Annotated in this window: 50 protein-coding genes, 4 tRNA genes, 1 other RNA gene and 1 riboswitch (1 of these 56 only partly in view); of the genes, 30 read left to right on the top strand and 25 right to left on the bottom strand. The window is 62.7% G+C overall.

The annotated features are described in order from the left end of the window. Positions 1-70: 70 nt before the first annotated feature. The 5 genes from KW824_RS12150 (at position 71) to KW824_RS12130 (ending at position 5,993) form a co-directional block, all read left to right on the top strand. Positions 71-2,011, top strand: coding sequence for a bifunctional diguanylate cyclase/phosphodiesterase (locus tag KW824_RS12150; protein WP_218410002.1), 1,941 nt, complete (start codon positions 71-73; stop codon positions 2,009-2,011). Between the two features lie 154 nt (positions 2,012-2,165). After that, complete coding sequence (locus tag KW824_RS12145; protein WP_218409917.1) at positions 2,166-3,728, top strand: AbgT family transporter; 1,563 nt, start codon at positions 2,166-2,168, stop codon at positions 3,726-3,728. Between the two features lie 67 nt (positions 3,729-3,795). Beyond that, the gene (nfsA, locus tag KW824_RS12140; RefSeq protein ID WP_218409916.1) at positions 3,796-4,521 is read left to right on the top strand and encodes an oxygen-insensitive NADPH nitroreductase; all 726 of its coding nucleotides are present in this window, start codon (positions 3,796-3,798) and stop codon (positions 4,519-4,521) included. A gap of 159 nt (positions 4,522-4,680) precedes the next feature. Then, the gene (locus KW824_RS12135; protein ID WP_042650272.1) at positions 4,681-5,445 is read left to right on the top strand and encodes a hypothetical protein; all 765 of its coding nucleotides are present in this window, start codon (positions 4,681-4,683) and stop codon (positions 5,443-5,445) included. Further along, positions 5,439-5,993: a VOC family protein gene (locus KW824_RS12130; protein ID WP_218409915.1), complete on the top strand. Its 555-nt coding sequence runs from the start codon at positions 5,439-5,441 to the stop codon at positions 5,991-5,993. Before KW824_RS12135 ends, KW824_RS12130 begins: the two co-directional genes overlap by 7 nt. A 13-nt stretch (positions 5,994-6,006) precedes the next feature. Here KW824_RS12130 and KW824_RS12125 read toward each other — a convergent pair whose 3' ends face one another. Further along, positions 6,007-7,227, bottom strand: coding sequence for an MFS transporter (locus tag KW824_RS12125; protein WP_218409914.1), 1,221 nt, complete (start codon positions 7,225-7,227; stop codon positions 6,007-6,009). 93 nt (positions 7,228-7,320) lie between these two features. Here KW824_RS12125 and KW824_RS12120 point away from each other — a divergent pair, with 93 nt between their 5' ends. Then, positions 7,321-8,247 (top strand): LysR family transcriptional regulator, encoded by a 927-nt coding sequence (locus KW824_RS12120; protein WP_218409913.1) that lies wholly within the window; start codon positions 7,321-7,323, stop codon positions 8,245-8,247. 71 nt (positions 8,248-8,318) lie between these two features. On the opposite strand, the gene ribA is transcribed toward KW824_RS12120, so the two are convergent. Next, on the bottom strand, positions 8,319-8,912 hold the full coding sequence (gene ribA / locus KW824_RS12115) for a GTP cyclohydrolase II (RefSeq protein ID WP_005327814.1): 594 nt from the start codon (positions 8,910-8,912) through the stop codon (positions 8,319-8,321). Between the two features lie 262 nt (positions 8,913-9,174). Here ribA and cmk point away from each other — a divergent pair, with 262 nt between their 5' ends. From cmk to pyrF, 6 genes are all read left to right on the top strand, one after another. Further along, positions 9,175-9,867, top strand: coding sequence for a (d)CMP kinase (cmk, locus tag KW824_RS12110; RefSeq protein ID WP_042649706.1), 693 nt, complete (start codon positions 9,175-9,177; stop codon positions 9,865-9,867). Between the two features lie 93 nt (positions 9,868-9,960). After that, a complete protein-coding gene (gene rpsA / locus KW824_RS12105; protein WP_005327816.1) occupies positions 9,961-11,631 on the top strand; it encodes a 30S ribosomal protein S1 in 1,671 nt (556 codons plus the stop codon). Between the two features lie 92 nt (positions 11,632-11,723). Further along, positions 11,724-12,008 (top strand): integration host factor subunit beta, encoded by a 285-nt coding sequence (gene ihfB, locus KW824_RS12100; protein ID WP_005299934.1) that lies wholly within the window; start codon positions 11,724-11,726, stop codon positions 12,006-12,008. A gap of 156 nt (positions 12,009-12,164) precedes the next feature. Further along, positions 12,165-12,449 (top strand): LapA family protein, encoded by a 285-nt coding sequence (locus tag KW824_RS12095; protein WP_005327818.1) that lies wholly within the window; start codon positions 12,165-12,167, stop codon positions 12,447-12,449. A gap of 9 nt (positions 12,450-12,458) precedes the next feature. Next, positions 12,459-13,625, top strand: a complete 1,167-nt coding sequence (gene lapB, locus KW824_RS12090) for a lipopolysaccharide assembly protein LapB (RefSeq protein ID WP_042649707.1) — start codon at positions 12,459-12,461, stop codon at positions 13,623-13,625. A 151-nt stretch (positions 13,626-13,776) separates the two neighbouring features. Beyond that, on the top strand, positions 13,777-14,475 hold the full coding sequence (pyrF, locus tag KW824_RS12085) for an orotidine-5'-phosphate decarboxylase (RefSeq protein WP_171268919.1): 699 nt from the start codon (positions 13,777-13,779) through the stop codon (positions 14,473-14,475). Between the two features lie 111 nt (positions 14,476-14,586). On the opposite strand, the gene rrtA is transcribed toward pyrF, so the two are convergent. After that, positions 14,587-15,165, bottom strand: a complete 579-nt coding sequence (gene rrtA / locus KW824_RS12080; RefSeq protein WP_232534664.1) for a rhombosortase — start codon at positions 15,163-15,165, stop codon at positions 14,587-14,589. On the opposite strand from rrtA, the gene KW824_RS12075 reads away from it, so the two are divergent. From KW824_RS12075 to KW824_RS12055, 5 genes are all read left to right on the top strand, one after another. Continuing rightward, positions 15,131-15,775, top strand: a complete 645-nt coding sequence (locus tag KW824_RS12075) for a tRNA-uridine aminocarboxypropyltransferase (RefSeq protein WP_218409912.1) — start codon at positions 15,131-15,133, stop codon at positions 15,773-15,775. The genes rrtA and KW824_RS12075 overlap by 35 nt on opposite strands. 28 nt (positions 15,776-15,803) lie before the next feature. Then, positions 15,804-16,493, top strand: a complete 690-nt coding sequence (queC, locus tag KW824_RS12070; protein WP_371316617.1) for a 7-cyano-7-deazaguanine synthase QueC — start codon at positions 15,804-15,806, stop codon at positions 16,491-16,493. Between the two features lie 61 nt (positions 16,494-16,554). Further along, the gene (gene queE / locus KW824_RS12065) at positions 16,555-17,226 is read left to right on the top strand and encodes a 7-carboxy-7-deazaguanine synthase QueE (protein ID WP_171268922.1); all 672 of its coding nucleotides are present in this window, start codon (positions 16,555-16,557) and stop codon (positions 17,224-17,226) included. A 1-nt stretch (position 17,227) separates the two neighbouring features. Beyond that, positions 17,228-17,458, top strand: coding sequence for a DUF3820 family protein (locus tag KW824_RS12060; protein ID WP_005327834.1), 231 nt, complete (start codon positions 17,228-17,230; stop codon positions 17,456-17,458). Continuing rightward, complete coding sequence (locus KW824_RS12055) at positions 17,455-18,018, top strand: cob(I)yrinic acid a,c-diamide adenosyltransferase (protein ID WP_171268923.1); 564 nt, start codon at positions 17,455-17,457, stop codon at positions 18,016-18,018. Before KW824_RS12060 ends, KW824_RS12055 begins: the two co-directional genes overlap by 4 nt. Positions 18,019-18,089: 71 nt before the next feature. Here KW824_RS12055 and KW824_RS12050 read toward each other — a convergent pair whose 3' ends face one another. Then, positions 18,090-18,494: an H-NS family nucleoid-associated regulatory protein gene (locus tag KW824_RS12050; RefSeq protein WP_025327182.1), complete on the bottom strand. Its 405-nt coding sequence runs from the start codon at positions 18,492-18,494 to the stop codon at positions 18,090-18,092. A 320-nt stretch (positions 18,495-18,814) separates the two neighbouring features. Continuing rightward, a riboswitch (Lysine riboswitch) is annotated at positions 18,815-18,986 on the top strand. Between the two features lie 85 nt (positions 18,987-19,071). On the opposite strand from KW824_RS12050, the gene KW824_RS12045 reads away from it, so the two are divergent. Together KW824_RS12045 and KW824_RS12040 are read left to right on the top strand one after the other, a co-directional pair. Then, complete coding sequence (locus tag KW824_RS12045) at positions 19,072-20,652, top strand: Na+/H+ antiporter NhaC family protein (RefSeq protein WP_218409910.1); 1,581 nt, start codon at positions 19,072-19,074, stop codon at positions 20,650-20,652. 86 nt (positions 20,653-20,738) lie between these two features. Beyond that, positions 20,739-21,320: a thymidine kinase gene (locus KW824_RS12040; RefSeq protein WP_171268925.1), complete on the top strand. Its 582-nt coding sequence runs from the start codon at positions 20,739-20,741 to the stop codon at positions 21,318-21,320. A 67-nt stretch (positions 21,321-21,387) separates the two neighbouring features. On the opposite strand, the gene KW824_RS12035 is transcribed toward KW824_RS12040, so the two are convergent. Beyond that, a complete protein-coding gene (locus tag KW824_RS12035) occupies positions 21,388-22,725 on the bottom strand; it encodes a flavohemoglobin expression-modulating QEGLA motif protein (RefSeq protein WP_218409909.1) in 1,338 nt (445 codons plus the stop codon). Positions 22,726-22,884: 159 nt separating this feature from the next. On the opposite strand from KW824_RS12035, the gene KW824_RS12030 reads away from it, so the two are divergent. The 3 genes from KW824_RS12030 to KW824_RS12020 all read left to right on the top strand — a co-directional run bounded on the left by KW824_RS12030 (position 22,885) and on the right by KW824_RS12020 (position 23,758). Further along, positions 22,885-23,340 carry a YbjN domain-containing protein gene (locus tag KW824_RS12030; protein ID WP_161507131.1) on the top strand — a complete coding sequence of 152 codons (456 nt, stop codon included), beginning with the start codon at positions 22,885-22,887 and terminating at the stop codon, positions 23,338-23,340. 146 nt (positions 23,341-23,486) lie between these two features. After that, positions 23,487-23,574 (top strand) — tRNA-Ser (locus KW824_RS12025). A gap of 55 nt (positions 23,575-23,629) precedes the next feature. Further along, a non-coding RNA gene (locus KW824_RS12020) (RtT sRNA) lies at positions 23,630-23,758 on the top strand. Positions 23,759-23,983: 225 nt separating this feature from the next. On the opposite strand, the gene katG is transcribed toward KW824_RS12020, so the two are convergent. From katG to KW824_RS12000, 4 genes are all read right to left on the bottom strand, one after another. Next, on the bottom strand, positions 23,984-26,158 hold the full coding sequence (katG, locus tag KW824_RS12015) for a catalase/peroxidase HPI (RefSeq protein ID WP_218409908.1): 2,175 nt from the start codon (positions 26,156-26,158) through the stop codon (positions 23,984-23,986). A 664-nt stretch (positions 26,159-26,822) separates the two neighbouring features. Beyond that, positions 26,823-26,898, bottom strand: a tRNA-His gene (locus KW824_RS12010). A gap of 49 nt (positions 26,899-26,947) precedes the next feature. Next, positions 26,948-27,024, bottom strand: a tRNA-Arg gene (locus KW824_RS12005). Between the two features lie 37 nt (positions 27,025-27,061). Further along, positions 27,062-27,138 (bottom strand) — tRNA-Pro (locus tag KW824_RS12000). Positions 27,139-27,341: 203 nt separating this feature from the next. Between KW824_RS12000 and folD the strand changes: the two genes are divergently transcribed. After that, the gene (gene folD / locus KW824_RS11995; protein WP_005326697.1) at positions 27,342-28,199 is read left to right on the top strand and encodes a bifunctional methylenetetrahydrofolate dehydrogenase/methenyltetrahydrofolate cyclohydrolase FolD; all 858 of its coding nucleotides are present in this window, start codon (positions 27,342-27,344) and stop codon (positions 28,197-28,199) included. A gap of 100 nt (positions 28,200-28,299) precedes the next feature. On the opposite strand, the gene KW824_RS11990 is transcribed toward folD, so the two are convergent. The 3 genes from KW824_RS11990 to KW824_RS11980 all read right to left on the bottom strand — a co-directional run bounded on the left by KW824_RS11990 (position 28,300) and on the right by KW824_RS11980 (position 31,653). Then, the gene (locus tag KW824_RS11990; protein WP_218409907.1) at positions 28,300-29,463 is read right to left on the bottom strand and encodes a PLP-dependent aspartate aminotransferase family protein; all 1,164 of its coding nucleotides are present in this window, start codon (positions 29,461-29,463) and stop codon (positions 28,300-28,302) included. Positions 29,464-29,588: 125 nt separating this feature from the next. Then, positions 29,589-30,617 carry an isopenicillin N synthase family oxygenase gene (locus KW824_RS11985; protein WP_218409906.1) on the bottom strand — a complete coding sequence of 343 codons (1,029 nt, stop codon included), beginning with the start codon at positions 30,615-30,617 and terminating at the stop codon, positions 29,589-29,591. A gap of 397 nt (positions 30,618-31,014) precedes the next feature. Next, positions 31,015-31,653 carry an NAD(P)-dependent oxidoreductase gene (locus KW824_RS11980; RefSeq protein WP_218409905.1) on the bottom strand — a complete coding sequence of 213 codons (639 nt, stop codon included), beginning with the start codon at positions 31,651-31,653 and terminating at the stop codon, positions 31,015-31,017. Between the two features lie 101 nt (positions 31,654-31,754). On the opposite strand from KW824_RS11980, the gene KW824_RS11975 reads away from it, so the two are divergent. Continuing rightward, positions 31,755-32,657, top strand: a complete 903-nt coding sequence (locus KW824_RS11975; RefSeq protein ID WP_218409904.1) for a LysR family transcriptional regulator — start codon at positions 31,755-31,757, stop codon at positions 32,655-32,657. Positions 32,658-32,716: 59 nt separating this feature from the next. Here KW824_RS11975 and KW824_RS11970 read toward each other — a convergent pair whose 3' ends face one another. After that, complete coding sequence (locus tag KW824_RS11970) at positions 32,717-33,457, bottom strand: SDR family oxidoreductase (RefSeq protein WP_043133101.1); 741 nt, start codon at positions 33,455-33,457, stop codon at positions 32,717-32,719. Positions 33,458-33,698: 241 nt separating this feature from the next. Here KW824_RS11970 and KW824_RS11965 point away from each other — a divergent pair, with 241 nt between their 5' ends. The 3 genes from KW824_RS11965 to KW824_RS11955 all read left to right on the top strand — a co-directional run bounded on the left by KW824_RS11965 (position 33,699) and on the right by KW824_RS11955 (position 37,907). Beyond that, positions 33,699-34,610, top strand: coding sequence for an AraC family transcriptional regulator (locus tag KW824_RS11965; RefSeq protein ID WP_218409903.1), 912 nt, complete (start codon positions 33,699-33,701; stop codon positions 34,608-34,610). A 268-nt stretch (positions 34,611-34,878) separates the two neighbouring features. After that, positions 34,879-37,023 carry a TonB-dependent siderophore receptor gene (locus tag KW824_RS11960; protein ID WP_218409902.1) on the top strand — a complete coding sequence of 715 codons (2,145 nt, stop codon included), beginning with the start codon at positions 34,879-34,881 and terminating at the stop codon, positions 37,021-37,023. Positions 37,024-37,115: 92 nt separating this feature from the next. Further along, entirely contained in the window at positions 37,116-37,907 is a 792-nt protein-coding gene (locus KW824_RS11955) for a siderophore ferric iron reductase (RefSeq protein ID WP_218410001.1), read from the top strand. Between the two features lie 55 nt (positions 37,908-37,962). Here KW824_RS11955 and KW824_RS11950 read toward each other — a convergent pair whose 3' ends face one another. Beyond that, complete coding sequence (locus KW824_RS11950) at positions 37,963-38,895, bottom strand: LysR substrate-binding domain-containing protein (protein ID WP_218409901.1); 933 nt, start codon at positions 38,893-38,895, stop codon at positions 37,963-37,965. A gap of 161 nt (positions 38,896-39,056) precedes the next feature. Between KW824_RS11950 and metE the strand changes: the two genes are divergently transcribed. Both metE and KW824_RS11940 read left to right on the top strand, forming a co-directional pair. Further along, on the top strand, positions 39,057-41,321 hold the full coding sequence (gene metE / locus KW824_RS11945) for a 5-methyltetrahydropteroyltriglutamate--homocysteine S-methyltransferase (protein ID WP_218409900.1): 2,265 nt from the start codon (positions 39,057-39,059) through the stop codon (positions 41,319-41,321). A 365-nt stretch (positions 41,322-41,686) separates the two neighbouring features. Next, positions 41,687-42,823 (top strand): HPP family protein, encoded by a 1,137-nt coding sequence (locus tag KW824_RS11940; RefSeq protein WP_218409899.1) that lies wholly within the window; start codon positions 41,687-41,689, stop codon positions 42,821-42,823. A 30-nt stretch (positions 42,824-42,853) separates the two neighbouring features. Here KW824_RS11940 and KW824_RS11935 read toward each other — a convergent pair whose 3' ends face one another. After that, entirely contained in the window at positions 42,854-44,785 is a 1,932-nt protein-coding gene (locus tag KW824_RS11935) for an amidohydrolase (protein ID WP_218409898.1), read from the bottom strand. 167 nt (positions 44,786-44,952) lie between these two features. On the opposite strand from KW824_RS11935, the gene KW824_RS11930 reads away from it, so the two are divergent. After that, complete coding sequence (locus KW824_RS11930) at positions 44,953-45,627, top strand: TetR/AcrR family transcriptional regulator (protein ID WP_043129816.1); 675 nt, start codon at positions 44,953-44,955, stop codon at positions 45,625-45,627. Positions 45,628-45,698: 71 nt separating this feature from the next. Here the strand turns inward: KW824_RS11930 and KW824_RS11925 are convergent, their stop codons facing one another. From KW824_RS11925 to nrfB, 10 genes are all read right to left on the bottom strand, one after another. Then, entirely contained in the window at positions 45,699-46,952 is a 1,254-nt protein-coding gene (locus KW824_RS11925) for a D-amino acid dehydrogenase (protein WP_218409897.1), read from the bottom strand. A 153-nt stretch (positions 46,953-47,105) separates the two neighbouring features. After that, on the bottom strand, positions 47,106-48,626 hold the full coding sequence (locus tag KW824_RS11920; RefSeq protein ID WP_218409896.1) for a cryptochrome/photolyase family protein: 1,521 nt from the start codon (positions 48,624-48,626) through the stop codon (positions 47,106-47,108). Next, the gene (locus KW824_RS11915) at positions 48,626-48,769 is read right to left on the bottom strand and encodes a DUF2256 domain-containing protein (RefSeq protein ID WP_081934443.1); all 144 of its coding nucleotides are present in this window, start codon (positions 48,767-48,769) and stop codon (positions 48,626-48,628) included. The genes KW824_RS11920 and KW824_RS11915 overlap by 1 nt, the downstream gene beginning before the upstream one ends. Before the next feature lie 166 nt (positions 48,770-48,935). Further along, complete coding sequence (locus KW824_RS11910) at positions 48,936-49,856, bottom strand: serine hydrolase (protein ID WP_005327904.1); 921 nt, start codon at positions 49,854-49,856, stop codon at positions 48,936-48,938. A 349-nt stretch (positions 49,857-50,205) separates the two neighbouring features. Then, positions 50,206-51,396, bottom strand: coding sequence for a heme lyase NrfEFG subunit NrfF (gene nrfF / locus KW824_RS11905; RefSeq protein ID WP_218409895.1), 1,191 nt, complete (start codon positions 51,394-51,396; stop codon positions 50,206-50,208). Then, a complete protein-coding gene (locus KW824_RS11900) occupies positions 51,393-51,968 on the bottom strand; it encodes a DsbE family thiol:disulfide interchange protein (RefSeq protein WP_218409894.1) in 576 nt (191 codons plus the stop codon). The genes nrfF and KW824_RS11900 overlap by 4 nt, the downstream gene beginning before the upstream one ends. Further along, positions 51,965-53,929 (bottom strand): heme lyase NrfEFG subunit NrfE, encoded by a 1,965-nt coding sequence (gene nrfE, locus KW824_RS11895; RefSeq protein WP_218409893.1) that lies wholly within the window; start codon positions 53,927-53,929, stop codon positions 51,965-51,967. Before nrfE ends, KW824_RS11900 begins: the two co-directional genes overlap by 4 nt. 149 nt (positions 53,930-54,078) lie before the next feature. Further along, complete coding sequence (nrfD, locus tag KW824_RS11890) at positions 54,079-55,032, bottom strand: cytochrome c nitrite reductase subunit NrfD (RefSeq protein WP_218409892.1); 954 nt, start codon at positions 55,030-55,032, stop codon at positions 54,079-54,081. An 87-nt stretch (positions 55,033-55,119) separates the two neighbouring features. After that, positions 55,120-55,800 carry a cytochrome c nitrite reductase Fe-S protein gene (gene nrfC, locus KW824_RS11885; protein ID WP_043129821.1) on the bottom strand — a complete coding sequence of 227 codons (681 nt, stop codon included), beginning with the start codon at positions 55,798-55,800 and terminating at the stop codon, positions 55,120-55,122. Further along, positions 55,797-56,181, bottom strand: partial view of a cytochrome c nitrite reductase pentaheme subunit gene (gene nrfB, locus KW824_RS11880; protein WP_218409891.1) — the 3' portion only. 269 nt of this gene lie beyond the right edge of the window; 385 of the gene's 654 nt are visible here — the last part of the coding sequence; its start codon lies beyond the right edge, outside the window; it ends in the stop codon at positions 55,797-55,799. The genes nrfC and nrfB overlap by 4 nt, the downstream gene beginning before the upstream one ends.

Here is a 56,181-nt window from a genome sequence, read left to right as displayed (position 1 = left end):
TTCTGCCATGAGCTTTCAGCATGAATCATCACTCAACATGAATACGCTAGACGAACGCCTGCTCACCGCGATGGATGTGCTCCATACGCCCATCTGGGTCTATGACATCCAGCGTCACCACATTTACTGGGCCAATGACTCCGCCCTGGGATTGTGGGAGGCGAGTTCCCTGTCCGAGCTGCAATCCCGCGATTTTTCGGCCGACATGGCCGCTGCCATCGATCTGCTGTTGCAGCGTTATCTCGGTGATTTTCAACAGGATCGCAGTTACAACGAGTGGTGGACCCTCTCCCCGAAGGGGGTCAAGAAACAGGTCTATCTGCGCCTCTCCGGCATCCAGCTCGCCGGACGGCAGATGATGATGACGGAGGCGGTCATCGATGCCGATACCCTCTATCAGGAATCATCCCTCGCTACCGGTGACACCCTGGCCTGTCTGTTCGACAATGAGGGGTGCCTCGAGAGCGGCAACCACCATTTCGACATGTGCTTCGGCACCGGCATCAGCCGGTTGACCCAGGTTTTCTCCGGCTGCGATGAGGCTTTCTACACCCGGCTCTCCCGGGTGGGGGAGGTGGTGGCCGAGGGGGAGTGCCGGACCCAGAAGGGAATGCGCTGGTTCCAGTATCAGTTCCGCCACATCCAGCAGGGGGCCCGGATCCTGCTGACCATGCGGGACATCACGGATCGCAAGCTCGAGGAACTCGAACACCGTCACCTTGCCTGGCACGACTCCCTCACCGGCCTGCTCAATCGCTACGGCCTGATGAAGTCCCTCGAGGCCTACTGTGGCCTAGGGGGGCGCTTCGCCCTGGTGTTCATGGATCTCGACAACTTCAAGCTGGTCAATGACAACTATGGCCACAAGGCGGGGGATCGCCTGTTGGAACGGGTGGCCGGTCGGCTCAAGCAGATCTGCCCGCGGGACGTGGAGCTGGCGCGGCTCGGTGGAGACGAGTTCACCGCCCTGGTGCCTCTCAACCAGGCGAGCGAGCGAGCGCAGGAAGTGGCGGATCTCATGCTCTCCCAAATGAGCAAGCCGCTGCAACTGAGCGGAGTGCCCGAGGTCACCATAGGCGGCAGTATCGGCATCGCCATCTACCCGGACGACGCCGATGATGGCGACAACCTCATCACCCGCGCCGACATGGCCATGTACCAGGCCAAGCAGATGGGGCGCCTGCGCTGGCAGCGCTTCACCCCCAGCATGCAGCAGAGCCTGCACCGCAAACTGACCCTGAAGCAGTTTCTGGCCAAGGCCGTCGGTAGGGGGGAGCTGAGCCTGCGCTATCAACCTCAGGTGGACGTGGCCCAGGGGAAGCTCATCGGTCTGGAGGCCCTGCTGCGCTGGTACAACCCCGTGCTCGGGCACGTCTCGCCGGCGGAGTTCATCCCGCTGGCCGAAGAGATGGGGCTTATTCGTGAAATAGGGAGCTGGGTGCTCGCCACCGCCTTGGCCCAGATGGGGGAGTGGCAGCGCCAATGGCAGGTGCGGGTGCCGGTCTCGGTCAACCTCTCCGGCTTCCAGCTCTCCGCCTCCCTGCCGGGGCAGGTGGCGCAGCAGCTCAGGGAGTCCAATGTCGAGGCGGGCCTGCTGACGCTGGAGCTGACCGAAACCGTGCTGATGCTGGACATGAAGGGCTGCATCGAGATCCTCGACGCCCTGAGCGAGCAGGGGATCAAGATCGCCATCGACGACTTCGGCACCGGCTACTCGTCGCTCGCCTACCTCAACCGTCTGCCCATCGACACCATCAAGCTGGATCGCTCCTTCGTGGTCGGGCTGAACCTGCCGGTGATCCGGGCCACCGTGGCCATGGCCACCAGCCTGGGGCTCGGGATCCTGGCGGAAGGGGTGGAGGACGAGCACGAGCTGGCGGCCCTGCGGGCCCAGGGCTGTCACGTCTTCCAGGGATTCCTGTTCAGCACGCCCATGACCCCTGAGGAGGTGGCGGCGGCAGGTTTCGGGATCCGCTGCAAGCTTGGCCACTATCCGCTGGCAAGTCGTTGAGATCCTTGCCGATAAGTGTGCGGCATGTCTCATTTCAGGAGCGCGACATGCCAAATTAAACATAATTAATCGAATTTTTGTCTCATATCATGGGATTCATTAGACGTTATCGCTAATATGCGCGCTCATTCCTTGGTAATGGAGTATCACCATAATGAGTCAAGCCGCAGTGAACGAGCGTCCGGCCCCTACCAATGGCTGGTTGAACCGCTTCCTCAACGGGGTCGAGAAGGCGGGCAACAAGTTGCCGGATCCCGCCATGTTGTTCCTCTATGCCTTGCTGATCGTCTGGGTCGGCTCCTGGATAGGCTCCCAGTTCTCCTTCGATCTGGTCAACCCCCGCACCGGGGAGGCCGTGGTGGTCAACAACCTGTTGACCGGGGCAGGGCTGGCCGAGTTTCTCGCCAGCATGGTCACCACCTTCACCGGCTTTGCACCCCTTGGCATCGTGCTGGTGGCCATGCTGGGGGTTGGAGTGGCCGAGCAGTCCGGCTTCATCAACACCGGCCTGAAGAAGTTGCTCAAGGTCACCCCGGCGCGCTTCCTGACCCCCATGCTGATCCTGGTGGCCATTGTCAGCCATACGGCGGCAGATGCGGGCTATGTGCTGGTGATCCCCATCGGCGGCATTATCTTCCATGCGGCGGGCCGTCACCCGCTGGCGGGCATAGCTGCGGCCTTTGCCGGGGTCTCCGGCGGCTTCGCCGCCAACTTCCTGCCCTCCGGCGGGGATGCTCTGCTGCAGGGGTTTACCCAGTCGGCGGCCCAGCTGCTCGACCCTGACTACATGGTCAACACCCTGTGCAACATCATCTTCACCGGTGCCTCCTCCCTGCTGATCATCTGCGTAGGCTGGTTTGTCACCGAGAAGATAGTGGAGCCGCGCCTCAAGCAGGTGCCCCTCAACGAGGATCTGGAGAGTGCCGACGAGATGGGGCGCTACAGCGCGCAGGAGAGCCGGGCCTTCAACTGGGCCGGGTTTGCCATGCTGGCGGCCGTGGTGCTGCTGGGGCTGGCCCTGTCTCCGGACGACTCGCCGATGCGGGCACCGGATGGATCGCTCACCACCTTCGCGGCGCCCGTGATGAAGTCCATCGTGCCCCTCATCTTCCTGCTCTTCATCCTGCCCGGCATCGTCTACGGCTTCGTGGCGGGGAGCTTCAAGAGCGGCAAGGATGTGATCGATGCCATGTCGGCCACCATGAACAAGATGGGCTCCTACATGGTGATGGCCTTCTTCTGCGCCCTCTTCATCAAGGCGTTCGGTGATTCCAACCTGGGGACCCTGCTGGCCCTCTCCGGCGCCGAGGTGCTTCACGCCCTGGCGCTGCCGGGGGAGGTGACCATAGTCGGCATGATACTGCTCACCGCCAGCGTCAACCTGGTGGTGGGGTCGGCCTCGGCCAAGTGGGCACTCATCAGCCCCATTCTGGTGCCCATGCTGATGGCGGTGGGGATCTCCCCTGAGCTGACCCAGGCCGCCTATCGGGTAGGGGATTCCGCCTCCAACATCATCACCCCGCTGATGGTCTTCTTCCCCCTGGTGGTGGTCTATTGCCAGCAGTATGTGAAGAGCACCGGCATCGGCACCCTGGTCTCCATGATGCTGCCCTACTCACTGGCCTTCCTGGTGAGCTGGACCTGCTTCCTGCTGCTCTACTGGGCTCTGGGCTTCCCGCTCGGGCTGCAGGCCCCCTATGTCTATCCTGCCCCCTGAGGGTGACGAGGGGCCTTGGGCCCCTCGCTTTTTTTGGGTACAGTGTGACCTTCATTTTGGAGGCACCATGAACCCGACCATAGATCTCATGCTTTCCCATCGCTCCATTCGTCAGTTCACCCCTGAGCCCATCAGCGCCTCGCAACTCGATCAGATACTGAACGCCGCCCAGAGCGCCTCCAGCTCCAGCTTCCTGCAGGCAAACAGCATTATCCGGGTGACGGACAAGGGGCTGCGCGCCACCCTGGCCGAGCTGGCCGGGCACCAGGCCTACGTGGCCGAGGCGGCGGAGTTCCTGCTGTTTTGCGCCGACTATCAGCGCCACAGCCAGATAGTGCCGGAGGCCCAGACCGGCTTCGTGGAGCAGCTCATGATCGGTGCCATCGACGGGGCCCTGATGGCCCAGAATGCCCTGCTGGCGGCCCAGTCCCTGGGCCTGGGCGGCGTCTACATCGGCGGCATTCGCAACAACCCGGCGGCGGTGAGCGAGTTGCTGGGGCTGCCCCATCAGGTGATCCCGCTGTTCGGCCTCTGCCTGGGTCATCCCGCCCAGCAGCCGGAGCAGAAGCCGCGGCTGCCCCGCGCGCTGGTGGTGCACGAGAACCGCTATCCAGAGACGCTCGATCGCGCTCTGCTGGCGCAATACGACAGCCAAATCCACGACTACTACCTGGCCCGCAGCAGCAACAACAAGGTGCAGACCTGGAGCGGACAGATCAAGGCCATCCTCGGCAAGGAGGCGCGCCCCTTCATGCTGGGCTTCCTCCAGTCGAAGGGGTTTTGCCTCAAGTAATGGAAGCGGCGGGCGATATGGAGCATGAGGCCCCGGGCATCGCCATCGCCGCGACTCCCTTGCGTTGTTGTGAGGCAAGGTGCGATCTGGGCGCTACCCTATGCGGGTAAGCTGTTGTAGGATCACGCAATTGGATTGGGACAGGAGTGTGAATACCCTATGATTTTAACCTTGATATTGCTGTCGATTGGCGCACTCCTGTTTCTGGTCATCGCCTATAACGTGGTGCAGCAATACAAACAGAAGGCGGAAGCCGACAAGCGCCAGGCCATCGCCCGTCACAAGGCGGTGGCGGACGAGACCGAAGAGGTGCTGTTGAACGTCAACCTGGTGCCCTTCTCCAAGAACATGGTGCTGCTGCTGCAACACCGGATCCTGGATGCCTACCGCGCCATAGTGCAGGTCATGCCGAACCCCCAGGTCAAGCAGCGCATCATCGACGTCCAGACCCAGATCAAGAACGTGCAGGAGAACTACAGCAGTCAGGACGAGGGGCACTTCAAGACCCCGGAGTCCGACCGTCAGGCGATCCAGATGTTGCAACTGGCCAAGAAGATGCGGGCCGTGCTGCGGGTCGAGCACAACAAGGGCAAGATAGATCCCCAGGGGTTCGCCCAGGAGGATCGCCGCCTCGAGCTGATGCAGCTCAAGATCAACATCGCCAACCTGATCAAGCGGGCCATGGATGCTCAGATCCAGGGGCAGTACGGCACCTGTCGTCAGCTCTATACCAAGGGGCTAGGCGCCCTGGCCAATGTCTCCGACAAGGATCCCTACCTGCTGGCGCGGGAAGAGGACATGCGCCAAGGGATGCGCCAATTGGAAGAGCATCTGCAGCAGCACAGCGAGAAGGAGCTGCAAAACATCAAGGACAAAGAAGCGGACGAGCTCGATGTCCTGTTCCAACCCAAGAAGAAATGGTGATCATGTCTCATCCACTGGATACCACGCTGGGGCCCATGGCCCCATTCGTTTGCCAACTGCTCACTGAAATGCACGCCCTCATGGGGGAGTGCGAGGCCCCCCAGGTGGATCATCTCTGCTACCGCGCCGCCGCCCTGCCGGAATACCTCGTCCTGAAAGAGACGCTGGCGCGCCATGGGGTGCTGCTGGTGGAGGGAATGATAGGGGGCCGCCCCATCGCCACCTATCGTCTGCATCAACCCGTCTGCTGGCAGCAGATCACGGTCCCTTGCATCGAGCTGGCCGCCCCCAAGGCGGGCCGCGCCCATCAGGCGGGGCTGGAGCACATAGAGCTGGTGGTGCCCTCACTGCCAGTGCTGGTGGCCGCCCATCCCGGGCTTGCGTTCAAGACGGCCAACATGGGCGACGGGCGCAACCCTGATGTGGGACTGATGTTGCCGTCGGGGCAAATCAAGTTCCATCTACGCCCCTTGAGCGAGGTGATCGACGAGGAGCTGCACACAGGCGCCGTGGTGCCGGTGCCGGCGGACTATTACGACGGCCTGTGAGTTGCGAGCCCCGTCACTGGCGTGACGAGGCGTGACAGGAGAGGGGCGGCGCCACACGCCCCTTGAGATGACCAAGCCAGAGGCTCAAGGCGGCGGTGACGCACAAGACCAGCTCGATGCCGAGCACCAATCCCCAGAGCCCCCCCCGCTCCCAGAAGGGATGCAAGTAAAGCCCCCCCAGACTGGCCCCCAGGTAATACCCCACCAGATAGAGCGATGAGGCCAATGCCCTGTTGTGCTCCACGTGCTGACCGACCCAGGCGCTGGCGCAGGCGTGGGCGAGGAAGAAGCCGAAACTCGAGACCAGCAGACCCCCTATGATGGCGGCAAGGGTCCCCTGCAACAGGGCGAGGCTGCCGAGCGCCATCAGGGCAATCCCCACCAGCAGCAGGCGCTGCGCCCCAAAGCGATGGGCACAACGACCGCTCAGGGAGGAGGCGAGGGTGCCGGTGAGGTAGGTCAGAAACAGCATGCCGAGCCACTGGGTCGGCAGGGAGAAGGGGGCCTTGGCCAGCAGGAAGGTGAGGTAGCTGTACTGGTTCAGGAAGACCATGAAGTTGAGCCCGCCGATGAGATAGGCCCCCAGTAGCAAGGGATTGCCGAGGTGGCTCTGGATGGCGCGGCGCAGCTGTCCGGGGGCGGCCTCCACGGCCACGAAGCGGGTCTGGGCCGGCAGCAGCCAGATGACCAGCGGCAGCAGGGCGAGACTGATGAGTCCGATACCGAGGAAGGTATGTTGCCAGTCGCCGAACCAGCCTGCCAGCAAGCCACCGACCACACGGCCGGCGATGCCGCCGAGGGAGTTGGCGGCGATATAGACCCCCACCGCCGAGAGCAGGGCGCGCTTGCTGAACTCTTCTCCCATGTAGGCGATGGCGGTGGCAGGCAGCCCGGCCAGGAGCGCCCCTTGCAGTACGCGCAGGCACACCAGCAGATCGAAGCGGGTCACCCAGGGAATGCACAGGGAGAGCAGGATGGCGCAGGTCAAGGTCCGCAGCATGATCCGCCGTCGCCCGAACCTGTCCGCCATACGGGCGCAGATGAGCAGGGATCCCGCGAGCCCTGCGGTGCAGCCCGCCAGGGTCCATCCCGCCGACAGGGAGCTGACGGAGAACACCTCCGCCAGCAGGGGCAGCAGGGGGTGGGTCTGATAGAGATTGAGAAATACCAGGAAGGATCCCAGGCTGAGGGCCAGGGTGGCGCGTATCCATTCGCGACTGCCGACTTCGATCATATGGAGTTGTCCCGACGACTTTTGTGCAGAGTAGTGGGTCGCCTTATATAAATATAATATATTTAAGTTATCAGTCTTATAAATGGAATTGATATGGATCTGAAACAGCTCGGTTACCTGCTGGCGGTGCGAGACGCAGGCTCCTTTACCAAAGCCGCCCAGGGCCTGCACGTGGCGCAACCGGCCGTCAGCATGGCCATCGCCAAGCTGGAGCAACAACTCGATCTGCGCCTGTTCGACAGGCAGGATCGCAGCGTGCGACTCACCCCGGAGGGAGAGGTGCTCTGCCGTCATGCCGAGCGGCTGCTGCTGCAGATGCACCAGGCACAGGCGGAGATGGCCGAGCTCAAGGGATTGGAGCGTGGGGAGGTGCACATCGGCATCCCCTACATGATGGGCTCCTATTACTTCCCGCCGATCCTGATGGCCTTCAAGCATCGCTATCCTGGTTTGAAGATCCGGGTGGAGGAGGCGGGCACCCGCGAGCTATTGAGTCGCATGGTAGACGGCAGCCTGGATCTCGCCATCCTCATTACCAGCGACTTGCCGCCGGCGCTCGAGGGGGCCCAGTTGCTGCGGGAAGAGATGCTGATGGTGGTGGGGGAGGAGCATCCTCTACGGGGGGCCAGCGCTGTCTCACTGCCCCAGTTCTTCAACCAGGAGCTCGCCATGTTCCGGCGGGGCTTCTACCACAGAGAGCACATGGAGGCGCTGGCACAGGGCTTGGGAATAGAACCCAACATCGGCTTCGAGAGCAACCTCATCCCCCTGCTCAAGGCGGTGGTGAGACAAGGGTTCGCCGTGACCACCTTCCTGCGCATGGCGCTGGAGGAGGAGACAACTCTCAGCGGGATCCCTTTTGCTCCGCCCATCTTCCTCGATCTATGCGTAGCCTGGCGGCGGGGGGATCCCCTCTCCATGGCCAATCGGGCGCTGCGGGATTTCCTGTTGGCACAGGCCAAGCCAGAGCCAACCCCGGACAGTGCCCTGAGGGACAACAACTTGGGGGACAACAGATAGGGCAGCAAGATCGCCAACAAAAACGCCTCCCGATGGAGGCGTTTTTCATGCCGGTGCCAGGCTGCGAGCCATCACTTTTTGAACAGGTGATCCAGCTTGTTGGCCTTGGTGGAGAGATAGAACTCATTGTGGGGATTGCGACCCTCCTGCAGGGGGACGCGCTCGGCCACCGGAATGCCAAAGGATTCCATCGCCTTCAGCTTGCGCGGGTTGTTGGTCATCAGGCGCAGGCTCTTGACCTCCAAGGCCTTCAGCATATCGGCACAGATGGTGTAATCGCGCATGTCGGCGGCAAAACCAAGCGCCACGTTGGCCTCGACGGTGTCGGCGCCCTGATCCTGCAGATGATAGGCGCGGATCTTGTTGAGCAGACCGATACCACGGCCTTCCTGACGGACATACAGCAAGACGCCGCGACCGGCCTTGGCGATCTTCTCCATGGCGGCCTGCAGCTGGAAGCCGCAGTCGCAGCGCAGGCTGAACAGGGCGTCCCCGGTCAGACACTCGGAATGAATTCTGCCCAGCACGGGCTCACCGTCCGCGATATCGCCCATCACCAGCGCGGCGTGATCCTTGCCTGTGCCGGTTTCCTGAAAGCCTACCAGCGTGAAGATACCCCAAGGGGTCGGCAACTTGGATTTGGCTACGAGAGTAATGCTGCTCATAGGGTTGCTCCTGACTACAGCTGCTTGAAAAAGGCGGCTAGTTTAACGTGCCTCATCCCTAACAACCATAAGAACAAAAGCTTGTATTCAGGAATGATCCACTCGACTGGTCATAATAGGCGCAATCGCGACGACTTTTGCGCAATTGTGCGCCTCGACAACTGCCAGTGCCGGTGCATTCGGGTATAATCGGCGCCCATTACCCCCTCCCGCCAGGGATGCGGGCAACCAGTCAACATGCCGAGTGCGCAGGAGAAAGATTATGCCTCAGATGGCCCCCGTGATGACAATTGATGGCCCGAGTGGTGCCGGTAAAGGCACCCTGTGCCAGCTGTTGGCAGAGAAACTGGGTTGGCACCTGCTCGACTCCGGTGCCATCTACCGTGTACTGGCGCTGGCGGCCTTGCACCACGATGTGGAGCTCGATGCCGAAGCCGCGCTGGTTCCCTTGGCCGCCAATCTGGACGTGCAGTTCCAGGTCGACGGCGGACAGGTCAAGGTGGTGCTGGAAGGGGAGGATGTTTCCCGTACCATCCGCTCCCAGGAAGTGAGCGATGCCGCCAGCAAGGTCGCCGTCTTCCCCCGCGTGCGCGAGGCGCTGCTGCGCCGCCAGCGTGCCTTCCGTCAGTTGCCTGGCCTCATTGCCGATGGCCGTGACATGGGGACTGTGGTTTTCCCCGAGGCCGAGGTGAAGATTTTCCTCGATGCCAGCGCCGAGGAGCGGGCACAGCGCCGCTATAAGCAGTTGCAAGATAAGGGCTTTGATGTTAACTTTGAGCGTCTTTTAACCGAGATTCGGGAACGTGACGATCGCGACAGAAATCGCGCCGTCGCCCCCCTGAAACCCGCGGAAGATGCGCTTGTAGTAGACTCAACGTCTATGACCATAGATGACGTACTGGCAACGGTACTCGCCTATGCGGAGCAACAACTTGGTGATGTCAGCACCAGCTGATGTCAGTCGTCTGCACCATGGATGGCGCAGATAATTTAAAACAACCCCGCTTGTGCTGGATTGCGAGTGGATGTTTCATTTGTGACACAAACAATGATCGAATCTTTTGCTCAACTCTTTGAAGAGTCCCTGAACGCCGTTGAAACCCGTCAAGGTTCCATCGTCAAGGGCACCGTCGTTGCTATCGAGAACGGTTTTGTACTGGTTGACGCCGGTCTGAAATCTGAGTCTGCCATTCCTGCTGAAGAGTTCAAGAACGCCCTGGGCGAGCTGGAAATCAACGTAGGCGACACCGTTGACGTGGCTCTGGACTCTATCGAAGATGGTTTCGGCGAAACCAAGCTGTCCCGCGAAAAAGCCAAGCGCCACGAAGCCTGGCTGCAGCTTGAGAAGGCATACGAAGAGCAAGCTACCGTTATCGGTATCATCAACGGCAAGGTCAAGGGTGGTTTCACCGTTGAGCTGAACGGCATCCGTGCCTTCCTGCCGGGTTCTCTGGTTGACGTGCGTCCGATCCGTGACACCGCTCACCTGGAAAACAAAGAACTCGAGTTCAAAGTCATCAAGCTGGACCAGAAGCGCAACAACGTTGTTGTTTCCCGTCGTGCCGTGATCGAAACCGAGAACACCTCCGAGCGCGAAAGCCTGCTGGCCAACCTGCAAGAAGGTCAAGAAGTTAAGGGTATCGTCAAGAACCTGACCGACTACGGTGCATTCGTAGATCTGGGCGGCGTTGACGGCCTGCTGCACATCACCGACATGGCGTGGAAGCGCGTTAAGCATCCTTCCGAAATCGTCAACGTTGGCGACGAGATCGCAGTCAAGGTTCTGAAGTTCGACCGCGAGCGTACCCGTGTATCCCTGGGTCTGAAGCAGCTGGGCGAAGATCCCTGGGTTGCTATCGCCAAGCGTTACCCGGAGACCACCCGTCTGTCTGGCCGCGTGACCAACTTGACCGACTACGGCTGCTTCGTTGAAATCGAAGAAGGCGTTGAAGGCCTGGTACACGTATCCGAGATGGATTGGACCAACAAGAACATCCACCCGTCCAAGGTTGTCAACGTTGGCGACGTGGTTGACGTGATGGTTCTGGACATCGACGAAGAGCGTCGTCGTATCTCCCTGGGTCTGAAGCAGTGCAAATCCAACCCGTGGCAGCTGTTTGCCGAAACTCACGCCAAGGGCGACCGTGTTTCTGGCAAGATCAAATCCATCACTGACTTCGGTATCTTCATCGGTCTGGACGGCGGCATCGACGGCCTGGTTCACCTGTCTGACATCTCCTGGAACAACCAGGGCGAAGAAGCAGTACGTGAATTCAAGAAGGGCGACGAAATCGAAGCCGTTGTTCTGCAAGTGGACCCGGAGCGCGAGCGCATCTCCCTGGGCGTCAAGCAGATCGAAGAAGACCCGTTCAACAAGTACCTGTCTGATAACAAGAAAGGTGCTATCGTGAAGGGTAAGGTTACCGAGGTTGATGCCAAGGGTGCCGTGATCGAACTGGCTGACGGCGTGGAAGGCTACCTGCGTGCCTCCGACGCTGCTCGTGACCGTGTAGAAGACGCCACTCTGGTGCTGTCTGTTGGTGACGAAGTTGAAGCCAAATTCATGGGTGTTGATCGCAAGAACCGTACCGTAAGCCTGTCTGTCCGTGCCAAGGACGAGGCTGACGAGCGTGTTGCCATCGACAGCCTGAACCAACAAGAAGAAGTTGTGTTCAGCAATGCCATGATGGAAGCGTTCAAAGCCGCCAAGGGTGAGTAATCCTTGATGCAAGAAAAGGGCGGCTTCACGCCGCCCTTTTTTATCTTGGCATAATGAAAATTGCATGTGATCGGGGAAGGAGATTTAACCTTATGACCAAATCAGATCTCATCGAACAATTGGCTGCCAGCCGCATGCATATGCCGGCCAAAGATGTCGAAGCCGCCATCAAGGAGATCCTTGAGCAGATGGCATCGACCTTGCAAAACGGCGACCGGATTGAAATCCGAGGATTTGGAAGTTTCTCGCTGCACTATCGTGCGCCCCGCGTGGGTCGCAACCCCAAGACTGGGGACAAGGTTGAACTGACCGGGAAATATGTCCCGCATTTCAAGCCAGGTAAAGAGTTACGCGAACGCGTGAACATCATCGAATAATGCAGAAAATGGCATACCTGGGTATGCCTTTTTTATTTTTACGTCTTTAGATATGTCATTTGTCAGGTTTCTCGCAGTCTTTTCCCATTCGCTCTAGAGTCTGCCTGTGATTTTAAGGATAATCAGTCTCTCATTAGCTACAGACAGGGAGATCTTATGAAGCGTATCTTGGCCCTCATCCCATTGGTGCTGGTGTTTGTACTGACCCTCGCCATCGGTTCGCAAAATGGCCAGCTGGTGCAGTTCAACTATCTCATCGCCCAGGGGGAGTTCTCTCTCTCCATGCTGCTGGGGTTCTTCTTTGCCGGTGGCTTCCTGTTGGGCTGGCTGGTGTTCGGTCTGCTCTTCCTGCGCTTGAAACTGCAAAACCGTACCCTCAGCCGCACCATGCGTCGTCAATCCCGTGAGTTGGAGCTAGCCCGGTCGCCAGCCAAGGAATAATGTCCCTCGATGCTTGAACTGCTTTTCCTGCTGTTGCCGATTGCCGCTGGTTATGGCTGGTACATGGGACGCAGGAGTGTTCGCCAGGACACCCAGCAACAGAGTAACCAGTTTTCCCGCCAGTACGTGGCGGGTCTCAATTATTTGCTGTCTGACGAGTCGGACAAGGCTGTGGATCTCTTTATCCAGCTGCTGGAAGTCGACAGCGAAACCATCGAAACCCATCTCTCCCTCGGCAACCTCTTTCGTCAGCGGGGGGAGGTCGATCGCGCCATCAAGATCCACCAGAACCTGGTCGCCCGCCAGCTGACCCGGGAGCAGCGTCAGCTCGCGCTGCAGGAGCTGGCCCGGGATTTCCTGGCTGCCGGCCTGCTGGACCGGGCCGAAGCGCTCTGGAAGGAGCTGTGCGAAGACAGCGACTTTGAAGAGACGGCCCTGGCGCAGTTGCTCATCATCCATCAACAGCTGCGTGACTGGGACAAGGCCATCGAGGTCGCCATTCGCCTGCAGAAATTCCAGGGCAAGAAGCTGGCGGAGCCCATCTCCCATTTCTATTGCGAGCAGGCAGAGAGCGCCTTGCGCGACGGTGACAAGGGGGCGGGGATCGCCAAGTTCAAGCGGGCGCTCGCAGCCCACCCTGGCTGTGCTCGGGCCAGCCTGCGACTGGCCGATCTGTCTATGGAGGAGGGCAAGTTCGAGGAGGCCAGCAAGGATCTGCTGCGGGTGTTCGAGCAGGACATGGATTTTGCCTCCGAGGCCATGCCCAGGCTGCTCGATTGCTATCAGCAGCTTGGCCGCACTCAGGAGCTGATCCCGCTGCTGGAGAAGGCGGTGGAGGATCATGCCGGTGTCAGCGTGACCCTGGCCCTGGCCAATTTGGTGGAGGCGCGCGACGGCCTGAGCCAGGCTCGCGCCCTGGTGCTGCGCCAGCTGCGGCGCCACCCCTCTATGAAGGGGTTTTACCAGCTGGTGGGCTTCCAGCTGGCGAGCGCCGAGGAGGGGCCCGCCAAGGAGAGTCTGGAGCTGCTGCAGCAGCTGGTCGGCGAGCAGATCAAGATAAAATCGACCCACAAGTGCCGCCAGTGCGGCTTTGCCACCCATTCGCTGTTCTGGCAGTGTCCCTCCTGCCGGCAGTGGGGCTCCATCAAGCCTATCCGTGGCCTGGATGGTGAATAGCCCTTAGTGACAAAAAGTCCGCCCCCGCGCGTCTCGAGCGTGGGCGGCAAGCCGAAGCAGGCGCAAACTCGAGTGAGCAAGATGCCAGACTGCGACCGGCTCGCCGGCCGTGTCGAGACTGGATGTGGCATAACAACCCATAGGAAGTGACATGCAAGACCCCAAAGTACTGGTCGCGCTGGATTATCAGCACGAAGCCGATGCCTTCGCCTTCATTGAACAGATCTCCCCGGCCGAGTGCCGCCTCAAGGTGGGCAAGGAGATGTTTACCCTGTTTGGCCCCCAGTTCGTGCGCCAGCTGGTGGCCAAGGGCTTTGACGTGTTCCTGGATCTGAAGTTTCACGACATTCCCAACACGGTTGCCAAGGCGGTAGCCGCGAGTGCCGAGCTGGGGGTATGGATGGTGAACGTCCATGCCAGCGGCGGCGAGCGCATGATGCGCGCGGCCAGAGAGGCGCTGCTGCCCTATGGTGACAAGGCTCCCCTGCTGATCGGGGTGACCGTGTTGACCAGCATGGAGCAGTCCGACATGGCGCCGCTGGGTCTGGATGTGAGCCCGGCCGAGCAGGTGATCCGGTTGGCAACCCTCGCCAAGACGGCAGGGTTGGACGGCGTGGTCTGCTCCGCCGAGGAAGCCAGTGCGTTGAAAACCTTGCTCGGCCCTGACTTCAAGCTGGTGACTCCGGGCATTCGCCCGAGCGGAGCCGCTGCCGGGGATCAACGCCGGGTCATGACGCCGCTGGCGGCGGTGGAGGCGGGGGCCGACTACCTGGTGATAGGCCGCCCCATTACCCAGGCGGCGGATCCGGCCGCCGTGCTGGGGGCGATCAACGCCGAGCTCTGCCGATAAGGGGCCGACCCCTGAATGACCACAGGCCGGATTGCAGATCCTGCCTGTTGCGTTTTGATGGGTAGCTGAGCGCTGCTGCTAATGAGTGGCAGCCCTAAACCGCAGGGGATATCAGGACTTGACGGTCTGCACACCCAGGCCGATGGGGAAGAGGCCGAGCAGCAGGCCGGCGGCCGAGCCGATGAGGTGAGACTCTATGTGCACCCTGGCGCCAATGAGAGCAGAGACAGGGCTCTCTCCCGCACTGTAAAAATCCAGCCCGAGCTTGATGACGATGCCAAGTAGCATGAGCCAGCCCGAGTAGCGACGATAGCGGATATCCTGCATGGCCCCCCACACGAATAAGCCGTGCAGCAGGCCGGAGAGCCCCATGTACCATTGGGTCTGTGGGCACCACCACCAGATCCCGAGCCCGACGGCCGTCCCCAGCAGCAGGAGCAGCACGGGCAGGCGCCAGCCCGTCAGGTATTCGCGAAACAGGCTGTAGAGCACCGCAAGCCCGCTCAGGTTGAGCAGCAGGTGCCATCCGTTGGTGTGGGCCAGATTGCCTGTTATGATGCGCCACCCTTCGCCTTGGGCGATCAGGTCGCGATCGAAGGAGAGCAGGTGGTTCGGTACGGTGAAGAAGAGCAAGGCAGTGACGAGCGAAAGCGTGATGACCCAGAGCAGACCCGATTTTTCTGACAACATGAAACAACCCAACGACAAAGAGAGCCGATACTGTACACGCTGTGCCCGAGCCCTCAAAGCCTGCCTGTGTGAATATATCCAACAGGTGCCCCACCTTGCACCGCTCCATATCCTGCAGCACCCCAACGAGGTCGCCCACCCCAAGGGAACGGCCGCCCTGCTGGCCGCCTCCCTCAGCCATGCCCGCATTCACGTGGGGGAGAACTTCGCCGATGCCGACTGGCTCAATGCCCTGCTCGCCGACCCCAAGGTGCAGTGCTATCTGCTGTGGCCCGATGATGAGGCTCTGACCCTGGCGCAGGTGCGCGAGGGTAGGGGACAAGCCAGAGAGGTGCACTTCATCCTGCTCGATGGCACCTGGCGCAAGGCCTATCGCATGTTGCACAGCAACCCGGCCCTGCTGGGGTTGCCGAGGATCACCCTCGGTGCCATGGCGGGGCAATATTCCATTCGCAAGAAGCCGTTTCCCGAGGCGCTGTCGACCCTGGAGGCGGGCTACCATCTGTTATACCAGTGGGAAGCGGAGCCCGAGCGCTTCGCCCCGTTGATGAACCTCTTTACCGAGTTGAACCGGCAGTGGCATGACTTTGCCCAAGGTCGCCGCGCTTGAATCTGAATTGCAAACAGGAGTGATGAACGTGAAAAAAGCCGTCGTGGTATTCAGTGGTGGTCAGGACAGTACCACCTGTCTGGTGCAGGCCCTGGCCCTCTATGAAGAAGTGCACGCCATCACCTTCGACTATGGCCAGCGTCATCGGGAGGAGATCGAAACAGCTCGCCGCCTGGCCGGGCAGCTCGGGATTGCCGCCCACAAGGTGATGGATGTGACCATGCTGGGTGAGCTGGCCGTCTCGGCCCTGACTCGGGATGACATCCCGGTCAGCGGTGAGCTGCAGGACAACGGCCTGCCCAACACCTTCGTGCCGGGCCGCAACATATTGTTTCTGACTCTGGCGGCCATCTATGCCTATCAGGTCGGCGCCGACACCCTGATCACCGGGGTGTGCGAGACCGACTTCTCCGGTTATCCCGATTGCCGCGACGACTTCGTCAAGGCCCTCAATCAGGCGGTGTCGCTGGGGTTGGATCGCGCCATTCGCTTCGAGACCCCCCTGATGTGGCTCGACAAGGCGGAAACCTGGGCGCTGGCGGATCACTATGGCCATCTCGAGACGGTGCGCCAACAGACGCTCACCTGCTACAACGGCATCCAGGGGGATGGCTGTGGCACTTGCCCCGCCTGCGACCTGCGAAGCCGCGGTCTGAATCAGTATCTGGCCGACAGGGTTGGCGTCATGGCCCGCTTGCACAAGAAAACCGGATTGTGAGCCTGTCTCTTCCCCGGGTTTGGGGTATAATCCGCGCCTTTTGCAGCAAGCCGTGACCGAGATGCACTACCCAATCAACGAGATCTTCCAGACCATCCAGGGGGAGGGCGTCTTCACCGGCGTGCCCGCCATCTTCGTTCGCCTGCAAGGCTGCCCTGTGGGCTGCCCCTGGTGCGACACCCGCCATACCTGGGTGGTGGATCCTGCTCGTGAGGTGGGCAGTCGCGAGGTGCTTGACCGCTCCAACGAGTCCGATGGCTGGAGCAAGATGAGTACGGAGGAGATCCTGGGGAGCTTCGAGACCCTGGGTTACCGGGCGCGCCATGTGGTGTTGACCGGTGGCGAGCCCTGTCTCTACGACCTGTACGAACTCTCGTCGGCCCTGCTGGCGGCGGGATATCAGGTGCAGATCGAAACCAGTGGGACCAGCGAGATCCTGACCCACGCGCAGACCTGGGTCACCGTCTCCCCCAAGATTGGCATGAAGGGGGGCTTGCCTGTGCTGGTGTCGGCTCTGGAGCGGGCCAACGAGATCAAGCATCCGGTGGCCACCGAGCGCCACATCGAGGAGCTCGATGCCCTGCTGGCCACGGCCAACCTGCGTTCCGACGTGGTGATAGCCTTGCAGCCCATCAGCCAGAAGCCCAGGGCCACCGAGCTGGCCATGGCCACCTGCATCGCCCGTAATTGGCGGCTCTCTATCCAGACCCATAAATATCTGAATATCGATTGATATGGACAGACTCTCTGATGAGCGGGTATTGCTCACCCTGGCGGGCAAGATGCCCTACGGTAAATATCAGGGGCGACGCATCATAGATATTCCGGAGCCCTATCTGGTATGGATGGCGCGCAGCGGTTTTCCGGCTGGTGCGCTGGGCCAAACCCTGGCACTGGCATACGAGATAAAACTCAATGGACTGGAGTCCATGATTATTCCCATTATTAACAGGATGTCAGAATGAGAATATATACCCGACAAGGGGACAAGGGCCTCACGCGGCTGGCTGATGGCTCCTCCCTTGCAAAAGATGATCGGCGGGTCGAGACCTATGGCGCCATTGACGAGCTCAATTCCCAGATAGGTCTGCTGATGGCCGAAATACCCGAGAATGAGCCGGCATTATTGGCTCAACTCATATTGCTGCAGCAGGAGCTGTTTGATTTGGGCGGAGAGCTGGCGTTTTCCAGCGAGGCGCAGAATACCTCTCTGTGGCAGGTCAATGAGGCCTGGACTGCGCGGCTGGAGCAACAGATTGACGCCTACAGCGCCCAGTTGCCGGTATTGCGCAATTTCATTCTGCCGAGCGGATCACGAGCGGCGGCGCAGGCCCATGTGGTGCGCACCTTGACCCGTCGCTGTGAGCGGTTGCTGCTCGGCTTGAGCCGGGAAGAGCAGGTGAACCCTGCGATCCTGCCCTATCTGAATCGGCTAAGTGACTGGTTTTTCACGGTGGCCAGATACTTGCTGGTCTCTGCCGGCACCCCGGAAGTGCTCTGGGTCAAGGCGGCAGACAGGCGCTGAGTCACCCAGCATGGAAACAATAAAAAACCTCGCATGGCGAGGTTTTTTATTGGGCGGGACCCTGCTTCAGATCAGATGGCAAAGTCTTCCACGGATTTGCCTTCGGCCACGGCCTTGGCAATGGCGGAGGGCATGCGGCCCTGGCCGGTCCAGGTTTTTTCCACGCCATTGTCCAGATAACGGTATTTGGCGGGGCGGGGGGCACGTTTGCCTTTGCTGGCCTTGGTGCTTTCGGTGGCAACTGTGCCCACCAATTCAGCAGGATCTATCCCTGCGGCTTTCAACATTTCGGCGTATTCGGCAATTTTCTTCTGATGTTCTTCACGGGCCTGGCGTTCGGCAGATTCATCTTGCTGGCGCTCGGCGACCACCTCGGACAATTTCTGCAGTCCCTCTTCCAGTTGCTCCAGGGACAAATCGCGACAGGCTGCGCGCAGACTACGGATATTCAGCAGAATTTTCAGAAATTCGTTCATATTGGCTACCACGCGAGCAGAAATATTAATGGGAAGGGCTGGTTTTTCGATAATTTATAGGGGGGATTGGCACCAAGTCAAGCCTGCCAAAATAATTAATTAGGCAGATAAATAAAGTCCGGAAATTATTCACGACGCCCGCTTTATTCTCATTGCAGGAGTTTCATTTCCGAATGAGTGCTGAGCAGATGAAAATATCGACCGCATCGTATTTTATGAACCATTTGACTACCATTTTTCCGCTTTTCGCCACACAAGCCTTGAAATTTAATCAAAAAACTTGCTATCACCCGGTGGCTCGATAAAATGTGCCGCGAATACCTTTAAGTAGAGGCGCGCTGCCTATGAATAACCGAGCGGAGGGTGATGCCTGCGATGCTCGATGAAAGGAGTCGGCGCCGAAGTGACCAGGCCATCATACCGGGTTGCTGGTTCTGCATCGAACAGGTGCAGGACTGCCATAGTCATCCACTATGGAGCGCTACCTGAAGGGGCTGAGGAGTATGCCCGCCCTGGGTTTTGTTTCTTTGATCCTCTCGGTAGATCTCCACCTGTTGTCTTTAGGTGCAAAGAGATCATGGACATCGTTCATTACGCCGACTCCGGTTGGTCTGTCGTTCCCCCCCTGTTGGCCGTCGCCCTTGCGATCATCACCCGCCGCGTCCTGGTATCGCTGGGGGTGGGCATAGTCGCCGGCAGTCTGCTGCTCAACCAGTTCTCCCCCCTCGAATCCCTGCATTACATGCTGAACACTGTGCTCAAGATCTTCTGGGTCGACGGTGCGCTCAACCGGGACAACGTCAACATGATCCTGTTCATGTTGATGCTGGGGGGCCTCATCAGCCTGATGAGCGTCTCCGGGGCGACCCGGGCCTTTGCCGAGTGGGCCGAGCGCCGCGCCAAGACCCGCAAGGGGGCCAAGGCCCTCACCGGCATGATGGTCTTTGCCTTCTTCATCGACGACTTCTTCCACAGCCTGTCGGTGGGGGCCATCTGCCGCCCGGTCACCGATCGCTTCCAGATCTCCCGCGCCAAGCTGGCCTATCTGCTGGACTCCACTGCGGCACCGGTCTGCGTGCTGATGCCCATCTCCTCCTGGGGCGCTTATATCATCGCCCTGGTGGGGGGCATCATGGCGGCCCATGGCCTGACCGATCAGAGCCCCATTTCGGCCTTCGTCGAGATGATCCCGATGAACCTCTACGCCGTGTTCACCCTGATCATGGTGCTGGTGGTGATCGCGTTCCAGCTCGACATCGGCTCCATGCGTCAACACGAGCAGTGGGCGCTGGAAGGCAAGTTGTGGGATGAGTCCAAGGGGCGTCCCATCGGGCTGGACATGGAGTCTCCGGAGGAGAGCAATGGCGGCATGATCGACATGGTGCTGCCGATCCTGACCCTGACCCTGGCAACCGTCTACTTCATGATCGATTCCGGCGCGGCCGTGTTGGCCGGCAAAGGCCTGCCATTCAGCGTGCTCGGCTCGTTCGAGAACACCAACGTCGGTTCTTCCCTGGTCTATGGCGCCCTGTGCAGTCTGGTGGTCTCCATCGGTCTGGCCATGCGCCTCAAGCTGGGTGCCAAGAACTGGATGAAGGCGGCTCCGCAAGGGATCATGGCCATGCTGCCCGCCATCAACATCCTGTTGTTCGCCTGGACCATAGGTGCCGTGGTGCGTGACGTTGAGACCGGCAAGTACCTGGCCTCCATGGCCAATGGCAATCTGCCGATCGAAGTGTTGCCGGCTGTGGTATTCATCCTCTCCTGCGCGATGGCCTTTGCCACCGGTACCAGCTGGGGTACCTTCGGCATCATGCTGCCGCTCGCCGGCGACATGGCCGCCGCCAGCGACATCAGCCTGATGCTGCCGATGCTGGCCGCTGTGCTGGCGGGCTCGGTGTTCGGTGATCACAGCTCGCCCATCTCCAGTACCAGCATCCTCTCGGCCACCGGCGCCGGCTGCCATCACATCGATCACGTGATGACCCAGCTGCCCTATGCGCTGGCCATCGCCTTCGGTGCGGCCATGGGTTACCTGGTCATGGGGATGATGCACTCTGTGCTGGCGGGCTTCACGGTCAGCGGACTCTGGTTCCTGATCTTCTCCGGTTACCATTTGCGCAAAGCCCGGGTGCAGCGCGCCCTGGCCGTCGCATAAAGAGAACAAGGGGCCCACGGGCCCCTTGGTTTTGGCAGGTGCTTTGGTTAGCATGCGCCCCATCAATCCCGTTTCGGAACCCCATCATGGCTTCATTGCATTACAAATTCGCCACCATGAACTCGGGCAAGTCGACCCAGCTCATTCAGGCCCACTTCAACTATCTGGAGCGCGGCATGGTTCCGTTGGCCATGACCCCCGTCATCGACGATCGCTTCGGGACCGGGGTGATCAGTGCCAGAGTGGGCCTGGAGCTGAAGGTGGAGGTGTTCAGCGACAGCTGCGATCTGTTCGAGATGGTCAAGGCGCGCCATGCAAATCGCCATATCGATGTGTTCATCGTCGACGAGGCGCAGTTCCTGACCCGCGAGCAGGTCTACCAGCTGGCCCGCATCGTCGACGAACTCAAGATCCCGGTCATCGCTTATGGCCTCAAGACCGATTTTCGCGGCGAGCTGTTCCCCGGCTCCTACCACCTGCTCTGCCTGGCGGACAAGTTCGAGGAGCTCAAGAGCATCTGCTGGTGCGGCAACAAGGCGCACATGAACTCGCGGGTCAACGAGGCAGGCCAGGTGATGCGTGACGGCGAACAGGTGGAGATAGGAGGCAACGACCGTTATGTGTCGCTTTGTCGCAAGCACTATCTGGACGGCAGGGCCTTCAAGTAACCGACGAGACAGGATCAACAAGGGCGCCGTGATGGCGCCCTTTTTTTGGCTCACATGGCCGCGTGGCTTAGTCTATCTCTATGTCTACCGGCGCTATGATGGGGTCGGCCACCGGCAGGCGGTGGAACAGCTGGCGAAAATGTTGCTGTACCCGGCCTATATCCACCAGGGACATGCCGGAGGCGAAGCCGAACCAGACATAGAGGCCGGTGAGATCGCGAAACATGGGGGGCAGGTAGCGGGGGGCATCGATGAGCCCCTCCAGATAGTGCTGATAGAGCACAGGGATGTCATCCAGGGTCACCTTGCCGACGAACAGCATGGGCAGGATCTCCGGCACCCCTTCCAGCACGGCGCTGCGGATGAAGTTGACCGTCTCCACATAGCCCTTCACATAGGAGAGATCCTTGGTGAAGCAGGCGCCTCCCTCGACCATGCCGCCCCTAAACACTCGCTGGGTGATCTTGTAGGCATCGTGCTCGCTGGCCCCCTTCTCGACGAAGTGGCTGAACACCTCGATGAAGTCGGCGCCGCGCTCCGCCATGTCGATAGCCATCACCCGATCCGAGATGCGCTTGGCCCTGTCCGGGAAGGAGCTGAAGGTGAGAGTCTCGATGAGCACAGCCAGCCCCTCCTGGCAGGCGGTGATGCGCGGCGAGCCTGCGCCCAGCCAGGTGGCGTAGGATTGCTGGCGGCCGTTGAGGGTGGTGCCCACGTGCACCCAGCCCTCGTGCACCTCCAATACCTGCAAGTCCAGCTCGGAGAAGCGGGCGTGGGAGCTCAGCTTGATGTAATCCCCCCCGGCGGCGGCATCGGAGACGATGCCATCGCTCAGCTTGACCTGCACTGTGCCGTCGCTGAAGTAGTTCGACAGCTTGCCCTGCAGTTTGGCCACCGCGGCTTCCCCCTCGAACTCCTTGGGGTAGGGGCGCACCAGGTGGCGGGCGCCGGGCAGGGAGAAGATGTCGCACAGGCGGGCTCCCAGCTCCTTTAACGTCTTGCGATCCCCGCGCAGGTGATCGCTCGCCGAGCCGTACAACAACTGGCTGTAGCGCTGAAAGTCCGGCTGACCGCGCTGGCGCAGCATCTCGATCACCACCATGTACTGATCCACCGTCTCTTGCAGGATCCGGCCGAGATCATCCTGCGGCCCCAGCTTTCTGCGGATCCTGTCCCTCAGCTCCTTGAGCTCCAGGTATTTGTTGCGGGGATCGAAATCGAGGGGGAGGGCCTGATAGAAGTCGGCATCGATGGCGGGCAGCACGCGTCCGCCCTTGGCGAGAAACTCGGTCTGCAGGTGGCGGGGCCACTTGATGGCATCCAGGATGCGAATGGGTTTTTGCAGGGCGAGCAGTTCATCCGAGAGGGATTTCAGGTGCAGGCGATACTTTTCTTGGATGGTCATCGGGCCTTCTGTGGAGGCGAGTGTGGTGCGAGAATGGCTGAGTATATGCATAGCGCTTGCCAAAAAGAAGCGAGACCAGGGGTGATCCCGCCTGTGCGCTTTTGGTTGTCGGAAAATTGGTTTAGACTGCGCCCCTTGATCCTTATTGTGTTCGCGAAAATGATGAATATCCCCAGCTCTGAAATGATAATGCGTTGGCTGCAGCAGGCCCGGATCGAGCACTATGTGTGCGATCAGTGCCACGGCATCCACATGGTCTCCCTGCAGTCCGTCGAGGGCATCCAGGAGAGCCGGATCTTCGTGGAAGAGGAAGGGTTGCTGTTTTCATCCGAACTGGAGGTGCGCCCCTCGTCGCTGCTGCCCCTGGTGGCCGAACTGGGTCGTCTCAACATGCAATACCCGTCCCTCAAGGTGTTCCTCGACATCATAGATGACAACCTGCCGCGCCTCGTCGTGGGCCACACCGTCTTCACCAAGGCGGGTCTCTCCGTCGAGCAGTTCCTGCTGTTTGTCGAAAGCACCACGGCGGCGACCCATGAAGTGGTGTCCGAATGTGAACGCCTCGGCTTCCTCAATCTGCCGGAGATCCAGGTCGCACCGGAATCTGTGCACTGAGTTGCGCGTTTAATGTGCGAACAGTTCGCGGCAGCCAAAAAGCCGTTGACGCCGGCGGGGCTTTCCCCTAAATTACGCCCCGTTCCGGCGCAACAGCGACGAGAGCACAGTGGTGATTGAACACGTTAAACGACAGTCGAAAATTTGGTGAGGTGTCCGAGTGGCTGAAGGAGCACGCCTGGAAAGTGTGTATACGGCAACGTATCGAGGGTTCGAATCCCTCCCTCACCGCCAAATTATAAAAAACCGACCTCAGGGTCGGTTTTTTTCATCTGGGCTACCGTGTTCCCTGATGCGCATAGAGGGAGGGTGAGAACCCTCGCCGGGTTCGAGCAGAGCGGCTTGCCGCGATGAACGGCCAGAGGCCGCCCCGAAGGGGTGAGCCACGAAGTGGCAAATCATCCCTCCCTCACCGCCAAATAAAGTCAAAGGGCCTGTCGCAAGACAGGCCCTTTGACTTTATCCGCTGATGGGCGGCTCTGTTCTGACTCAGGCTCGACAAGGGGCAGGGCAGTCCGGGTCAATCCAGACCCACCGCCAATATAAAAACCCGACCTTATGGTCGGGTTTCTGTTTTGTGGTGCCCGGTCATCCCTCACGCATGTCCCTTGAAGCAGGCCAGGCGACATGCAGGGAGTGCGGGTCAGGCGAGATCGAAGCGATCCAGGTTCATCACCTTGGCCCAGGCAGCCACGAAGTCCTTCACGAACTTCTCTTTCCCGTCCGCACTGGCATAGACCTCCGCCAGGGCCCGCAACTGGGAGTTCGAGCCGAACACCAGATCGACGCGGGTGCCGGTCCACTTGACCTTGCCTGTCTTGCGATCACTCCCCTCGTAGATACCCTTGGCTCCTGCTGCCGGTTTCCACTCCGTGCCCATGTCGAGCAGGTTGACGAAGAAGTCGTTGGAGAGGGTGCCGGGGGCAGAGGTAAAGACCCCGTGGCAGTTGCCGACGTTGGTGCCGAGCACCCGCATGCCGCCCACCAGCACCGTCATCTCGGGGGCACTCAGGGTGAGCAACTGCGCTTTGTCGATCAGCATGGTCTCCGCGAAGGCGGCGCACTCGCCCCCGTAGTTGCGGAACCCGTCGGCGAGGGGCTCGAGCACGGCGAAGGAGTCCACATCGGTCTGGGCCTGGGAGGCGTCCATGCGACCCGGCGTGAAGGGCACAGTCACTGTGACCCCCGCCAGTTTGGCCGCCTGTTCGACACCGACGCCGCCGGCCAGCACGATCAGATCGGCGAGGGATACCCGTTTGCCGCCGGTGGCCGAGGCGTTGAACCCCTGCTGGATCCCTTCGAGGGTCTTGAGCACCTTGGCCAGTTGTGCCGGTTGGTTGGCTGCCCAATCCTTCTGCGGGGCCAGGCGGACGCGGGCACCGTTGGCGCCGCCGCGTTTGTCAGAACCGCGGAAGGTGGATGCCGAGGCCCAGGCAGTGGATGCCAGCTCGGCGACGGTCAGGGAGGCAGCCAGGATCTTCTCCTTGAGGACTGCCACGTCCTTGTCATCGATCAGGGAGTGATTGACGGCGGGGATGGGGTCTTGCCAGATCAGCTCCTCCTTGGGCACTTCCGGCCCCAGGTAGCGTGCGATGGGGCCCATGTCCCTGTGGGTCAGCTTGTACCAGGCGCGGGCAAAGGCATCGGCGAAGGCCTGGGGATCCTCATAGAAGTGGCGGGAGATCTTGCCAAACTCGGGGTCAAAGCGCAGGGTCAGGTCGGTGGTCAGCATGGTCGGCTTGTGGAACTTGCCCGGGATATGCGCATCGGGAATGATCTCGGGCGCATCCTTGGCCACCCACTGCTTGGCGCCCGCCGGTGACTTGGTCAGCTCCCACTCGAAGTTGAACAGGTTCTCGAAGAAGTTGTTGCTCCAAAGGGCAGGGGTCTTGGTCCAGGTCACCTCGAGACCGCTCGAGACGGTGTCCTTGCCGTGGCCGCTGCCGTAGTCGCTCATCCAGCCCAGGCCCTGGGCTTCCAGGGGGGCGGCTTCCGGCTCGGGCCCCTTGTGGGATTCGGGGGCGGCGCCGTGGGCCTTGCCGAAGGTGTGGCCACCGGCAATGAGGGCGACCGTCTCTTCATCATTCATGGCCATGCGGCCGAAGGTGGAGCGGATGTCCTTGGCCGCCTCCATGTAGTCACCGCTGGCATTGGGGCCTTCGGGGTTGACGTAGATGAGGCCCATGTGGGTGGCGCCAAAGGGGGCCGCTAGCTCGCGGTCGCCCTTGACCCGGTCGGGGTCGACCCCGAGCCAGGCGATCTCGTCACCCCAGTTGACGTCCTGATCCGGCTCCCACACATCCGGGCGGCCGCCACCAAATCCGAAGGTTCTAAAGCCCATGGACTCCAGCGCGACGTTGCCGGCGAGGATCAGCAGATCGGCCCAGGAGATCTTGTTGCCGTACTTCTGCTTGATGGGCCACAGAAGGCGACGGGACTTGTCGATGTTGACGTTATCGGGCCAGCTGTTGAGGGGAGCGAAGCGTTGCTGGCCGCGGCCACCGCCGCCACGGCCATCCGTGATGCGATAGGTGCCTGCGGCGTGCCAGGTCATGCGGATGAACTGGGGACCATAGTGGCCGAAGTCCGCCGGCCACCACTCCTGGGAGTCGGTCATCAGCTTGACCAGGTCTTTCTTGAGTGCCTTGTAGTCGAGGCTGTTGAATGCCTCGGCATAGTTGAAATCGTTGTCCATGGGATCGGAGCTGGGGGAATGCTGGTGCAGCAGATCCAGCCGCAACTGGTTCGGCCACCAATCGCGATTGGTTCTGCCGACGCCGGCGGTGTGGTTGAAGGGGCATTTGCTTTCTTCACTCATCTCAGTCTCTCCTTGGAGGGCATGTACATTGCTGACACTTAGTATGGGAAGATTTCCACTGCGCTGTGTGGGGTCATGGCAGGAGAACCGTCTGCAGTTGATCGGGCCCTTATCAATAACCCCTTTATTTTCAATTCATTGCGTTATTGTGCAGTGAGTGGATTACGAAAAGATGAATCACGACCATCTAGTTTAACAATCTATTTACGTTCTGCCCGACTTCCCCTCGCATCAGGCGCGGCGGCAACCTGTGGTGCGCTGCCTGGGCGCAAATGGTTGCTCGCCCTTCATGAGAGAAGCAGACAAGGCATTTGCCTGGTTTTTATCCATATCACGGTCATCGGCATGGAAGCTTGCGCTGCGTCATGGGGAGCAGGGATACATCGGGGCTGTGATGGCTCCGATCATGTCTGTGATCCAGCCAGGGGAGGGGGCAGCACCAGGCGGTGGCATTGACCGACCAGCACAGGGACAAGCGTGAGAGAGCAAGGGGGAGGGGCAAAGCGCATAAAGAGGGAGCGGAGCGCTCGGGACAGGCGGCGAGGCTGGGGCGCAGGCACAAAAAAACCGGCGCTGGGCCGGTTTTGATGAGGGCATCAGATGCCCGGTTCATGGCAAGTAGTGCTTGCCTCTGTCGGCTTGATTCAGCGCGAACAGCTAATAATGGGGTGGCTGATGGGGCTCGAACCCACGACAACCGGAATCACAATCCGGGACTCTACCAACTGAGCTACAGCCACCACTGAAATCTGCCTTCGATGTCGCTCTTCGAGGGAAGAGTCACATCAATGGCGCGCCCTGCAGGATTCGAACCTGCGACCCACGGCTTAGAAGGCCGTTGCTCTATCCGACTGAGCTAAGGGCGCGTTGTATCAAGAAATCCGAAGGACTTCCCGATGAACCTGGTCGGTGATAAAGGATTCGAACCTTTGACCCTCTGGTCCCAAACCAGATGCGCTACCGGGCTGCGCTAATCACCGAAATCTCATCGTCCAGCATACCGGGGGCGGTACGACTGGGCAACGGGCGGGCATCATACCCAAGCGTCAAAGTCAGCGTCAACGACTTTTTCCGCCAGTAAATTCAAATGCCTACTTATTGCCCGCCAGGCGAGAGCCGCTAACACCCGCGCCAAAAAAATGCGACAATGCGCGGCAGTTGAACACATGGTGAGTGAAGAACGATGTCTGCCAAAATCATTGATGGAAAACAGGTTGCGCAAACGATTCGCAATCAGGTCGCCGAACAAGTCCAACAGCGGTTGGCTCTGGGCAAGCGGGCACCGGGTCTGGCGGTGATCCTGGTGGGGCTGGATCCGGCGTCCCAGGTCTATGTGGGCAGCAAGCGTCGTGCCTGTGAAGAGGTGGGGTTTGTCTCCCGCTCCTATGATCTCAGCGCCAATGCGACCCAGGAAGAGTTGCTGGCCCTGATCGACCGGCTCAATGAGGATGCGGAGGTGGACGGCATCCTGGTGCAGTTGCCCCTGCCAGCTCATTGCGACACCACCCAGGTGCTGGAGCGCATTCGTCCCGACAAGGACGTGGATGGTTTCCACCCCTACAACGTGGGCCGTCTGGCCCAGCGCATCCCGGCGCTGCGTCCCTGCACCCCCAAGGGGATCATGACCCTGATCGAGGCGACCGGCGTCAAGACCCACGGTCTGCATGCGGTAGTGGTCGGTGCCTCCAACATCGTCGGTCGCCCGATGACGCTGGAGCTGCTGCTGGCGGGTTGCACCACCACCACCTGTCACCGCTTCACCCAGGATCTGGAGGCCCAGGTGCGCCGTGCCGATCTGCTGGTGGTGGCGGTGGGCAAGCCGAACTTCATTCCGGGGGAGTGGGTCAAGCCGGGGGCTCTGGTGATCGACGTGGGGATCAACCGCCTGGCCGACGGCTCCCTGGTGGGGGACGTGGAGTTTGAAACGGCGCGCAATCACGCCGCCTTCATCACCCCTGTGCCCGGTGGCGTGGGGCCCATGACGGTGGCCAGCCTGATGGAGAACACCCTGAGCGCCTGCCAGGATTATCACGACGCCTGAGCAGGGCCCCTTCCCGCACCCGGGAATGGATGAGAGAAAGGGAAGGCCTAGCCTTCCCTTTTTTATTGCGCGTGGCGCAGGTCGTGCATGGTGCTGAGGGTCAGATCAGGGCCAGCGCCGCCGCCAGATCGGCGATGAGATCGTCGGCGTCTTCCACCCCTATGCTGAAGCGGATGAGATCGTCGTTCACACCAGCCGCGAGGCGGCTCGCCTCGTCCATGGCGGCGTGGGTGGTGCTGGCCGGATGGCAGGCCAGGCTCTCGAGATCCCCCAGGCTCACCGCCTGTACGAACAGTTGCAGGTTGTCGAGCAGGGTAGCGCAGCGCGCAAAGCCCCCCTCCAGCTCTATGCTCACCATGCCGCCAAAGCCGCTGGCGAAGGCGCCGAGGGCGTCGTGGCCCGGATGATTAGCAAGACCCGGGTAGATCACCTTCTTCACCGCCGGGTGGGCGGCGAGGAAGTCGGCCACCTTCTGGGCGTTGTGCAGGTGGGCATCCATGCGCAGGGGCAGGGTCTTGACCCCGCGCTGCAGCAGGTAGGCCTCCTGTGGGCCTATGGGGGAGCCGATGTGCTTGAGGGCCACGGTGCGCACCGACTTCATCAACTCGTGGGAGCCCGCCACCACACCGGCGATGATGTCGCCGTGACCGCCCAGATACTTGGTGCCGCTGTGCATCACCAGATCGATGCCGAGCTCCAGCGGGCGCAGCAGATAGGGGGTGAGGAAGGTGTTGTCACACACAGTGATGGCGCCCACCTTGCGGGCCGCTTCTACCACCACCCGGGGATCCACCACCTTGAGGGTGGGGTTGGTCAGGGTCTCGAACAGGATCACCCTGGTGGCGGGGCTGATGTTGGCCAGCAGATCCTGATCGCTGTCGTAACCCGTGATGGTGATGCCGGCCCGGCTGAAGGTCTGTTTCAAGAACGCATCGGTGCCGCCGTAGAGGGGGCCGACGTAGGCCACCTCATCCCCGCTGCTGGCCAGGGCATAGAGGATGGAGCTCACCGCCGCCATGCCGCTCGCCACCACCAGCGCCTCGTCGGCGCCCTCGAGGGCCGCCAGTTTCAGCTCCAGCTCGGCGGTGGTGGGGTTGCCGAAGCGGCTGTAGATAAAGCCCGGGGCCTGGCCTGCGAAGCGCTCCTTGCCCGCCTGGGCGTTGACGTAGCTGAAGGTGCTGCTCTGGTAGAGCGGTGTGGTGAGGGCGCCGGTCTGGGGGTCGATCCGCTGGCCGCTGTGCACGCTCATGGTCTTGAATTTCATCGTTTTGCTCCGTGGTCGCCAGGCTATGGCGTTGTTGTTCTGGTGTGGAAATCGGTGGACGGGGTCACACTGACGCCCCTGTCCTGTGGTCGGGATGGCGGCTTGTCGCCACCCCCTTGATGGCGTCAGGCCGGTATCGGCTCCTGCGCTACCCTGTGTTGCAGAGCATAGTGGCGAGCCGCCACATCCGGGTGGGAGCGCAGCCTGCCCTTGAGCACGTTCTCCCCCACCTGGTAGAAGAGGGGGTTGGCGGGATCGCTCTCGGGCCCCTGCGCCTCGGCCGCCAGCTCGGGGGAGAGGCTGAGCAGCGGCACTGTGGCATCGAGCCTCGCCGCCATGAAGAAGGCGCAGGAGAGGCGCGAGACCCCGGGGGGCGGGCTCTGCACCCGGTGCAGGGTTGCCTTGAGGTAGCCGTTGGAGGCAAGCTCCAGCAGCTCGCCGATATTGACCACCAGGGCGCCGGGCAGGGGCGGCGCGGAGATCCAGCCGCTCGCCGTCTCCACCTCAAGGCCGGAGTGATCGTCCTGCATCACCAGGGTCAGGTAGCCGGGATCCTTGTGGGCGCCGACCCCCTGGCCGCTGCCTCCCGCTTCCCGTCCCGGGTAGTGAATGAGCTTCATGTGTTGATAGGGGGCGCCCTGGATGCTCTCATCGAACACCCCGGCCGGTTGCTCCAGCACCTCGGCAAAGGCCGACAGCAGGGTGAGGGTGATGTCGCTCAGCCGCTCCTGCCACACCAGTAGTTGTGTCTTCATCTCGGGCAGGGCCGCGGGCCACTGGTTGGGGCCTGTGAGCCGCTGCCAGGAGTGGCTTATCTGCGCCAGGGGGAGGGCCTGTTCCTCGTTCATGATGTCGAACTGCTCTCGCCTGTCCGGCCGCTCCCGGGTGAGTTCGGCCCCCACCAGGTTGTAGCCACGAAAGTGAGGGGAGTGCACCATCTGCACCGCCAGCTTCTCCTGCAGGGGCAGGGCGAAGAAGCGTGCCGCCAGCGCCAGGGTATCCCGTTGCTGCGCTTCGCTCAGACCATGGCCTGTCAGATAGAAGAAGCCGATGTCGCGGGCCGCCCGGCCAAGCTTGGCCAGCATCTGGCGACGTTGCTCGGGGGCGCCATTGATCGCGGCATAGTCGATGATGGGCAGTGATGAATGTTCCATGTGCATCTCCTCACTTGCCGGATGTCGGGTGCAGTCCCGAGGATCCGGTACAAAGACGGCGGTGTGGCTCGTGGCAGGGCTCGGGTCCGTGGCTCACGATGGCACCATTTGGGTTTAAGGGGATGCTACTGTTCGGGGTTATAAGGTGGAAGCAACAAAATATTCTTAGTTATATACAAAAGTCGAAATAGAATTCGATCTCTTTGGGGCAGCCTGTCGATTGCACGGAGAAAATGCGCCCCTGGCGATCGCCTTGCCCATGAATCCTCCAGGGGCAGGGAAGGCGCAGTGCCCGCGGGAGGCGAATGAACAAAGGGGAGGCATCAGCCTCCCCTTGGGTAGTGTGGCGCAGAGGATAGAGGGCGAGCGCCCGCCCAGCGCGCCCAGATCAGCCTCTTCAGTAACCCAGAGTGAAGCGCTGGCGCAGGTGAGCCGGTGTTTCCGCCTCGTTCAACACCCCATCCGCTAGATCCCCGACTGTGATCCCGGCAGGCTTGTCGCCGCTAAAGAGCACCTGATCACCCCCGAGACGGTAGCTGCCGCGCTTCTCGCCGGGTTCGAGGAACACCGGCGGGGAGACGAAGCGCCAGTCGAGGGTCGTTTCGCGGCGAAGCGCCGTGAGACCGTCGCGGGCCGCCAGTGCCCCTTGCTTCCACTCGGCCGGGAAGTCCGGGGTATCCACCAGTTGCACTCCGGGGGCTATCTCCAGGCTGCCGGCACCGCCGACCACCAGCAGCCAGCTGTGGGCGGCGTTGGCTGCCTTGACGATGGCGCTGGCGCCCTTGAGGTACTGATCATGGATATCCGGGGCACTCCAGCCCGGGTTGTAGGCGCTGATCACCCTATCGTGCCCCTTGAGCACGTCGGCCAGCGCCTGCGGGTCCTGGGCATCGACCGCCACTGTGGTGACCTGCGGATGGGCGGCGACCTTGCTGACGTCACGCACGATGGCGGTGACGTGATGGCCACGGCTGACGGCCTCATTGAGGATGGCTGAACCGACAAAACCGCTGGCACCTATGAGGGCAATCTTCATGGATATCTCTCCTTCACTGTGGGAATGAGGCTATCCTACGCTCCCGGATGTGATTTAATAATCCCCTTTAAATTGCATTAACTTGTAAGCTGGATTTAATAATGGATCAGCTCAGACGTTACGCCATCTTCGCCGCCGTGGTGGAGGCGGGCACCATGACGGGGGCCGCCAAGGCCCTCGGCATGACCCCCTCCGCTGTCAGCCAGCACATTGGCCAGCTGGAGAGCCTGCTCGGCCTCACCCTGCTGCATCGCTCCACCCGTCGCCTCAGTCTGACCGAGGCGGGGGAGGTGGTGTGGCAGGGGTGCCAGTCCCTGCAACAGACCCTCAACCAGACCGAGCTGCGCCTCTCGGAAGTGCGCGACAGCCTGCTCGGGGAGGTGCGGATCACCGCCCCCGTGGGCATGGCGGGCCAGCCGCTGGCGCTGGCCTTGTCGCCCCTGTTGCAGGCCCATCCGGGCCTGTGCATCCAGATCATCGCCGACGACGAGAAGCGGGATCTCATTGCCGAGCGCATCGACGTGGCGCTGCGGGTCGGCTCCCTGCCGGACTCCACCCTGGTGGCCCGCAAGCTGGGCCAGACCCGGATGCTGCTGTGCGCCGCCCCCGCCTACCTGGCGCGCAAGGGGACGCCGCACACCCCGGCAGATCTGGCCGCGCACGACTGGCTCTGCGGCGACATGCTGGGGAGCGGCTTGCTGCTCCTTGACGAAAAGGGAGGCGAGCACAGGGTGAGGTGCAAACCCAGGGTGCAATGCAACAACGTGCTGCCCCTGCGCCAGTTTGCCCTGGCGGGGCAGGGGATCTCCCTGCAACCCGAGGGGGAAGTTGCTGAGGATCTCGCCCAGGGCCGCCTGCTCGCCTTGCTGCCAGGCTTTCGGGTGCCGCCCATGGAGATCCACGCCATCACCCCCCAGCGGGAGATCCCGGAGAAGGTGCGCCGGGTGATCACCGCCCTGCGCAGCCATTTCGCCGAGCCAGGGGGGACGGCGCGCCTCTTGTAGTAGGTCAAAAGCAGGGGGCAGCCCGTTGGCTGCCCCCTGTGGATCCTGCTTATCCCGCGTTACTTCATGTAGAGGCCGCCGTTAATGGCCAGGGTTTCCCCCGTGATATAGGCGCCTGCTTCGCTGGCGAGGAAGGCCACGGCGGCGGCAATCTCCTCCGGCTTGGCGAGGCGGCGCATGGGAATGTCGGCCTTGATGCTGTCGAGGATGTCGCTGCGGATCGCCTCCACCATGGGGGTGGCGGTGTAGCCGGGGGCGATGGCGTTGACTGTGACCCCGAAGCGGGCGCCTTCCGCCGCCAGCGCCTTGGTGAAGCCCAGCATGCCTGCCTTGGCCGCCGAGTAGTTGACCTGACCGAACTGCCCCTTCTGGCCGTTGACCGAGGAGATGTTGATGATGCGGGCATCGCGCTGCTCGCACATGGCGTCGAACAGCGGCTGGGTCACGTTGTAGAGGCTGCACAGATTGGTGTGGATCACCTCGAACCACTGATCCGGCACCATCCGCTTGAAGGCCCCATCCCGGGTGATGCCGGCGTTGTTGACCAGCACGTCCACCCGGCCCTCCTCCTGCAGCAGGCGGCCCAGGGTCTCGCGGCACATGGCGGTGTCGGCCACATCCAGCGCCAGCAGCCGCACCCGATCCGGCTGATACCCCTGCTCCTGGTACCACTCCCGTGCAGCGGCGGCATTGACGCTGGAGTGGGTGGCGATGATGCGATACCCCTGGGCCAGCAAGGCGGTGGTGATGGCGGATCCGATGCCGCCCCGGGCTCCGGTGATCAAGGCAATCTTCTTCATGGTTGCACTCCCTGCAAATTGGCTCGAATGAGAGCCAGATGATCGATGCCAGACAACTGATAAATCTGTTTTCAAACAATCTGACAGAGGAAGGCGTCACTTTTGTGACAAGAGGGAGGGCAGACCCCACCAGAAGGGGGAGGTGGCGCCGCCAGCCCCCTTGCTCCCGGCACGGCGGCCATGTTTAATGTGCACTCCTGAACAGAGGCTGATCCTCTGCAGGCAGAGACCAGCACCCGGCATGACAATCACCACACCTTTCGCACCTTCCGACCCGGCGCCACGGACGCGTCCCCATTTCACCCGCATCGAGCGGGTGCTCGACTACATTCACGCCCACCTGGATCAGCCCCTGTCGCTGGAGCAACTGGCCGAGCAGAGCTGCTGGTCGCGCTGGCAGTTGCAGCGGGTCTTCTTGCACGAGACCGGCCAGACGGTGGCCCACTATGTGCGCGAGCTGAAGCTGAGCCTGGCGGCGGAGGCGCTGCTCTCGAGCCGCCAGCGGGTGCTGGATCTGGCGCTGAACCATGGTTTTGGCTCCGAGGTGAGCTTCAGCCGGGCCTTCAAACAGCACTTTGGCTGCTCGCCCCTGGCCTATCGCAAACGGGGCCTGCGGCTGGGGCTGCGTACCCCCCTGGTACGGGTCCCCATGTCGCTGACCAGTCCCCCCAGGCTGGTGCAGGTGCGGGTGGAGAGCCGGCCGGGATTCACCCTGCACGGCGTCAGGGGGGAGATCCGGGGCCTCTTTGCCGAAGACCCGGACTTTCAGCAGACGGTGCCTGCCATCTGGCGTGCCTGGCGCGAGGCGGGGGGGCTGCCATTGACCAACGAACTGCTTGGCGTGGTGGACGTCTCGGGGGCGGGGGAGCGGCTGCCTTACTGGGCCGGGGTGGCGGCAGAGGAGGGGACTGAACCCCTGCCCGGGTTGGCGTGCCTTCGGGTTCCGTCCCAGGAGTATGCGGTGCTGAGCCACCAGGGCCCCATTGAGCAACTGGGGCCGAGTCTCAACTGGTTCATCCAGCACTGGCTGCCAGCCTCCAGCTATCGCGGGCTGGATGGCTTCGAACTGGAACGCTATGCCCCGGGTTTTGACGGTCGGAGGGCGGATGCCTCCATGGAGTACTGGCTGCCCATCGTTCCCTGCCCGGGTTGAGCGTGCACCTCTTCACTCAAGTCCCCTATCCCTGGCGAGGCTGCTTGCGGCTGATGGCCGACCCTCTGTGCGCCTGCCAAAGATAGTCATTTGAATTCATGGTCTTTTCCCATCGACATAAGGCGTCGTCGACTGAGGCTGATCTCGCCTGTTTTTCGCCTCTCTGCCCGCCAAGATGCCCCAAATTGTTAATTCAGGGGCAAATTAGCACAATAAAATGCAAATGATATTTGTTACTATTCACATGCAGTAGGCAGTCGAGGATCAGATGCAACTTGTTCACCCCCCATTGACCGTGGTCGCCGCAACCATCTCCGCCCTGTTGGCAGGCTCAGTGCTGGCCGCCGCGCCCGGCAGCCAGGACGCGGCGCTTGCCGACGAGACCCTGACCGTGCTCGGTCAGACCTATCGCAACACGGCGACCAAGACCCGGCTTGACCCCATCGAGACGCCCCAGGCGATCTCGGTCGTGGAGAGCGAGACCCTGGAGCAGCGCGGTGTCAGCTCGGTGAGCGAGGCGCTGCGTTACGTGCCCGGCGTCAACACCGAACTGCGGGGCGGGGCGGTCAACCGGCTGGATCTGTTCAACATCCGCGGCTTTGACAACTACCAGAACTTCTATGACGGCCTCTTGCTGCAATACAACGAGTGGAACCTGCAACCCCAGATAGATCCGGTGGCCATCGAGCAGCTGGAGGTGTTCAAGGGGCCAACCTCGGTGCTCTACGGCAGCATGCCCCCCGGCGGCATGGTCAACCTCATTGCCAAGCGCCCTCAGCGGGAGAGCAAGCACAGCGTCAGCGTGGCGACGGGGACGGGCACCCTCAAGGAGATGACCCTCGACAGCACAGGCGCCATCAACGAGCAGCTCGCCTACCGGGTGGTGGGGCTGGCCCGTCAGAAGGAGGGCCAGGCGGTGACCTCCGAAGAGGAGCGCTACGTATTCGCGCCCTCCCTCGACTGGCAGCTGAGTGATCGCACCCTGCTGAACCTCAACCTCTACTACCAGAAGGATCCGCAAGCCGGCATCTACACCACAGTACCGGCCAGCGGCTCGGTCAAGAGTAATCCCCTGGGGCAGCTTGGCAGCGACACCTTCCTCGGCGACGAGAACTGGAACGAGTACAATCGGGATGTGACCCTGCTCGGCTACAAGCTGAGCCACGACTTCAACGCCAACTGGCAGGTGCTGCAAAATGCCCGCTACATGGATGCCTCCGCCTATCAGCGCAACACCTACAACGCGGCCCTGGCGGCGGACAACCGCACTCTGGCTCGCAACGCTTATCTAACAGATGAAGCGTCGAAAGGTTTTGTCATCGACAACCAGCTGGCGGGCAAGGTGCAAACCGGCGGTGCCCAGCACAACCTGCTGCTTGGGGTCGATTATCAATATCTGGACGCGCGCATCCTCTACCGGGACACGCTCGATTACTCTGCGCCCGCCATCGACATCTTCAATCCGGACCACAACCAGATCCGGCCGGATGCCCTGACCTTCTCCTATGAGGATCGCAAGACCATTCGCCAGTCCCAGACCGGCGTCTATCTGCAGGATCAGGTGCGCCTCGACCGGCTGGTGGCAATAGGCGGCGCCCGCTACGACAGCTACCGGATGGACACCGACAGCCGCGGCCTCTACCAGGGAGCCGCCAGCCAGTCCCTGGCCCAGATCGATCAGGACAACCTCTCCTTCCGCCTCGGCGCCCTCTATGAGCTGGACTATGGCTTGTCACCCTATGTGAGCTATGCCGAGAGTTTCGAGCCGGTGCCGGGGGCGGACAAGAGCGGCAAGGCGTTCGATCCCGCTACCGGCCATCAGTGGGAGGGGGGGCTCAAGTTCCTCTCCGAGGACATGAGCAAGACGGCCACGATCTCGGCGTTCCATATCACCAAGGAGAACGCCCTGGTGACGGATCCGGACAACGTCTACGGGCCCAAGCTGCAGACCGGCGAAATCGTCTCCAGGGGGATAGAGCTGGAAGGGCGCGCCGATCTCACCAGCCGGCTGGATCTGGCGCTGAGCTATACCCTTCAGGACATGGAGATCACCAAGGACACCACGGATCTGCAGGGCAAGACCCCGGTCTGGGTGCCCAGGCAAATGGCCTCCTTGTGGAGCAACTACCTGCCGGGCGGCAGCCTGGAGGGAATGCGGGTCGGCGCCGGCCTGCGCTACGTGGGGGAGGCCCAGCTCGATGCCGCCAACACCGATACAGTGCCGGATTATCTGCTGATGGACATGTCCGTCTCCTATGATCTCGCCGCCCTCAGCGCGAGCATGAAGGGGATGGGGGTATCGCTTAGCGCCAGCAACCTGCTGAACAAGACCTACTACTCCTGCTACGACCAGAACAACTGCTGGTTCGGGGCTGAGCGCAATGTGGAGGCTCGACTCAAATACGCATTCTGACCTTGCGCCCCGGACCTGCGCCGGGGCCCTCTCATCACGGGATACCGGCGCGTGGCGGCCCCTCTGGCAGCACCTCGACTGGGTTTGGCAGTCTGCTCAACCACCGGCAGGCCCGCCACCAGGCGGACCATGATGCCCTGTTCGCCGCCGCCGAGCAGCTCATTCCCTCCCTCAAGGGGCGGCTGACGGCTGGGGATATGCCGCTGCTGGCGATGGCTGATGCCGACATGGCTCCCGGGGCTGTGACGCTGGCGCTGCACGAGCACTGGCGGCTGGCACATCCGGAGGCGGGCCCCGCCTATTGGCTGACCCGCAGCTGGGGCATGCTCTGCTGGCAGTCCATCTATCTCGCCATGGTGGCCGTCTATCGCGTCGGGGCCGTGCCCTCACTGGATCGCATGGGGCTGGACTATGGTGCCGGACTGGTGTCTGGTTTCAGCCTGCCGGCCCTGCCTATGATCAGGGGCGAGCGGGAGGTACTGATCGAGGCGGCAGGACGGCGCTTGCGCCGCCATTGGCAGGGATTGTTCGAGGCGATGGCCAGCGGGCAGCGGCTGAGGCCCGGCTTCGTGCGCCCGCTCCTGGCTGACGATCTGCTGGCGGCCCTGGTGCGGGTGCCGGATTTCTTCGACGAGGTGAGCCGCGAGCAGGTGGCGGCCCATGCGCCGCTCTGGTTGGCCGCCTGCGGCCTGCCCGCCGAGCATCTGGCGGGTTGGCGCCTGGCGGTGGAGCCGGCGGGTGAGACGAGCGCCGCTCCCGGCTATGTGCGCCAGCGCTGCTGCCTGCACCACAAGCGCAGCGACGGCAGCCTGTGCGACAACTGCCCAAGGCAGCAGGATCCTCAAGCCCGCTGTGGTGATGGGACGACGCAAGCACAGCAATAAACGGTTGAATAGTTGGCAAGGCCGCCCCCAGGGGCGGCTTTTTCATGCCCTCTCATTACTCGGCCATCTGGGTGCGAATGCGCTCGAACAGGCTCTGGAGACAGGCTTGATCCTTGTCGGCGGCACGCACGGCACCATACATATGGCGGCGGATCCCGGTGCCCAGAGGGCGCGCCTCAAGCAAGCCTTGGCGCACAAACTCTTCGCTGGCCCAGCGCGGCAGGGCGGCGACCCCGAGCCCGGCGGCGGCCATCTGCAGCATGACGGAGGTGTTGTCCACCGGCTTGCAGCGGGCGGGCTCCACCCCGGCGGGTTGCAGGAAACGGCTGAATACGTCCATGCGGGCCCGCTCCACCGGGTAGACCAGCAGCACCTCCTGTTTGAGATCGTCAGGGGCTATCCGGGCCTGCTGGCAGAGGAGGTGATCCGGCGCCATCACCAGGGTGAGATCGAAGGCGAACAGGGGCTCGAAATGGAGATCCCCGCGCGCCTGTACGTCCGAGGTGAGCAGCAGATCGAGCTGGCCGCCGAGCAGGGCGCTGATGGCATCGAAGCCGGGCACCGACTCCACCTCAAGGGCCACCCCGGGCCACTGGCGGCGAAAGCCCGGCAACAGCGGCAGCAGCCACTGGATGCAGCTGTGGCAATCCAGCGCCAGGTGCAGCCTGCCCGCATCCCCGCTGTGCAGGGCCAGCAGCTGGCGCTCGGTCTGGGCCAGAGCGGGCAGCACCTGGCGGGCCAGGGCCAGCAGATGCTGGCCGGCCGCCGTCAATACCAGGGGGCGGCTCTTGCGCAGATAGAGCTCCAGGTTGAGGCGGGTCTCCAGCTCTTTCAACTGGTGGGAGAGGGCGGACTGGGTGAGATTGAGGCAGAGCGCCGCCCCCGCCAGGGAGCCCTGCTCGGCCAGGGCACTGATGGTCTTCAGGTGCTTGAGATCGATGCCCGTGTTGGTGTTCTGATGGCTGGTCGACTGGTTGGGCACACCCATGGCACTGCTCCTTTGTGCGTCAGTTGAGGATTTCTTGAGAGCCAGTTGAAGAGGATTCAATAGCCAAGGTCACCTTATCTCGTCACTCTAGATGTGTAAACATCTGGATGGCTAAATCATCCAGTTTCCCATCAGATGAATGAGCATAAGGAATTGGACCTATGACACGAGCACACACCCTGGGCTTCCCCCGCATCGGCGCCAAGCGCGAGTTGAAATTTGCCCTGGAATCCTACTGGCGTGGCGAGACCACCCAGGCCGAGCTGGTCGCCGTGGGCAAGAGCCTGCGTGAGCGCCACTGGCAGGCGCAGCGCACCGCCGGGGTCAACCTGCTGCCGGTGGGCGACTTCGCCTGGTACGATCAGGTGCTCGGCACCAGCCTGCTGGTGGATGCCGTGCCTGCCCGTCACCGCCACGGCGACACCGATCTCGACACCCTGTTCCGGGTCGCCCGTGGCCGTGCGCCGACCGGCCCGGCTGCCGCCGCCGCCGAGATGACCAAGTGGTTCAACACCAACTACCACTACCTGGTGCCTGAGTTCAGCCGCGATCAGCGCTTCAAGCTGGGCTGGAGCCAGCTGTTTGACGAAGTCGAAGAGGCCAAGGCGCTGGGGCTGCCGGTCAAGGCGGTGCTGCTGGGCCCTGTCTCCTACCTCTGGCTCGGCAAGGAGAAAGAGAGCGGTTTCTCTCGTCTGGAATTGCTCGATCGCCTGCTCATCGTCTATCAGGAGATCCTGGCGAAGCTGGCAGCACAAGGGGTGGAGTGGGTGCAGATAGACGAGCCGGCCCTGGCGCTGGACTTGCCGGACGAGTGGCGTCTGGCCTATCTCAATGCCTACGAGCGCCTCGCCGGCCCCTGCAAGCTGCTGCTCACCACCTATTTCGGCTCGGTCGCCCATCAGCGCGACATCATCACCAGCCTCAAGGTGGATGGCCTGCACCTGGATCTGGTGGCCGCCCCCGAGCAGCTGGAGACCCTCGTGCCGCATCTGCCGGCTCAGTGGGTCCTCTCGGCTGGGGTCATCAACGGCCGCAACGTCTGGCGTGCCAACCTGGGCAAGCTGGCACCGACGCTGAAAGCGCTGAAGGAGAAGCTCGGCGAGCGCCTCTGGGTGGCCTCCTCCTGCTCATTGCTGCACAGCCCGGTGGATTTGACCCTGGAGCACGAGCTGGATCCCCAGACCCGCAGCTGGTTCGCCTTCGCCCTGCAAAAGTGCTACGAGCTGGGGCTGCTGGCGGACTACCTGGATGGGGGCGAGCTCGACAAGATCACTGCATACAGTCAGCCTATCGTCGATCGGGAGTCCGACAGCCGGGTTCACAAGAAGGCGGTGCAGTCGCGGCTCGCCAGCCTCACCAACAGCGACTTCGATCGCCAGAGCGCCTACCCGGTGCGTGCCGACGCTCAGCGCACCGATCTCAAGCTGCCGCTGCTGCCCACCACCACCATAGGCTCCTTCCCGCAGACCTCCGACATCCGGTTGCTGCGCCAGGAGTGGCGTGCCGGTCGCATCGACGACGCAGCTTACGAGGCGGGCATCCAGGCCCAGATCAAGGACGCAATTGAGCGCCAGGAAGCCATAGGGCTGGACGTGCTGGTGCACGGCGAAGCCGAGCGCAACGACATGGTGGAGTATTTCGGTGAGCTGCTGGATGGCTTTGCCATCACCCGCTTCGGCTGGGTACAGAGCTATGGCTCCCGCTGCGTCAAGCCGCCGGTGATCACCCGGGATATCGACAGACCCACCCCGATGACGCTCGAGTGGACCCAGTTTGCCCAGAGCCTGACCGACAAGCCGGTCAAGGGCATGCTGACCGGCCCGGTGACCATACTCTGCTGGTCCTTCCCGCGCGAAGACGTGAGCCGGGAGCAGTCCGCCCAGCAGATTGGCCTGGCCATTCGCGACGAGGTGGCTGACTTGGAAGCCGCCGGCATCAAGATCATCCAGATCGACGAGCCGGCGATCCGTGAGGGGCTGCCCCTGCGCAAACAGGATCACCAGGCCTATCTGGACTGGGCGGTGCGCGCCTTCCGCCTGAGTGCCAGCCCTGTGGTGGACAGCACCCAGATCCACACCCACATGTGTTACAGCGACTTCAACCTCATCATAGAGGCGGTGGCGGCGCTGGATGCGGACGTGATCACCATAGAGACCAGCCGCAGCCAGATGCAGTTGCTCGAAGCGTTCGAGCGCTTCAACTACCCCAACGAGATCGGCCCGGGCGTGTATGACATCCACTCGCCGAACGTGCCGAGCCAGGGCTGGATTGAGGATCTCATTCGCAAGGCGGCCAAGCAGATCCCGGCCGACAGGCTCTGGGTCAACCCGGACTGTGGCCTCAAGACCCGCGGCTGGGAAGAGACCACGGCTGCCCTCAAGGTGATGGTCGATGCGACCAAGGCGCTGCGGGCCGAGCTGGCCTGACCCCCCAGCAAACAACAAGAGAGTACGGGCATAACGAGAGAGGGACGGCGCAAGCCTTCCCTCCTTTTTTGCATGACGGCCTTGGGGCCCTCAGGGGGGAGCGGCAGGGGAGTGCCGGTTGGCGAGTATGGTGCCGGGCTTTGCGGCCGGTGACGCGCCTGCGATGGCGCCTACCGCGCGAGCGCCTCGGCCAGCCAGCGCCGGTCGAGGGAAATGGTATTGCGATCCCCGATCACCGGATTGAGGTGTACCGCGTCCGGGGCGCCGGGATCCTGAGGCCGCAATGATGCCCGTGCTGGTGCTGGGGGGTGAGAATTGGCTAGAATCGCGCATTTGAAATAAATGTTATCGTCGGCGGGAGCAGGATGCAGTTCAGGGATTTTTTACCGGTATCGACCAATACCAGCCTCAAAGAGAGTTGTTACGGCGCCCTTGGCGCCTTCGTCGGATTGCTGGGCACCGCCTTGCTGTGCCAGTGGGGACTGGGACTCGAGGTGCACTGGCTGATCGCCCCCATGGGGGCCTCCGCCGTGCTGCTGTTTGCCGCCCCGGCGAGTCCTCTGGCTCAACCCTGGTCCATCCTGGTGGGCAACGGGGTATCGGCCCTGATGGGGGTGGTCAGTGCCAGCCTGGTGCCGGACATGGCGCTCGCCTCGGCCCTGGCGGTGATGTTGGCCATCGCCGCCATGTTCCTCACCCGCAGTCTGCATCCCCCCGGCGGCGCCGTGGCCCTGACCGCCGTCATCGGCGGTGAGGGGATCCGGGCGCTGGGGGGGGGTTATGTGTTGCTGCCGGTGCTGCTCAACTCCCTGCTGTTGCTGACTCTGGGGTTGCTATACAACCGCGCCCTGGGGCGCCGTTATCCTCATGGCGGCAAGGTGGCGCCCAATCGCCACCAGACGGCGGATCCCCAGCCGAGTGCCCGGCTGGCCACCCAGGACATTGACTTTGCCCTGGAAAAGCATGAGGAGCTGCTGGACATCAGCCGCCAGGATCTGCAGGAGCTGCTGCAGGAGGCCCAGTTGCACGCCCTGCGGGGGCGAGTGGGCACGGTGCGCTGCCAGGAGGTGATGTCGCGGGATCTCGTCGTCACGGCGCCGCAAGCGCTCGCCATGGAGGCCTGGCACCTGCTCTCCCACCACCAGATCAAGGCGCTGCCGGTGGTGGACGAGGGAGACAAGCTGGTCGGCATCATCACACTGCATGATCTGATGATCGACCGGGTGGGCCGCCAGCCCAGGGCGCGAGCGGAGCTCGAGCAACTGACGGTGGCAGATCTGATGACCCGGGAGGTACACAAGGCGCGGCGCTACCAGCCCCTCTACGATCTGGTGGAAGCCTTCTCAGACGGCGGCCTTCACCACATGCCGGTGGTGGAAGGGGATCGGCTGGTGGGCATCATCACCCAGTCCGACATGGTGGCGGCGCTCTTCACCCTGGCCCTGAAACCCGGGCTGACGGAGGACGAGGTGCCCCCTGTGAGCCATAAGAATGAGCCATAAGAAACGGGCCCCTCGCGGGGCCCGTGTCGTTCAGGGTTTGCGGTAGACGGTCTCCCCCATGAAGACCGTCTGCTCGACCCGGGTCTGTGCGATCTGTTCCGGCGTGCCGGCCTTGACCAGGGCGAACAGATCCCGGTCCAGCACGATGAAGTCCGCCGACTTGCCCGCCTCGATGGAGCCGGTGATCGCCTCCTGGCGCACCGCCCTGGCGCCGTTGATGGTGTAGGCGGCCAGCATCTCGGTCAGTGAGGTGCGCTGACTGGCCCGGAAGTCGTCGCCGCTGCCGGCCGCCTTCATTATGCCGGCGGCCATGTTCTCGAACGGGCGCGGATCCCGGCTGTCTACCGGGGCGTCGCTGCCCGCCACCAGCACGGCGCCGGCCTGGCGCGAATGCTCTACCGGATAGAGCGCATCATGGAGATATCCCATGGGATCGTAGATGGCCTCGCTCAGGGACTGTCCAACCTTGGTTGGCTGGATGAAGGGGCTGACCAGCATGTCATAGGCAAGCTGGGGCGTGGTCCAGGCATAGGTAAAAGTGAGGTAGAGGCCAAGCTCGCCGAGGCGTTTCTGATCGTCCGGGTGCACCACCTGCAGGTGGGCCAGGGTGTGGGGGATGTGGCTCTCCCCGTTGCTGGCGCGGGCCGCCTCCAGGGCATCGAGGGCCACCCGCGTGCTGCGATCGCCGATGCTGTGCATGTGAATGCCAAACCCGGCCCCATCCAGCGCCGTGACGTAGCGCGCCAGATCCGCCTCCTTGTAGTTGACGATGCCGTTGCTGCCCGCATCCTCGCTGTCCGCTGTGATGCTCACCTCGCCGCTGGCAGGATCCAGGGCCAGATGCGGGTTCTGGTAATTCTCCAGCATGCCGGCATTGGGCAGGAAGGGAGGGCTGGTGAAGGGATCTCCCTCCAGCACACCGTCGAGGAAGATCTTCACCGTATCGGCCTTGATGAGGGGGTTGCCTGCGAAGGTGTCGCGCACCTGGCTCGCCTTGGCCAGGTGGCCGGCGATGTCCAGCTTGCCGCTGTAGTCATCCTGGTGGAAGCAGGTGGCGGCGGTGACGCGCATGTGCAGCAGATCCTGGTCCTGCATGTTGAGCAGGCGCTGTCGGATGAAGTCGTTGGCGCAGGCATCCTGCACGCCCGTGATGCCGCGGGACGCCATCAGCGCCGAGATGGCGGGGAGTATCTTGTCATACTGGGCCGCCGCCTGCTCGCCCTCCGCGCTCAGCACACCGGTGTCGGGGACCGCAATGGCGCTGCGTGCCGCGTCCCGGATCACGCCGGTTGCCAGATCCACATAGGGGATGAAGGCATCGAACACGCCGCCCGGGGCCAGGGTGATGGCATTGAAGCCGACCACATTGCCGTCTTTGTCCTGTGCCTGCGCCAGTGCCTGGGAGTTGTAGCCGCCGGCATGGCCGTCGACCCCGGCCAGCATCACGGGGTTGTTAGGCGCCGCCGCATCCAGGGCCGCCAGCAGGGTGGCATGGGTGGCGGTGGGGGTGTTGCCGTCATAGGGCGACCACTGGTTGACCACCAGCCAGTCCCCGGACGCCGGGGCGTAGCGGGGCAGGCACTCACCGATCTTGGCCGCGAGCTGATCCAGGTTGACGCTCTGGCCGTCCAGATCGCACATGTCCAGCGCCACTGTGCCGAGCAGGTGGATGTGGTTGTCGTGCAGGCCAGGCAGCACCATCCTGCCTTGCAGATCCACCACCCGGGTCGCCCCGTTCTTCAGGGCCTCGGCCCCCTCGCGGGTGCCCACGTAGGTGAACTTGCCGCCTTGCACCACCATGGCCTCGGCCTGGCTGCGTGTCCCATCCTGGGTGTGGATCTTGCCGTTGAGATAGAGGGTATTGTCCTGTGGTGCTTCACTGCTGTCCTGCTGGCAGCCGAGCAGGCCAGTCACCAGCAGGGCGATGGCGCCCAGCCTGAGACGGGGGTATTTGCTATCCATAGCGCGCTCTCCTTGGGTTAATTGCAGTTTTTACTGCAGATATGAGCACCTATGGTTATTGCAGCTATTCTGAAAAATGCCAGTTATTGCTGCACTTTTTTTTACTTGTGTTTATCTTGTCTCATCATGTAGTTATGAAAAACAGTCACCATGGCGGGAGAAACGGGATGGCGGAACATTGTTTGCCGGATGGACTCTGCATGCGGCGTCAACCCAGGCAACAGCGCAGTCAGGAGGTGGTGAGCCGCATCGAGCAGGCCACCCTGGCCCTGTTGCGGGAACAGGGGTTTGCGGCCCTCAACACCAATGCCATCGCCGCCCGCGCCGGGGTGGGCATCAAGTCCCTCTATCACCTCTACCCCAACAAGGAGGCGATCATCTGCCAGCTGGCCATGGCGTGGCTGGCGGCGGTGTGCGAGGCGCAGGAGGCCATCCGCGAGCAGGCCGACAGCTGGCCACAGACGCTCCTGTTGCTGGATGAGGCACTGGAGGCACTGGACGATCGCTTCGTCGGCTATGGGGCGCTGTGGCAGGCGATGGATCTGATCCCCGCCCTGCACGGGGTCGAGCAGGAGCACGAGGGACGCCAGATAGCCTTCTGGTCCGAGCGGCTGCGCCACTTTGGCTGTCGCTGGCCCGAGCCCGAGCTCACCACCCTGGTACGCTACTTCTACCGCACCGCAGACGTGGCCAAGCAGTGCACCAAGGGGCAGGGGGAGGCGGGGAGTGCGCTGTGGCAACTGCACCGGCGCTGGAGCGAGCAACTGATGATGGCGGCCATCGAGGAGGCGGATCCCGCCCGGGTCTGGCATGCCCTGCCCGGGTTGGTGCCCGCGGCCTGACAAGGCTTGGAGAAACGAGAGAGGGAGTGCCTGGCACTCCCTCTCTTACATTGGGTGCTGCGCCATTCGGGCTAGCCGTAACGCGCCAGGGTCAGCCCCTCGTCGCTGATGGCGGGGGCGCTGCCCGAGATGAGATCGCTGAGCAGCTGGCCCGACCCCGCGGCCATGGTCCAGCCCAGGGTGCCGTGGCCGGTGTTGAGCCACAGACCCGGGATGGGGCTGGGGCCCACCAGGGGGGTGCCATCCGGCGTCATGGGGCGCAGCCCGGTCCAGAACTCGGCGCGGGAAAGATCGCCCCCCTCGGGGAAGAGATCCCTCACCACCATGGCCAGGGTGTCGTGACGTTTGGGGTTGAGCGCCAGATTGAAGCCAGACAGCTCGGCCATGCCGCCGACCCGGATCCGCTCATCGAAACGGGTGATGGCGACCTTGTAGGTTTCATCCAGCACAGTGCTGCGAGGAGCACCATTGGCGTCCGTCATCGGCAGGGTGAGGGAGTAGCCCTTGACCGGGTAGACGGGGAGCGCTATTCCTAAGGGCTTCAGGAAGCCGGTGCCATAGCTCCCCAGCGCACAGACGATGGCGTCGGCCTGGAAGCGCTGCTCGCCCGCGCGCACCGCCACGGCGCGCCCTTTGGCGAGCTCGATTTCGTCGATGGGGCAGTTGAAGACGACGGTCACCCCGAGTTTCTGTGCCTCGGCGGCCAGGGCCTGGGTGAAGCGGAAGCAGTCCCCCGTCTCGTCCCCCGGCAGGCGCAGGCCCCCCACCACCTTGCCGCGTACCCGGGCCAGGGCGGGCTCCACCTCTTCACAGCCGCCGGCATCCAGGGACTGGTAGGGGACGCCGTACTCTTCCAGCACCTCGATATCGCGCTGGCTGGCGTCCCGCTGAGCCTGGCTTCGGAACAGCTGCAGGGTGCCGAGCTGGCGCCCCTCGTAGTCCAGGGCCAGCTCGTCCCTGAGCACCTTCATGCAGTCGCGGCTGTATTCGGCCAGCCGCACCATGCGCCCCTTGTTGACCGCATAGGCCGCCGGGGTGCAGTTGGCGAACATCTTCAGCATCCAGCTCAGCTGGAAGGGATCCGCGGTGGGGCGGACCGTGAAGGGAGCGTGCTTTTGCAGCAGCCACTTGGCGGCCTTGAGGGGAATGCCTGGGGCAGCCCAGGGGGAAGCATAACCCGGGGAGATCTGACCCGCATTGGCATGGCTGGTTTCAAGCGCCACCCCGTCACGTCGCTCCAGCAGGGTCACCTTGTGACCGGCCTTGGCCAGATACCAAGCGCTGGTCACACCGACCACGCCACCACCGAGTACCACTATGTCCATCTTGTCTCTCCTTGACTGGGGCCTTCACCTTAATCAGCCGCCACAGGATATTCAACTGGTGTCGATGTCATTGGTGGTTATCGCTGTTTACATTTTGTTAACTGGCTCTCAATGTTGTGATTTTCTCTAGTGTTGGCATGAAATCCTGCCACCTCAGAGGCGCTCCAGGTGGAGCAGATGGTGCTCCGCCGTCGCCAGCATGGCCTGCCGCTGCGCCTCGGGTTGGTCGTCCCAGTTGGCATAGGGGAGGGCGAGGCGGGGATTGGCTCCCAGCTTGTCCCGATGGCGCCATAAAAAGTGCCAGTAGAGGCTGTTGAACGGGCAGCTGTCCGGACCGCTGCGGGCCTTCACCTCATAATGACACCCCTTGCAGTAGTGGCCCATGCGCGCCAGATAGGCACCGCTGCTGGCGTAGGGCTTGCTGCCCATCAGGCCGCCGTCGGCGAACTGGCTCATGCCGCGGGTGTTGGGCAGCTCCACCCACTCGATGGCATCCACGTAGATGCCGAGATACCAGGCGTCCACCTCGTCCGGATCTATCCCCGCCAGCAGGGCAAAGTTGCCGGTCACCATCAGCCGCTGGATGTGGTGGGCGTAGCCGTGCTCGAGGGACTGGCGGATGGCGTGGCGCATGCACGCCATTCTGGTTTCACCGCTCCAGAAGAAGCCGGGCAGGGGGCGGTCGGCACCCAGGAAATTGACGCGGCCATAGGCGGGCATCTGCTCCCAGTAGAGGGCGCGGACAAACTCGCGCCAGCCGAGGATCTGGCGAATGAAGCCCTCCACCTGAGAGAGCGAAATGGTGGCCTGGTTGGCCCGCCAACGGGACTCGGCGGCGCGGATCACCTCGAGGGGGTGGAGCATCTTGCTGTTGAGCGAAAATGACAAGCGGCTGTGAAACAGGCTCCAGCCCCGCTCACTCAGGGCATCTTGATAGCGGCCGAAGTGGGGCAGGCAGTGCACCAGAAAGTGCTCGAGCAGTACGCGGCTCTGGCGCCGGGTGACCGGCCAGGGCAAGGCGCTGGCATCGGCATGGCCAATGGTGCTGACCCCGTGACGAGTCAGCATGGCGTCGATCTCGCTCACCTCGTTGGCAAAGGTGAGGGGCGCCGGGATGGGTTGGTTGTCCGGCAGTCTGGCGCGATTCTCGGCATCGAAGTTCCAGCGCCCGCCAAGGGGTTGGCCGCCTTCATCCAGCAGCACCCCGTATTGTTTTCTCAGGGCGCGGTAGAAGAACTCCATCCGGCCGTGGGGGTAGTGCTGCCAACCATCGCGGGGGGTGAGAAAATGTTCGCTATCTACCTCAGTGGCAGGGATGGCAAGGCCAGCCGCCCAGCTTTTCAACTGGCTGGCGAGGCGCCACTCGTCCGGGCTCTGCCAGGCAAAGCTGTCGGCTTGATGTGCTTCGAGCTGGGCCTCCAGCAAGCTGGGCAGGTCGGGCCAGGGGGCGCTCTCGTCCAGGGTCAGGTAACAGACCCGGTGACCGGCCTTGCCAAGGGCCGCCGCGAAGGCGCGCATGGCGGCAAAGAAGGCGAGCACCTTCTGGCGATGGTGGCGGCAGTAGTCCGTCTCCTGGCGCAGCTCTGCCAGCAGGTAGCAGACAGCCGGATCCGGGGTGCGAAACCAGCTGTGGCCGGCGTTCAGCTGATCGCCGAGGATGAGCCGCAGCTCCATCAGACCGACTCTCCCTGATGACGGCGGCAACGCTCGCTGCAATAGCGCACCTCGTGCCAGCAGCGCGCCCACTTGCGCCGCCAGGCGAACGGGCGCAGGCAGACGGGGCAGACTTTCTCGGGTAGATGGGGTTTGCGGTGCATGTTCCGCCTCGTTCACTGGGTTGGCCGATCTCTGCCTGCATAACGAAGCTCAGTCAGGATGGGATCACAGTGCGATGGGAAAGGGGGCGTTCCGGATTGCGTCAAGGGAGAGGCGCAATGAGAAGGCCCCCGCCGCACCTGTCGGTGCGGGGGTCTTCTGTGGCCGTTACTGGTTGCTGAACAACTTGGCGGGGGGCGTGGACTGGGCGGTCAGGGTCATGCGGCCCGAGGTTTCCAGCCAGCTCTTGATCTTTCTGGCATCGGCCACCCGCTCATTGGTGGTGTTGGCGTGGAGCAGCACCATGACCACGGGCTCATTGTTGACCCGAGTTCCCATGACCAGGCAGCGACCTGCCTCGCGGATGTAGCCGGTCTTGGAGACCAGGATGGGCCATTCGCCCTCCCGGACCAGGCGGTTGGAGTTGAGATAGTGCAGCTGGCGCTTGCCGTTGCGTACCAGGCGCTGTTCGGAGGAGGTGTATTGGCGGATCAGCGGGTAGGTGGACGCTGCGGCGGCCAGTTTGGCGAGGTCGTGGGCGGTGGAGACGTTGCGCGGGTTGAGACCTGTACTGTCGGCGAAATGGGTGCTCCACATGCCGAGCATGCGGGCCTTGGCATTCATCGCCTCGATAAAGGCCTTGCGACCCCCCGGGTAGTGCCGTCCCAATGCCGAGGCGGCGCGGTTCTCCGACGACATCAGGGCAATGTGCAGCATGTCGGCGCGGCTCAGGCGCGAGCCCACCGCGAGGCGCGAGCCCGTGCCCTTGAGTCTGTCCACGTCGTCCATGGTGACGGTGAGGGTCTCGTTGAGGCGCTGGTTGCCGTCCAGCACCACCAGCGCCGTCATCAGCTTGGTGATGGAGGCGATGGACATCACCCGGTTGGCGTTGCGTTCGGCCAGGATCTCGCCGGTTTTCGGGTTGGCGACCACGTAGGCATCGGATCTCAGGGCGAGATTGGTACGGGGCTCTAGCAGGCTGTTGGTGGAGGAAGAGGTCGCAGAAAACGGGTTGGCATGGGCGCTTTCCATGCTGGCGGGAAGGAGGAAGGCGCCGAGCAGCAGGGGAAGAAAAGGGCGAAGGTTCATGGTTTGGCTCTACTACGACAGACAGGGACATTTGGCTAAGTTATATGACGGTAATTGACGCTTCACAACGTCCGTGGGCCCGATATTTCAATTTTATGGGTTGGCGCACCTTGAAATAACCCGCGTTGGGGCTATGGGCGCACCCAGGGGAGTCATGACGGACCGGCCTAGGTCCGTTGTGCTCCCGACACGGTGCGCACTATAAGCCGGTGATGGCCGTGCTGACGACTCTTTTCGCACCTCAGGAAGCATTGCCCCGTCGAAAACGCCATTAATGACCCTGAGGACGGGGGAAACGGCGTCAGCGCAGGGAAAAGGGGGCACCGTTTTTGCAGCTGTCGGGGCCGACTCAGCCCCCCATCATGCGGGCTGTCTGGATCGCCTCGATCAGCGCGGCCCGGTTGATGCGGGGGCGCTCGCTGTCGAGCAACTGCTGCCAGAGGGCGATGGCCTGGGAGTAGCGGCCGTGCAGGAAGTGATCGGAGGCGAGCAGCATCAGGGCGCTCACCTCACCCTTGTCCTGCTTGAGTGCGCTACCCAGCAGGCGCTGCGCCTCCGGGGTGAGCTGCTGGCCTGCCTGGTAGTAGAGCACGGTGGCCTGGGCGGCCTGGGTCGCCGCGCTGGCGCCCCCTTCTTGCAGGGCTAGGCGCTGGTAGGCGAGCAGGGCGTTGTCGTACTCGTCCCGATAGAGATAGAGCTGGCCGAGCGCCGCCCAGCCGTCGAGATCGGCGGGGTTGGCTTGCAGGCGCTGGTGCAGGGCGCCCAGCTCCTTGTCCTGCAGATCCCGTGGGCTCAATCCCGCCAGCGGATCGGGGCGCGACTGATAAGCCTGCCACGCCTGATAGCGGCCGGTGCCGGCATAAATGCCGGCAATCAGTGCCAGCAGCAGGGCCCCAAGTAGTATCCATGACTGCAGCCTAAACTGCGGGCGGACGGTGCAATCCCTTACCAGCCGATCGCGCAGAGTTTGCTCGGCGGTTGGGGTGGCGTTGGCGAGGCGGGCCAGCTCCAGCTCCCGGTAGAGGCGGCTGTGAGGGGCAAGCCCCGCTTGCTGCTCGGCCATGATCAGCCGATTCAGCTCGGCCCTGGGGTCGTGGGCGATCGCCCCCTCGGCTCTGTCGCCGACAAGCGGCACCCGCGCCGGTTGCCGGCGATGCAGGCTCCTGCGCAGGCGATTGAGCGCCAGCAGCAGCAAGAGGGCGGGGCCGCCCCACAGCAGCGCCGTGCTGCTCTTGAAGGCGGGATCGTAGCGCACGAAATCGCCGAAGCGCTCTGTCATGCGGGCAATCACCTGCTCATCAGACTGCCCCTCGTCCACCCAGCGGTAGACCTCGAGCCGCAGATCCCGGGCGATGGGGGAGTTGGACTCCACCAGGTTCTGGTTCTGGCACTGGGGGCAGCGCAGGGCGCGGGCCAATTCCTGAGCGCGGGTCTGCCGCTCGGGGTGGCGAAACTCATAGGTGTCGACCCCGCTGGCAAGGGCCCCGAGGCTCAATGCCAGCAAGAGCGGCGCGATCAGGGCGTGGCCGAGACGGCTCATGGCTTGTTCTCCTGCACTTGCATATCCACTTCGGGCTGACTGGCGGTGTTACTGCGGGCCTCGGCAAGCAGGGGGGCAAACTGGCGCTGCCAGATCTCCCGGGTGAGCAGGCCGGTATGACGAGTCAGCAGGGTGCCGTCGCCGGCGAAGAGATAGGTCTCCGGCGTGCCGTAGACGCCGAGCTCCAGTGCGAGTTGGCCGTCGGGGTCGGCCAGCACGGCGCGATAGGGGTTACCCGCCTGCGTGAGCCAGGCGCGGGCGGCATCTCCCTTGTCCCGGTAGTTGAGGCCATAGAGGGGCACGGCGCTGGCCAGATCACCCAGCAGCGGATGCTCGGCGCGGCAGTTGGGGCACCAGCTGGCCCAGACGTTGAGCACGAAGGGCTCCCCCTTGAGCGCCGCGGTGTGGATAGGGGCGCCGCCAAGCAGATCGTCACTCTGCCAGGCGGGCAGGGTGCGCCCTGCGACGGCCTCATCCTGGCTGTAGGGATTGTTGCCAAGGCCGAGCCAGAGCAGGGCACCGAGCCCCAGGGCGAGCACGAGCGGCACGAACAGGCGCAGACGGGCGTTCATAAGGACTCCTGTTCAAGCCGAGGGCGAGGCGAAGAGCGTACCGGGCTGCGGCTAGGTGCCAGCAGCGGCCGGCGGGCGAGCAGGCGAAGGGTGCCACCCGCCATCATCAACAGGCCACCGAGCCAGATCCAGCGCACCAGCGGCTTGTAGTGCAGCCGCATGGCATAGGCGCCGGGCCCCATCTTCTCGCCAAGTACCACGTAGAGATCACCGAGCATTCCCCACTTGATCCCGGGCTCGTTCATGTTCATGGTGCGCACGCTGTAGTGGCGCCGCTCCGGCGTCAGCCGTGCCACCTCTTTACCGTCCTGATGCACGCTGAGAGTGGTGCGCTCGGCGGTGTAGTTGGGGCCGATGAAAGGCTCGCTCCCCTCATAGCGAAACTCGAAGGCGCCGAGGTGATAGGGTTGGCCTGCGGCGAGTACGGCGCCCCCCTCCTGGCTGTGGTGACTCACCTGCGCAATGCCGAGGGCGCACACCGCCACCCCGAGGTGGGCCAGCAGGCTGCCGAACCGATTGAGGGTGAGCTCACGCAGCAACGTCGGTTGTAAGAGCGGGAGCAGCAGGCTGGCCATCAGCCAGAGGCTCAGCACGTTGGCCGCGAGCCCCAGCCAGCCGCCCCGCAGCGGCTCGGGATAGGCGAGGCTCAGCAAGGTACCCCCCAGCAGGCCGAACAGGCATGGGAGCAGCACCTTGATGCGGCGCTGGGCTGCCAGATGCTGCCAGCGCAGGCGCGGCAGCTGGGTCATCAGCGCCATCAGACAGAGGGCCAGCGGCACGAAGATGGTATTGAAATAGGGGGCGCCCACCGAGAGCGAGCCCAGATGGAGCGACTGGAACACCATGGGGTAGAAGGTGCCGAGCAGCACGCTGGCGCAGGCCACGCTGAGCAGCAGGATGGTGGCACCGAGCAGCCCCTCTTTTGACAGCAAGCCAAAGCGGGCATAGGGGGCGCGAATGTCCGCCCGCAGGGCAAACAGGGTGAGGGCGCAGGTCAAGAGCAAACCGAGCAACAACAAGAGGGTGAGGCCGCGGCTGGGGTCAACCGCAAAGGCGTGCACCGAGGTGAGTACCCCGGAGCGCACCACGAAGGTGCCGAGCAGGCTCAGTGAAAAGGTAAAGATGGAGAGCAGCAGCACGGCGTGGCCGTAAGCGCCGCGCTTCTCGCACACCACCAGGGCGTGCAGCAGGGCGGTGCCAAGCAGCCAGGGTAAGAGGGAGGCATTCTCCACCGGATCCCAGAACCACCAGCCACCCCAGCCGAGCTCGTAATAGGCCCACCAGGAACCCAGCACGATGCCGGCGGTGAGAAACACCCAGGAGCCGAGCGCCCAGGGGCGGCTCCAGTGGGCCACGGCGCCATCAAGTCGCCCCGAGTGCAGCGCCGCCATGGCGAAGGCGAAGTTGACCGCAAAGCCGACGTAACCGAGATAGAGCAGGGGCGGGTGGATGATGAGGCCTATATCCTGCAGCATGGGATTGAGATCGCGCCCCTCCAGCGCCCCCGGGAACTGGCGGTCAAACGGGCTGGAGAAGATCAAGGTATAGAGGCCGAACAGCCCGACGATCAGCCCCATGATGGCCAATACCCGGGTGCGGATCAGCGGATCGACCCGCCTGGAGCAGAGGGCCACCAGGGCGCCCCACAGCCCCAGCGCAAAGACGAAAAAGAGCATGGAGCCTTCGTGGCCGCCCCACACGGCTGCCAGCTTGAAGCCAAGGGGCAGGGCGCTGTTGGCGTGCTGGGCCACATAGACCAGGGTAAAGTCATCCTGGCCAAAACAGCTGGCGAGCAGCAGCAGGGCGGCCAACAGCAGGAGCGCGACCAGGAGGGCCAGCGGTGTTGCGCAGCCCAGCAGCGGGCGTGAGGCGAGCCGCAGCCCCAGCCAGGGCAGCAGCCCTTGCAGCAGGGCGAGCCCGGTCGCCAGCAACAGTGAGAGATAGCCGAGCTCCGCCAGCACACAACCTCCAGTCAATCATTCGTCTATGTTATGCCGCAGCGTCTGCACCGTACCGGCGCTGGGGGATAACATTCACATTCTTGGCAACAACTCATCGCAACAAATAAGCGCCAGTCACCCGAAGGTGGCTGGCGCTGGTGATCATACCGTTATACGACTGTCATCTGGCCGGCATAGAGCACGAAGTAGCGCAGCAGCAGGATCCCTACCAGGGTCAGGCTGCAGACCAGCACCAGATAGCCGTTTTTGGCCCGCAGCGGCGCGGGAGCCAGCAGGGCCAGCAACTGGGGCAGCAGCATGCCGATGCCCACCACCCCGAGCCAGAACACCTGAGCCCAGAAGCCGCTACCGATAGCGGCCCACATGGCTGCCTCCTTCTGGCCGCCACCGAAGTAGAGGCCGGTAAAGAAACAGACCAGCAGCAACACCTCCACCGCCAGCACCGGCCGCTCGAAGCGGTGGACAAAGCTCACCCCCTGGCTGTGATGGTTCTCCTTGAACAGGGTGACCGCCAGCAAGATGGTGGAGGCGATGCCGGAGCTGACGCCAGAGATGAGGAACAGCACCGGCAGCACCGGGTTGTTCAAGAGCGGATAGGTCTTGAGCGCCGACAGCAGAAAGCCGGTGTAGGCCCCCAACAGCACGGCGAGCAGCAGCAAGAGCGGCGCCAGCAGCCGCTCGATGCGGGCAAGCCAGCCAATGAGGCTATCCACAAAGGCGAACTTCTCTTGCAGCAGGTGACGGCGCAAGGTCTCGATCTCGGCCCGAAACACCACCGCCAGCCAGGCGAACAGCACCGCCATGTAGACCTGGAACAGCATAACCCCCATCGACATCACGGAGTCGAACTGGTAGTGGAACATCAGCTTCCAGAAGGTCCAGGGGCGGGCCAAGTGGAAGATGAGGATCAGTAACCCCAGCACCACGCTCACCGGTGCCAGGATGGCGGTCGCCTTGATAATGCCGCTCTCGCTGCCGGCCCCCTTGCGGCGCAACAGCACCGAGAGGGTGGTGGCCCCGGCGGAGATGCCGAGCAGAAAGAGATAGATGGCGATCGGCCAGTCCCACACGAGGGAGGAGAAGTGAAATGCGTCATGCAACATGATCCATTCCTCCTTCTGTTACTGCGGTAGATGGCGATCGGACAAATCCCCACACGAGGGAAGGGAAGTGAAATGCCTCTTGCATCGTCATGACTTTATCTCCCCTTTGGGCACGCGGTACATCTTGGGCGAGGTGCCGAGTGCCTGCTTGTAGCGATAGGTGGTCTCCTTCACCAGCCGTTTGGCGATGGGGCTGTCCGGGTCATCCAGATTGCCGAACACCAGCGCCTTGGTGGGGCAGGATTCCACGCATGCCGGCTCCTTGCCCGCCGCCAGGTTGGTCTTGCGGCAAAAGTCGCACTTATCGGCAACCTTGGTCACAGGGTTGATAAAGCGCACCTGATAGGGGCAGGCGGCGAGACAGTACATGCAGCCGACGCAGAGATCCGGGTCCACGTCGACGATGCCATCCTCCTTGCGGATATGGGAGGCACCGGTCGGGCAGACGTGCACGCAGGGAGCGTTGTCGCAGTGCTGGCAGGACTTGCGAAAGAAGTGGTACTCGGCATCGGGAAATTCTCCGATGGGGCCCGTGCGGATGATCTCGAGGCGCGAGACTCCTTCCGGCACCTTGTTCACCTCCCGGCAGGCATCCATGCAGGCGGTGCAGCCGATGCAGGCCGTCTCGTCATGGAGCATGCCATAGCGAACCCCGTTGATGGTCTGGCTGTGGGCGAGGATGGCCGTGCCGGCGCGCACCGGGCCCGTCATCATGATGAGGGCTCCCGCGCTCATCCCCGCCATGAAGTCACGACGAGAACAGCTCATGGTGCCTCCTTGCCTGCATTGTTCGGCAGGCCGGCCACCTTGGCTTGATGCTGCTTGCTGTGGCAGTCGACGCAGAGCTTGATGCGGGACTTTTCCGGGATTTCCGCCATGGGCTCCTTGGCCGGGTGCAGCTGGTGGCAGCTGGTGCAGGTGAGCTTGGTGGCGTGCACGTCGTGGGCCCAGAGCGCCTCGCGCAGCACTTTGGGTTCGTGACAGCTCATGCAGACCCCGTTCTGCTCGGCGATGGGGTAGCTCTCGGTGCTCTGCTTCTCTGCCAAGCCGCTTTGCTTGTCTGCCAGGGCGCTTTGCTTGTCATTGAAGCTGTCACTGAAGCGCATCACATCCTTGACCCCTTCCCGGTGCTGGGAGGAGGGCTGACCG

This window comes from Aeromonas sp. sif0611 (assembly GCF_019218845.1).
GTDB classification, from domain to species: domain Bacteria; phylum Pseudomonadota; class Gammaproteobacteria; order Enterobacterales; family Aeromonadaceae; genus Aeromonas; species Aeromonas media.
Note: the sequence above shows the minus strand (reverse complement) of the source record. Positions and strands in the feature narration are given on the sequence as shown.

Bases quoted from the DNA above. Each gene is read 5' to 3' on its own strand.
- KW824_RS12150 (WP_218410002.1), top strand. From the start codon at position 71: ATGGATGTGCTCCATACGCCCATCTGGGTCTATGACATCCAGCGTCAC.
- KW824_RS12145 (WP_218409917.1), top strand. From the start codon at position 2,166: ATGAGTCAAGCCGCAGTGAACGAGCGTCCGGCCCCTACCAATGGCTGG.
- nfsA (WP_218409916.1), top strand. From the start codon at position 3,796: ATGAACCCGACCATAGATCTCATGCTTTCCCATCGCTCCATTCGTCAG.
- KW824_RS12135 (WP_042650272.1), top strand. From the start codon at position 4,681: ATGATTTTAACCTTGATATTGCTGTCGATTGGCGCACTCCTGTTTCTG.
- KW824_RS12130 (WP_218409915.1), top strand. From the start codon at position 5,439: ATGGTGATCATGTCTCATCCACTGGATACCACGCTGGGGCCCATGGCC.
- KW824_RS12125 (WP_218409914.1), bottom strand. From the start codon at position 7,227: ATGATCGAAGTCGGCAGTCGCGAATGGATACGCGCCACCCTGGCCCTC.
- KW824_RS12120 (WP_218409913.1), top strand. From the start codon at position 7,321: ATGGATCTGAAACAGCTCGGTTACCTGCTGGCGGTGCGAGACGCAGGC.
- ribA (WP_005327814.1), bottom strand. From the start codon at position 8,912: ATGAGCAGCATTACTCTCGTAGCCAAATCCAAGTTGCCGACCCCTTGG.
- cmk (WP_042649706.1), top strand. From the start codon at position 9,175: ATGCCTCAGATGGCCCCCGTGATGACAATTGATGGCCCGAGTGGTGCC.
- rpsA (WP_005327816.1), top strand. From the start codon at position 9,961: ATGATCGAATCTTTTGCTCAACTCTTTGAAGAGTCCCTGAACGCCGTT.
- ihfB (WP_005299934.1), top strand. From the start codon at position 11,724: ATGACCAAATCAGATCTCATCGAACAATTGGCTGCCAGCCGCATGCAT.
- KW824_RS12095 (WP_005327818.1), top strand. From the start codon at position 12,165: ATGAAGCGTATCTTGGCCCTCATCCCATTGGTGCTGGTGTTTGTACTG.
- lapB (WP_042649707.1), top strand. From the start codon at position 12,459: ATGCTTGAACTGCTTTTCCTGCTGTTGCCGATTGCCGCTGGTTATGGC.
- pyrF (WP_171268919.1), top strand. From the start codon at position 13,777: ATGCAAGACCCCAAAGTACTGGTCGCGCTGGATTATCAGCACGAAGCC.
- KW824_RS12075 (WP_218409912.1), top strand. From the start codon at position 15,131: ATGACCCAGAGCAGACCCGATTTTTCTGACAACATGAAACAACCCAAC.
- rrtA (WP_232534664.1), bottom strand. From the start codon at position 15,165: ATGTTGTCAGAAAAATCGGGTCTGCTCTGGGTCATCACGCTTTCGCTC.
- queE (WP_171268922.1), top strand. From the start codon at position 16,555: ATGCACTACCCAATCAACGAGATCTTCCAGACCATCCAGGGGGAGGGC.
- KW824_RS12060 (WP_005327834.1), top strand. From the start codon at position 17,228: ATGGACAGACTCTCTGATGAGCGGGTATTGCTCACCCTGGCGGGCAAG.
- KW824_RS12055 (WP_171268923.1), top strand. From the start codon at position 17,455: ATGAGAATATATACCCGACAAGGGGACAAGGGCCTCACGCGGCTGGCT.
- KW824_RS12050 (WP_025327182.1), bottom strand. From the start codon at position 18,494: ATGAACGAATTTCTGAAAATTCTGCTGAATATCCGTAGTCTGCGCGCA.
- KW824_RS12045 (WP_218409910.1), top strand. From the start codon at position 19,072: ATGGACATCGTTCATTACGCCGACTCCGGTTGGTCTGTCGTTCCCCCC.
- KW824_RS12040 (WP_171268925.1), top strand. From the start codon at position 20,739: ATGGCTTCATTGCATTACAAATTCGCCACCATGAACTCGGGCAAGTCG.
- KW824_RS12035 (WP_218409909.1), bottom strand. From the start codon at position 22,725: ATGACCATCCAAGAAAAGTATCGCCTGCACCTGAAATCCCTCTCGGAT.
- KW824_RS12030 (WP_161507131.1), top strand. From the start codon at position 22,885: ATGATGAATATCCCCAGCTCTGAAATGATAATGCGTTGGCTGCAGCAG.
- katG (WP_218409908.1), bottom strand. From the start codon at position 26,158: ATGAGTGAAGAAAGCAAATGCCCCTTCAACCACACCGCCGGCGTCGGC.
- folD (WP_005326697.1), top strand. From the start codon at position 27,342: ATGTCTGCCAAAATCATTGATGGAAAACAGGTTGCGCAAACGATTCGC.
- KW824_RS11990 (WP_218409907.1), bottom strand. From the start codon at position 29,463: ATGAAATTCAAGACCATGAGCGTGCACAGCGGCCAGCGGATCGACCCC.
- KW824_RS11985 (WP_218409906.1), bottom strand. From the start codon at position 30,617: ATGGAACATTCATCACTGCCCATCATCGACTATGCCGCGATCAATGGC.
- KW824_RS11980 (WP_218409905.1), bottom strand. From the start codon at position 31,653: ATGAAGATTGCCCTCATAGGTGCCAGCGGTTTTGTCGGTTCAGCCATC.
- KW824_RS11975 (WP_218409904.1), top strand. From the start codon at position 31,755: ATGGATCAGCTCAGACGTTACGCCATCTTCGCCGCCGTGGTGGAGGCG.
- KW824_RS11970 (WP_043133101.1), bottom strand. From the start codon at position 33,457: ATGAAGAAGATTGCCTTGATCACCGGAGCCCGGGGCGGCATCGGATCC.
- KW824_RS11965 (WP_218409903.1), top strand. From the start codon at position 33,699: ATGACAATCACCACACCTTTCGCACCTTCCGACCCGGCGCCACGGACG.
- KW824_RS11960 (WP_218409902.1), top strand. From the start codon at position 34,879: ATGCAACTTGTTCACCCCCCATTGACCGTGGTCGCCGCAACCATCTCC.
- KW824_RS11950 (WP_218409901.1), bottom strand. From the start codon at position 38,895: ATGGGTGTGCCCAACCAGTCGACCAGCCATCAGAACACCAACACGGGC.
- metE (WP_218409900.1), top strand. From the start codon at position 39,057: ATGACACGAGCACACACCCTGGGCTTCCCCCGCATCGGCGCCAAGCGC.
- KW824_RS11940 (WP_218409899.1), top strand. From the start codon at position 41,687: ATGCAGTTCAGGGATTTTTTACCGGTATCGACCAATACCAGCCTCAAA.
- KW824_RS11935 (WP_218409898.1), bottom strand. From the start codon at position 44,785: ATGGATAGCAAATACCCCCGTCTCAGGCTGGGCGCCATCGCCCTGCTG.
- KW824_RS11930 (WP_043129816.1), top strand. From the start codon at position 44,953: ATGGCGGAACATTGTTTGCCGGATGGACTCTGCATGCGGCGTCAACCC.
- KW824_RS11925 (WP_218409897.1), bottom strand. From the start codon at position 46,952: ATGGACATAGTGGTACTCGGTGGTGGCGTGGTCGGTGTGACCAGCGCT.
- KW824_RS11920 (WP_218409896.1), bottom strand. From the start codon at position 48,626: ATGGAGCTGCGGCTCATCCTCGGCGATCAGCTGAACGCCGGCCACAGC.
- KW824_RS11915 (WP_081934443.1), bottom strand. From the start codon at position 48,769: ATGCACCGCAAACCCCATCTACCCGAGAAAGTCTGCCCCGTCTGCCTG.
- KW824_RS11910 (WP_005327904.1), bottom strand. From the start codon at position 49,856: ATGAACCTTCGCCCTTTTCTTCCCCTGCTGCTCGGCGCCTTCCTCCTT.
- nrfF (WP_218409895.1), bottom strand. From the start codon at position 51,396: ATGAGCCGTCTCGGCCACGCCCTGATCGCGCCGCTCTTGCTGGCATTG.
- KW824_RS11900 (WP_218409894.1), bottom strand. From the start codon at position 51,968: ATGAACGCCCGTCTGCGCCTGTTCGTGCCGCTCGTGCTCGCCCTGGGG.
- nrfD (WP_218409892.1), bottom strand. From the start codon at position 55,032: ATGTTGCATGACGCATTTCACTTCTCCTCCCTCGTGTGGGACTGGCCG.
- nrfC (WP_043129821.1), bottom strand. From the start codon at position 55,800: ATGAGCTGTTCTCGTCGTGACTTCATGGCGGGGATGAGCGCGGGAGCC.